General features: G+C 35.9%; 51 protein-coding genes and 2 pseudogenes (1 of these 53 only partly in view). 44 read left to right on the top strand and 9 right to left on the bottom strand.

The genetic code is table 11. The features are described from left to right. Positions 1–413: 413 nt before the first annotated feature. Positions 414–1,013, bottom strand: coding sequence for a DDE-type integrase/transposase/recombinase (locus IPJ83_08205; protein ID MBK7880524.1), 600 nt, complete (start codon positions 1,011–1,013; stop codon positions 414–416). Positions 1,014–1,682: 669 nt separating this feature from the next. Between IPJ83_08205 and IPJ83_08200 the strand changes: the two genes are divergently transcribed. The 16 genes and pseudogenes from IPJ83_08200 (at position 1,683) to IPJ83_08125 (ending at position 14,279) form a co-directional block, all read left to right on the top strand. Then, complete coding sequence (locus IPJ83_08200) at positions 1,683–2,261, top strand: YdeI/OmpD-associated family protein (protein ID MBK7880523.1); 579 nt, start codon at positions 1,683–1,685, stop codon at positions 2,259–2,261. Between the two features lie 216 nt (positions 2,262–2,477). Continuing rightward, positions 2,478–2,816 (top strand): DHCW motif cupin fold protein, encoded by a 339-nt coding sequence (locus IPJ83_08195; protein MBK7880522.1) that lies wholly within the window; start codon positions 2,478–2,480, stop codon positions 2,814–2,816. Between the two features lie 28 nt (positions 2,817–2,844). Continuing rightward, positions 2,845–3,147, top strand: a complete 303-nt coding sequence (locus IPJ83_08190; GenBank protein MBK7880521.1) for a DUF1330 domain-containing protein — start codon at positions 2,845–2,847, stop codon at positions 3,145–3,147. A gap of 230 nt (positions 3,148–3,377) precedes the next feature. Continuing rightward, complete coding sequence (locus IPJ83_08185; protein ID MBK7880520.1) at positions 3,378–3,566, top strand: hypothetical protein; 189 nt, start codon at positions 3,378–3,380, stop codon at positions 3,564–3,566. Between the two features lie 45 nt (positions 3,567–3,611). Then, positions 3,612–3,902, top strand: coding sequence for a GNAT family N-acetyltransferase (locus IPJ83_08180; protein MBK7880519.1), 291 nt, complete (start codon positions 3,612–3,614; stop codon positions 3,900–3,902). Between the two features lie 215 nt (positions 3,903–4,117). Beyond that, entirely contained in the window at positions 4,118–4,471 is a 354-nt protein-coding gene (locus IPJ83_08175) for a hypothetical protein (protein ID MBK7880518.1), read from the top strand. Between the two features lie 388 nt (positions 4,472–4,859). Further along, a pseudogene (locus IPJ83_08170) lies at positions 4,860–5,231 on the top strand (ankyrin repeat domain-containing protein). Positions 5,232–5,804: 573 nt separating this feature from the next. Beyond that, the gene (locus tag IPJ83_08165; GenBank protein MBK7880517.1) at positions 5,805–6,212 is read left to right on the top strand and encodes a GNAT family N-acetyltransferase; all 408 of its coding nucleotides are present in this window, start codon (positions 5,805–5,807) and stop codon (positions 6,210–6,212) included. A 210-nt stretch (positions 6,213–6,422) separates the two neighbouring features. Next, a complete protein-coding gene (locus IPJ83_08160) occupies positions 6,423–7,253 on the top strand; it encodes an AraC family transcriptional regulator (GenBank protein ID MBK7880516.1) in 831 nt (276 codons plus the stop codon). 62 nt (positions 7,254–7,315) lie between these two features. Beyond that, positions 7,316–7,723 carry a DUF1761 domain-containing protein gene (locus IPJ83_08155; GenBank protein ID MBK7880515.1) on the top strand — a complete coding sequence of 136 codons (408 nt, stop codon included), beginning with the start codon at positions 7,316–7,318 and terminating at the stop codon, positions 7,721–7,723. Between the two features lie 13 nt (positions 7,724–7,736). After that, positions 7,737–8,264, top strand: a complete 528-nt coding sequence (locus tag IPJ83_08150; protein ID MBK7880514.1) for a DUF4287 domain-containing protein — start codon at positions 7,737–7,739, stop codon at positions 8,262–8,264. A 502-nt stretch (positions 8,265–8,766) separates the two neighbouring features. Continuing rightward, positions 8,767–10,071 (top strand): amidohydrolase family protein, encoded by a 1,305-nt coding sequence (locus tag IPJ83_08145; GenBank protein MBK7880513.1) that lies wholly within the window; start codon positions 8,767–8,769, stop codon positions 10,069–10,071. A 57-nt stretch (positions 10,072–10,128) separates the two neighbouring features. Continuing rightward, positions 10,129–10,587: pseudogene (locus tag IPJ83_08140) on the top strand (hypothetical protein). A gap of 52 nt (positions 10,588–10,639) precedes the next feature. After that, positions 10,640–12,181, top strand: a complete 1,542-nt coding sequence (locus IPJ83_08135) for a DJ-1/PfpI family protein (GenBank protein ID MBK7880512.1) — start codon at positions 10,640–10,642, stop codon at positions 12,179–12,181. 402 nt (positions 12,182–12,583) lie between these two features. After that, entirely contained in the window at positions 12,584–12,889 is a 306-nt protein-coding gene (locus IPJ83_08130; protein MBK7880511.1) for a cupin domain-containing protein, read from the top strand. Between the two features lie 499 nt (positions 12,890–13,388). Further along, on the top strand, positions 13,389–14,279 hold the full coding sequence (locus IPJ83_08125) for a hypothetical protein (GenBank protein MBK7880510.1): 891 nt from the start codon (positions 13,389–13,391) through the stop codon (positions 14,277–14,279). Here IPJ83_08125 and IPJ83_08120 read toward each other — a convergent pair. Continuing rightward, on the bottom strand, positions 14,254–14,493 hold the full coding sequence (locus IPJ83_08120; GenBank protein ID MBK7880509.1) for a hypothetical protein: 240 nt from the start codon (positions 14,491–14,493) through the stop codon (positions 14,254–14,256). The two genes, IPJ83_08125 and IPJ83_08120, sit on opposite strands and share 26 nt — an antisense overlap. Positions 14,494–14,663: 170 nt before the next feature. Here IPJ83_08120 and IPJ83_08115 point away from each other — a divergent pair, with 170 nt between their 5' ends. The 16 genes from IPJ83_08115 to IPJ83_08040 all read left to right on the top strand — a co-directional run bounded on the left by IPJ83_08115 (position 14,664) and on the right by IPJ83_08040 (position 30,110). Beyond that, positions 14,664–15,092, top strand: a complete 429-nt coding sequence (locus IPJ83_08115) for a MarR family transcriptional regulator (protein ID MBK7880508.1) — start codon at positions 14,664–14,666, stop codon at positions 15,090–15,092. After that, on the top strand, positions 15,093–16,565 hold the full coding sequence (locus IPJ83_08110; protein ID MBK7880507.1) for a hypothetical protein: 1,473 nt from the start codon (positions 15,093–15,095) through the stop codon (positions 16,563–16,565). A 197-nt stretch (positions 16,566–16,762) separates the two neighbouring features. Beyond that, the gene (locus IPJ83_08105; protein MBK7880506.1) at positions 16,763–17,545 is read left to right on the top strand and encodes a hypothetical protein; all 783 of its coding nucleotides are present in this window, start codon (positions 16,763–16,765) and stop codon (positions 17,543–17,545) included. Positions 17,546–17,935: 390 nt separating this feature from the next. Further along, complete coding sequence (locus tag IPJ83_08100; protein ID MBK7880505.1) at positions 17,936–18,148, top strand: hypothetical protein; 213 nt, start codon at positions 17,936–17,938, stop codon at positions 18,146–18,148. An 825-nt stretch (positions 18,149–18,973) separates the two neighbouring features. Next, entirely contained in the window at positions 18,974–20,098 is a 1,125-nt protein-coding gene (locus tag IPJ83_08095) for a histidine kinase (protein MBK7880504.1), read from the top strand. A gap of 939 nt (positions 20,099–21,037) precedes the next feature. Continuing rightward, positions 21,038–21,952, top strand: a complete 915-nt coding sequence (locus IPJ83_08090; GenBank protein MBK7880503.1) for an alpha/beta hydrolase — start codon at positions 21,038–21,040, stop codon at positions 21,950–21,952. A gap of 199 nt (positions 21,953–22,151) precedes the next feature. Continuing rightward, positions 22,152–22,370, top strand: coding sequence for a hypothetical protein (locus IPJ83_08085; GenBank protein ID MBK7880502.1), 219 nt, complete (start codon positions 22,152–22,154; stop codon positions 22,368–22,370). Then, entirely contained in the window at positions 22,339–23,028 is a 690-nt protein-coding gene (locus IPJ83_08080; GenBank protein MBK7880501.1) for a DUF998 domain-containing protein, read from the top strand. The genes IPJ83_08085 and IPJ83_08080 overlap by 32 nt, the downstream gene beginning before the upstream one ends. Before the next feature lie 209 nt (positions 23,029–23,237). Beyond that, complete coding sequence (locus IPJ83_08075) at positions 23,238–24,128, top strand: alpha/beta hydrolase (protein MBK7880500.1); 891 nt, start codon at positions 23,238–23,240, stop codon at positions 24,126–24,128. A gap of 363 nt (positions 24,129–24,491) precedes the next feature. Then, on the top strand, positions 24,492–24,905 hold the full coding sequence (locus IPJ83_08070) for a hypothetical protein (GenBank protein ID MBK7880499.1): 414 nt from the start codon (positions 24,492–24,494) through the stop codon (positions 24,903–24,905). Continuing rightward, positions 24,889–25,089 (top strand): helix-turn-helix transcriptional regulator, encoded by a 201-nt coding sequence (locus IPJ83_08065; GenBank protein ID MBK7880498.1) that lies wholly within the window; start codon positions 24,889–24,891, stop codon positions 25,087–25,089. The genes IPJ83_08070 and IPJ83_08065 overlap by 17 nt, the downstream gene beginning before the upstream one ends. Before the next feature lie 227 nt (positions 25,090–25,316). Then, complete coding sequence (locus IPJ83_08060) at positions 25,317–26,480, top strand: erythromycin esterase family protein (GenBank protein MBK7880497.1); 1,164 nt, start codon at positions 25,317–25,319, stop codon at positions 26,478–26,480. Positions 26,481–26,598: 118 nt separating this feature from the next. Continuing rightward, positions 26,599–27,711, top strand: coding sequence for a hypothetical protein (locus tag IPJ83_08055; protein MBK7880496.1), 1,113 nt, complete (start codon positions 26,599–26,601; stop codon positions 27,709–27,711). 198 nt (positions 27,712–27,909) lie between these two features. After that, the gene (locus IPJ83_08050) at positions 27,910–28,722 is read left to right on the top strand and encodes a CPBP family intramembrane metalloprotease (GenBank protein ID MBK7880495.1); all 813 of its coding nucleotides are present in this window, start codon (positions 27,910–27,912) and stop codon (positions 28,720–28,722) included. A gap of 183 nt (positions 28,723–28,905) precedes the next feature. Next, positions 28,906–29,679: a hypothetical protein gene (locus tag IPJ83_08045; GenBank protein ID MBK7880494.1), complete on the top strand. Its 774-nt coding sequence runs from the start codon at positions 28,906–28,908 to the stop codon at positions 29,677–29,679. 161 nt (positions 29,680–29,840) lie between these two features. Then, positions 29,841–30,110, top strand: coding sequence for a hypothetical protein (locus tag IPJ83_08040; protein MBK7880493.1), 270 nt, complete (start codon positions 29,841–29,843; stop codon positions 30,108–30,110). Positions 30,111–31,087: 977 nt separating this feature from the next. On the opposite strand, the gene IPJ83_08035 is transcribed toward IPJ83_08040, so the two are convergent. Then, positions 31,088–31,765, bottom strand: a complete 678-nt coding sequence (locus tag IPJ83_08035) for a TetR/AcrR family transcriptional regulator (GenBank protein MBK7880492.1) — start codon at positions 31,763–31,765, stop codon at positions 31,088–31,090. Positions 31,766–31,903: 138 nt separating this feature from the next. On the opposite strand from IPJ83_08035, the gene IPJ83_08030 reads away from it, so the two are divergent. The 12 genes from IPJ83_08030 to IPJ83_07975 all read left to right on the top strand — a co-directional run bounded on the left by IPJ83_08030 (position 31,904) and on the right by IPJ83_07975 (position 49,301). Then, entirely contained in the window at positions 31,904–32,458 is a 555-nt protein-coding gene (locus tag IPJ83_08030) for a hypothetical protein (protein ID MBK7880491.1), read from the top strand. Then, positions 32,436–34,172: an ATP-binding cassette domain-containing protein gene (locus tag IPJ83_08025; protein ID MBK7880490.1), complete on the top strand. Its 1,737-nt coding sequence runs from the start codon at positions 32,436–32,438 to the stop codon at positions 34,170–34,172. The genes IPJ83_08030 and IPJ83_08025 overlap by 23 nt, the downstream gene beginning before the upstream one ends. Positions 34,173–34,194: 22 nt before the next feature. After that, entirely contained in the window at positions 34,195–35,550 is a 1,356-nt protein-coding gene (locus IPJ83_08020; GenBank protein MBK7880489.1) for an HlyD family efflux transporter periplasmic adaptor subunit, read from the top strand. Next, positions 35,540–36,991: a TolC family protein gene (locus IPJ83_08015; protein MBK7880488.1), complete on the top strand. Its 1,452-nt coding sequence runs from the start codon at positions 35,540–35,542 to the stop codon at positions 36,989–36,991. The genes IPJ83_08020 and IPJ83_08015 overlap by 11 nt, the downstream gene beginning before the upstream one ends. Before the next feature lie 50 nt (positions 36,992–37,041). Next, positions 37,042–37,845 carry a Fic family protein gene (locus tag IPJ83_08010; GenBank protein MBK7880487.1) on the top strand — a complete coding sequence of 268 codons (804 nt, stop codon included), beginning with the start codon at positions 37,042–37,044 and terminating at the stop codon, positions 37,843–37,845. Between the two features lie 135 nt (positions 37,846–37,980). Then, on the top strand, positions 37,981–38,382 hold the full coding sequence (locus IPJ83_08005; GenBank protein MBK7880486.1) for a DUF1801 domain-containing protein: 402 nt from the start codon (positions 37,981–37,983) through the stop codon (positions 38,380–38,382). 276 nt (positions 38,383–38,658) lie between these two features. Next, positions 38,659–39,546, top strand: a complete 888-nt coding sequence (locus tag IPJ83_08000; protein MBK7880485.1) for an SRPBCC domain-containing protein — start codon at positions 38,659–38,661, stop codon at positions 39,544–39,546. An 84-nt stretch (positions 39,547–39,630) separates the two neighbouring features. Continuing rightward, positions 39,631–40,125: an SRPBCC domain-containing protein gene (locus IPJ83_07995; GenBank protein MBK7880484.1), complete on the top strand. Its 495-nt coding sequence runs from the start codon at positions 39,631–39,633 to the stop codon at positions 40,123–40,125. 39 nt (positions 40,126–40,164) lie between these two features. Beyond that, complete coding sequence (locus IPJ83_07990) at positions 40,165–40,359, top strand: hypothetical protein (protein ID MBK7880483.1); 195 nt, start codon at positions 40,165–40,167, stop codon at positions 40,357–40,359. Between the two features lie 215 nt (positions 40,360–40,574). After that, positions 40,575–41,507 (top strand): PD40 domain-containing protein, encoded by a 933-nt coding sequence (locus IPJ83_07985; GenBank protein MBK7880482.1) that lies wholly within the window; start codon positions 40,575–40,577, stop codon positions 41,505–41,507. Between the two features lie 410 nt (positions 41,508–41,917). After that, positions 41,918–42,589, top strand: coding sequence for a hypothetical protein (locus IPJ83_07980; protein ID MBK7880481.1), 672 nt, complete (start codon positions 41,918–41,920; stop codon positions 42,587–42,589). An 808-nt stretch (positions 42,590–43,397) separates the two neighbouring features. Further along, the gene (locus IPJ83_07975) at positions 43,398–49,301 is read left to right on the top strand and encodes an HYR domain-containing protein (GenBank protein MBK7880480.1); all 5,904 of its coding nucleotides are present in this window, start codon (positions 43,398–43,400) and stop codon (positions 49,299–49,301) included. 272 nt (positions 49,302–49,573) lie between these two features. Here IPJ83_07975 and IPJ83_07970 read toward each other — a convergent pair whose 3' ends face one another. The 6 genes in view from IPJ83_07970 to IPJ83_07945 are tightly spaced (at most 11 nt apart) and all read right to left on the bottom strand, a layout consistent with a single transcriptional unit that may run on beyond the window. Beyond that, positions 49,574–53,956: a gliding motility-associated C-terminal domain-containing protein gene (locus IPJ83_07970; GenBank protein ID MBK7880479.1), complete on the bottom strand. Its 4,383-nt coding sequence runs from the start codon at positions 53,954–53,956 to the stop codon at positions 49,574–49,576. Further along, positions 53,953–54,411, bottom strand: a complete 459-nt coding sequence (locus IPJ83_07965; GenBank protein ID MBK7880478.1) for a hypothetical protein — start codon at positions 54,409–54,411, stop codon at positions 53,953–53,955. Before IPJ83_07965 ends, IPJ83_07970 begins: the two co-directional genes overlap by 4 nt. Beyond that, positions 54,395–55,342 carry a hypothetical protein gene (locus IPJ83_07960; protein MBK7880477.1) on the bottom strand — a complete coding sequence of 316 codons (948 nt, stop codon included), beginning with the start codon at positions 55,340–55,342 and terminating at the stop codon, positions 54,395–54,397. Before IPJ83_07960 ends, IPJ83_07965 begins: the two co-directional genes overlap by 17 nt. Positions 55,343–55,353: 11 nt before the next feature. Continuing rightward, positions 55,354–56,706, bottom strand: coding sequence for a hypothetical protein (locus IPJ83_07955; GenBank protein ID MBK7880476.1), 1,353 nt, complete (start codon positions 56,704–56,706; stop codon positions 55,354–55,356). Between the two features lie 10 nt (positions 56,707–56,716). Further along, positions 56,717–57,214, bottom strand: coding sequence for a hypothetical protein (locus IPJ83_07950; protein MBK7880475.1), 498 nt, complete (start codon positions 57,212–57,214; stop codon positions 56,717–56,719). Then, positions 57,198–57,671 carry the end of a hypothetical protein gene (locus tag IPJ83_07945; protein MBK7880474.1) on the bottom strand. 477 nt of this gene lie beyond the right edge of the window, so 474 of the gene's 951 nt are visible here — the last part of the coding sequence; the start codon falls outside the window, past its right edge; its stop codon occupies positions 57,198–57,200. The genes IPJ83_07950 and IPJ83_07945 overlap by 17 nt, the downstream gene beginning before the upstream one ends.

Genomic DNA, 57,671 nt, shown 5'->3' with positions numbered 1-57,671 from the left:
TTGAGGATAACATTAAATTGAAGGAGAATATGGAAGTAAATAATAATTCAAAAGTGATCAATGAAGAAAGCAAGACCGCATAACAGCAGCTACAAGAAATTGGCGGTTCAATGGTTAAATGAAGCTTTGTTCTTCATATCAAGTTTGTCTCGTCCTAAAAAAAGTTTTCAGGTTAATAAATATATCCTGCTCTTAGTTTACACTTGTTTCTTAGTCCTTTAAATTGGTCTAAAAATGTAGTTTGTTTTTGAAAATGGTTCTTCCATAATTTTTGTATTTAATTGGTCTTTTGATTGAAGAATTTCTTCAGGTGAAAAGTTTCCAATATCTAAATGTGGTCTTTTATTGTTATAAGTCAATTGCTTTTTTAAGCAAAATCTTAACATCCTTTAGATTTTTTACTTCATAAGTATCTAAGTATTCCTCTTTGATAATACTGTTAATCTTTCTGCTACTGCATTTTCTAAAGGATCTCCATTCTCAGTCATGCTTATTTGAATCTTGTAATCCTGCAATAGCTTTACATAAGCTTGACTAATATATTGAATTCCTCTAACACTATGGTGTATTAAATTCATATGGTCTTCTGATTTTATTTTAGATAAGGCCATTTCTGATGCATGTATGCTTTCAATTGTTTCCATTGTTTCTCCTACATGGTAACCTACAAATTTATGAGAATATGAGTCCATAATTAAACTAATTTTTAGATGTCCCTGCTTTAACTTGCAGTAGTTAATAATATTGCTTAAACATAGTTGTTTAATAGCTGTTGGATTCATCTCCCGGATTAGATTGGAATATTTCCTCAGTCTGTAATATGAATTTGTTGTTTTTATCTTCCGTTTACCTTTTCTCACCAACAGATTAATGGATAAAAGCAAGTCAAATTGACCATCTCTATCTATCTTTATATGTTGTTCTAATATAAATGGCTGAAGCATTTCATAGCGCTTTCTAGAGGCCATTCTATGATAATCTTGCCTTATACATTTTACCTTCTTTAAAATCATTTTTACCTCTATGGCAGTTGATATAATTTTCTAGTTATATTTATAATAAGCCTGTCTGCTCATACCAAACTATCTACATAACTTGGCTAATCCTATGTGTCTAGAATTACTTTTCATAGTCTCTAGGGCTTGGTATTTAGCTTTTTTCTAATTGGAATTTAGAATTCTTTCACTGCAATATTAACCATTATAGAAAATGCAATTGCTTTAAGTTCTGCACCCTTCAGTTGTTTTTCTAATTCAAATCTTATTTTCTTAATTGAAGATTTTCAGAGGATGCTTCGGAGGCCTTAATAAGTTTAACTTTCTTTATTTTAGCTGCCATATCTGTCTTGATATGACTTAATTTAACGCTAATTGGCCTTCCTGAGACAGAATAACCTAACATCTTCATTCATCTTAACAATTGACCATGCTCTTCATCCTTTGCGTGTACTTTTTCCAGATCTCAAGCTTTATACAGCCATTCGAAATCATCTATTGGATTATTCGATATTGGTTCTCCTAAGTAAAATATTTATCTACATTTTTACAATTAATTTATTCATATTTACAATGATTTTGTGTAAGACTATTTTAGGACAAGACACTTAAAGCCTTTCATTCCACAACGAACACAAAGCCAAATAGCGCTTATGACAAGCATACACAGGAAAAAACCACAGTAAGATGAGTTTATTAAATACTATTCCAATCATAGAATTCAAAACCGCCGAAACATTTGAAACCTGGCTCGAAAAGAATCAGGACAATTTAAATGGACTTTGGCTCAAAATATTCAAGAAAGATTCCGGGATAAAGACCATCAGCTATGCAGAAGCATTGGATGTAGCGCTTTGCTATGGGTGGATTGATGGTCAAAAAAAAACATTTGACGAACTGGCATATCTGCAAAAATTTTGTCCCAGAAGAGACAAGAGTATTTGGTCTAAAATAAATATTGGACATGTCCAAAGATTAATCGAGGCAGGAAGAATGAAACCTGCAGGATTAAAAGCTATCGATAAAGCCAAAGAAAATGGTAATTGGGAAAAGGCATACGACTCCCCAAGCAAAATGACTATACCTGAAGACTTTCTAAAAGAGCTCCGCAAGAATAAAAAAGCAGAAGCGTTTTATAAGGGTCTCAACAAGACCAATCTTTTCTCCATTGGATTTCGCCTGCAGACTGCAAAAAAACAGGAAACCAGAGAAAAGCGAATGAAAGAAATTATTGAAATGCTCGCAAGAGGGCAGAAATTCCATTAAATAACTTTGCCTAACTTGACAATTTTTCGTAAAATGAGAGGCGCTAACATCGGCGATCTGATAGTTAGGCTTTTGTTGTAAATTTGAATAGGAGAACTCAATTGAACATTTGTATTGAATTGAGCATTTGTAGCTTGAATTCCTCAGCATAGCAAGGCAGAAACCTTCACCTGCAGGCGTTGCAGATAAACTAACAACAATTAAAAGATTAAAAAAATGAGTTATTTACCATTTCAGACAATAGACTGGACTTCCATTCAAAAAGTTGAATATAAGGGAGAAAGAGGTGTAGCATATTGGCAAACCATTCAATTTGCTGGACTTAGAATGCGGCTGGTAGAATATTCAAATGGATATTTAGCAGACCATTGGTGTCAAAAAGGACATGTTGTACATTGTTTAGACGGAGAATTTATCATCGAACTTAGCACAGGTGAAAAAATTAGACTTACAAAAGGTAAAACCTATGTCGTGTCTGACGAACTTAGTTCACATCGTTCAGTTTCTGAAAATGGTGTAAAACTTCTTATTATTGACGGAGATTTTTTAAAATAGATTTGGAGAAAATAAAAACTAAAAGTAAATGATTTTTATAACTCAATTAATCTACATTAATAAAGGACAGGAAAAAGTTTTTGATGAATTTGAAAACATAGCTATTCCAATAATTTTAAAATATAATGGAAAACTTTTAATACGGGTTAGACCAAAAGAAAACTCATATATAGAAAATAATATAGACAAACCTTACGAAATTCATCTTGTAGAATTTCAAGCACAACAAGATTTTGACAACTTCCTGCAAGACGAAGATAGAAAGAAGTTTTTGCACTTAAAAGACCAATCTATAAAGGCATCAATTTTAATTCAAGGAACAAAACTATGACAACCGAGCAAACGCCAGCACGTAAAATGGGTTTGATAAAATGGTGGTGGATTTGATAAATGGAAAATTCTATTGAATTTTATTGCCAGAAATCCGTCAAATCGTCAAACCGTAACAACTAAGAGATATACAGACATTTCAGTGGACATAAACAATATCTTTGTAAGAAAAATCTCTAAAGCAAAAGAAGAACAAGCATGACAGAGTTCCCAGAATTAATTTCAGATAAATTGAAGTTAAGGAAAATCCGACCAAGCGACATGCCTGCCTTGTTAAAATATTGCAACAATAAAAACATCTCGGATCGAATTATCAATATACCTTACCCTTATCTTGAGGACGATGCTATTTTTAGAATGAATTTTGTTCTTCAGGGATTTAAAAACAAAGATCGTTACGTTTTTGCCATCTTGCTATAAGACAGCGAAGAATTAATTGGCGAGATTGGTTACCACCTGGAAAAAGTGAACAACCACGCTCAATTCGGTTATTGGATTGCAGAACCTTTTTGGGGAAAGGGAATTGCGACAGAAGCGTTGGCAGCCATTTTAAAAGTTAGCTTCGAGACATTGCACCTTAACAAAATTTATGCAACACACTACCCGGACAATTTGTCATCAGGGAAGGTAATGTTAAAAAACAACATGATAAAGGAAGCTGAAATGAAAGAACATTATAAAATTGACGGAGTTTATAAAGATGTTATTCAATACAGGCTGACAAAAAAAGTATATGAAGAAAGGAATTCACACTAATCCTTTTTTATCAGCAGGAGGTAGAGCTGGGTTTAAACTAGGTACCCTCTTACAGCTTTTAAAAGTAAGCAAATTCAATGCCCGTCATTTTGCATTTTAATATTTCGCCGGAGATTGGTACATTTATAACATCTTGGAGGCAGGCACTAAAATTTACCCGCTTTACGTTAAACCTATTTTAAGACAAACAATAAGCAATCCAAAACTTAATCAACATGACAAAATCAATTAAATTTCTGGCCACATGGATGACCATTATTTTTTTGTCCTCGTTTACTGAAAAGAACACAAACGAGTTTATCGGGACATATGGTGTTTCAGGATCAGACCCTTCCCAAATAAAGTTGACTCTGCATTCAGACAACACTTTTTTTTACCAGGACTTGTCTAATACGGATAAAAAGATAGTTATTAAAGGCAATTGGACATCAAAAGGTAAAAAAGTATTCTTAAAAGACAATAGCTCTGATAAGAAGTTTCACAATGTTTGGACATTTTTAGAAAATGGACATGTAGCCAAATCTCGAAAAGGACTGACTTTTTACAGGTTGTGCAAAATTGACGGATAGAAAAACTGGTTATAACACCAGATAAAAGAAATTGGCGGTTCTGTCGTTAAATCAAGCTTTGAGCTTCAATCAAAGATTCTGCTTGGATGATAGTTTATTGCTTACTGGACACTGTGGTCAGAACAAGTCGAAATCGCCCAATTTTTGAAGCTGCAAATCGTTAGTTATCAGGCAAAAGAAACGTGAATAAATCTAAAAAATATAGAAAAAGGATTATCTCTTTAAAAACATGGAAAATCAGAATGCGTTTTCAAGAAGAGTTTTGATAAAAAGTTCAGTTTTAGGACTTTTAATTTTACCTATTCATAATGTAATACGTGCAAAAAACATATTTAACATTAATGAAAGTAATACCAATGATTTAAAAGAACCCAAACGATATCCAGCTATAATCGAAGAAATAACGAGCGAGGTAGTTGGAGTTTCTCATTTCAATTTAGACAGGCTAAAAGAACTTGTAAACAAGAGACCCGAATTAGCCCGGGCTACCTGGGATTGGGGGTTTGGTGACTGGGAAACAGCCATTGGTGCCGCTTCGCATGTTGGTCGTAAAGATATCGTGCAGTATTTATTATCAAAAGGAGCAAGGCCTGATATTTTTACTTTTGCAATGTTAGGTGCTTATGAAACAGTCAAATCTATGATTGAATTTATGCCTGGTTTGCAAAAAACATTAGGTCCACACGGTATTAGTTTACTACAGCATGTCAAGAATGGAAATAGTAAGTCAAAGAAATCAATCCGATTAATTGATTATTTAAACAAATTGGGAGATGCTGATGGTCAGGAATACCAAGTAATGAATGAAACTGAAAAGCAAAAATATGCTGGTGATTACAAATATGGAGAAGGTGAATTTGATGGCTTTACCGTAAAAGTAAATAGTCAGAAAAGACTTCTGTTTGGAAAACTTGGTATGTTTGGTGGTTCCTTATTAAAAATTGGCAACCATACTTTTACTTACAATGGTGCGCCTTCAGTCGAAATTTCTTTTCAATTGGAGAACGAAAAAATAATTTCACTGACCGTTAAAGAACCTGAATTGATTTTGATTGCAAAAAAAATATGACATTGAAGCCAAGATGCCCGAACCGCTAACAAGGATTTTGCAAAAGTAGGACTTTTGTACTAAATTTGAGTTTTAGTACTTTCTAAACCCCACCTTCGCCAAGTCCAAAAACATTAGGGTTTAGACTTGACAAATAAAACAGTGTGCATTATTTTTATGAAGATTGAGACTAAAAATTTAATACTTATTTCGGGTAATAAAGAAATATTGTCCAGTGCAATAAAGGGAGCATCATTTCTTTCCATAAACTTAAATGTTTCAGTGATGGAACCTTGGACAGAATTTGGCTTGGCACCCATAGAATTTTCTTTGACAAAGATATCTCAAAATGAAAACGAGAATGGGTGGTGGACCTATTTTCCAATACATAAAGAGGACAAAAAATTAATTGGCAGCTGTGGTTATAAGGGCAGTCCGACACCAGAGGGAAATGTAGAAATTGGTTATGAAGTTATTTCAGAATATAGGCAAAAGGGTCTAGGTACAGAAATAGCGAAAGGACTAGTATCTAATGCATTTAAGTTTGACCATGTGAAAATGATCATTGCCCACACCTTACCTTTTGAAAATGCTTCAACAAATATTTTAATATGCTTGGGATTTAACAAAGTATCAGAAATAATAGATCCTGAAGATGGATTAATTTGGCGATGGGAATTAAAAAGGGAATAGACCGAATCGCTGACGGCACCTTGGCGTCATGTTGGTTTTTTAGGTTAGGAAAGTTGCCTCTATCGAGGTAATTTTGTCCTGGTGGAAAGCTTATGGCTTCGAGTTAGCACGAACGCCAGGCCACAAAGTGTTACCGGTCATGATAAGACCACCCCACAAATTAAATAACCTGATGCAAAAATACCGACATGATATCGTCGATTATATAATATGATTTTTGAACAATATCAGCTTCCGACTAAACTTAAAGATCACATTGAGTCTGTTTTGTATTTTAAGGGACTCAATCCCAATCATTCGATAGAAAGAATTGTCCCCACAGGACATGTCTTTGTAGTTTTTGAATTAGATAATATTCCACGAAATACTTTTGATAATAAGACATTAAGACCACTAGAGACCTATACAAAAGTTTGGATTTCGGGTACACATAGAAAATTTATTTCTATATCTGCACATCAACAATCTGAAATGCTCGCCATTCAGTTTAAACCCGCAGGGGCATTCCCTTTTTTACATTGTCCCATTCAAGAGCTGAATGATAAAGTAGTATCCGCAAAAGAAATATTTGGAACTGAAATTATAAAATTGAGAGAGGAAATTTTGATTGCAGAAAATCCGCAAGCAAAATTTAATCTTGTTTCAAATTGGTTAGAAGAAAGGTATGACTACAAAAAAAATGCACCTGAACACTTATTAGCTTTTATAGAACGACTTCAAAAGGAACCTGTCTCCAACTTGAAAAAAGTTATTGACAGCTATCCTGCTACTCAAAAACAGTTGATTGTACATTTCAAAAAGTATGTTGGACTAACTCCAAAATATTTTCATCGCATATTGCGGTTCAATGAAATCTTGAAAAAGCTTAATGAAAAAGAAAAAATATCATGGACAGACGTAGCATACAGTTGTGATTATTCAGATCAATCTCACTTTATTAAAGAGTTTTTCCTTTTTTCAGGTTTCAATCCAAAGGATTTTATAAAAAGGGAGTTTCCTAAAGAACAAACAAACTTTTTCCCATTAGACAAAAAAGGTTAATTTTTTACTATTTCACCTTTATGGGTGCATTTACTTTTGCGACATATTTAAGTGTTACAAAAATGGACTTTACACAAACAATTCAAAATCTTAACTGGCTCGCCATAATTCTTGCAGCTTTATCCACCTTTATGATTGGTGGAGTATGGTATTCCGTTTTCGAAAAACCTTGGATGGTTGCCAATAACTTCACAAAGGACGACTTAAAGAAGCGAAATATGCCAATGGTATTTGGGCTATCGTTTCTTTTCTCTCTGATTATGTCGGCTAATCTGGCAATGTTTATCGGAGACGAAAATGTAACATTCGGAGCCATTGCTGGCTTTATGACTGGTTTGGGATGGGTCGCGTTTGCAATAGCAATTGTCGCTTTATTTGAAAACAGACCGGTAAAATATGTTTTAATCAATGGGGGTTATATGGTTGTATCGTTTACGCTCATGGGGCTCATTTTAGGTGCTTGGAAATAAAAGTAATTGAAAAATGGAAAAAGGATTAATTGAGAAAACAGGAAAACCATTAGAACATTGGATTAAAGTAGTGAATCAATCCAAAATTGAAAAGCATTCAGATATCATAAATTATTTAAAAGCTGAGCATGGGTTTTCATATGGTTTCGCAAATTTTGTGGCGTTGAAAGCAAAAAAAACTGATGCAGCGTCCATAGATGACATGGATTTATTAAATAATCAGTATAAGGGAAAGGAGTCCTTAAAAACAATTTACGATGAATTGATTTCAAAAATATTGACTTTCGGAAAGGATATTCAAATTTCTCCAAAAAAAACATATGTAAGTTTGGTTCGTAAAAAGCAATTTGCGACCCTTAATCCCGCAACAAAGACTCGTTTTGAAATTGGCATAATTTTAAAAGGACAACAACCAGAGGGTAAATTAGAGTTGGAAAAGCCAAATGCCATGTGCACGCACAAAATAAGTATTGCAAGCATAGACGAAATTGATATTGAAGTATTGGAATGGATTAAGTCTGCTTATGTTAATGCAGGATAATACAACTGTTAGAAGGAAGTCAAGTTTAGACAATACATTTAATCAAAAAAATTAAATATTTGACAAACGAAGAGAAAGAAATTCTTGCGATTGTAAAAGCTTGAAACGAGGCCTTTTTGCGCAAGGACAAAGAAACTTGCTTTACTTTGATCTATTGTGATTTAGACTTATTCTTCTTTCAAGTCCAAATCGCATTTATGATAAAAAGGTTGATAAAGATGAATTTGATTGGTCATTAAGTTGATCACGAACCAAAGTTCACTTTTTTCAAGAAATGCGACTACAAATTCAATTATATGGGGACACAGCAATTGTTATTTGCCACAATTGGGGAGCTTATGACCCCGACGGTAGTGAACAAGTTTATTATTGGAGGAAACAAATGTTTTAATTTAGGAAAATGAGAAATGGAAAATTATCCACAACCATACCTTAAAATAAATATAAAATAACCAATTTAGCATAAGATTCATTTTAATAAAAGCTTAAAGTCAACTAACGAATGAAAATATCTGGAACACTTTTTTTGTTCATATTTATTTGTAACACCATTATCCTTTCTGGACAAATCAATAAATCAGATACTACATTTTTGATAATTAAAAACATTAGTATAATTGATGTAGGTAGTGGAAAAATATTAAAAAAACAGAATGTCGTTATAAAAGGACAATTCATTTATTATATAGGAAATTCATTTTCAGAAAGAACATCGACCAACACAAAATATATAGATGGAAAGGGAAAGTACTTGTGCCCCGGACTTTGGGACATGCATTTTCATTTATGCTGGGATATAAGCAATGATACTTTGTTGTATCCTGCACTTTTGAAAAATGGAATCACAGGTATTCGCGATATGGGTGGAGATCTCAAAATTATGAGTGCATTCAAAAGCTTGAAAAACGTAAACAAACTGAATATATATGGAGCGGGACCAATGATTGATGGGAATCCACCAGTTTATTCTGACTTCTCCCTGCCAGTAGATAACAGTTCGGATATCACCAAGCTTTTAGATAGTTTAAAAAACAATGGAAGCGATTTTTTTAAAACTTATTCCCTTTTAAAAGAAGCACAGTTAAAAGAAATCTCCGCTTATTGCAGGAAAAATGATTTTCATTTTGCAGGACACCTTTCTGAATATATTAATCCAGAAACATCTATATCCCTTGGACAAAAAAGCATTGAACATCTTAATGGTTTATATGAGATCTGGAATGAAAGCAGAAGCAGATTTGATAGCTTAACTGATCTGATGTTAAAACATCATACATATATCTGCCCGACAATTATTACCTACCAATTAAAAACTCGACTCAGGGATTCTACAATTGTAAATAAAGAGTATTCCAAATATATTTCAACTTCCCTTGTAAAAGAATGGAAAATAACTTGGGGAAAACGAGTGGAAAGACATAAAAAACTTGAGGATTGGGACGCACTTGACAAAACATATTTATCACAATTAAAATTGATAAGCAGACTTCACGAAAAAGGTGTAATGTTATTAGCAGGTAGTGATTTTGCAGGAATGCCATATGTATATCCAGGCATAAGTTTACATCAGGAGCTTAAATTACTAACGAAAGCTGGGTTATCCAATTATGAAACTTTAAAAACTGCAACTATCAATCCTGCAATTTTCATGAATAAGCAAAATATTTACGGTTCTGTAGAAGTTGAGAAATATGCTGACCTGTTAATCTTAGAAAAAAATCCTTTTGACAATATTGAAAATCTAAAAACAACAACATTTGTAATCGTAAAAGGAAAAATAATTAAAGTCCAAAATAATAAATCATGAAAATTACTTCTTTTGAAATCAACAAATAAGGACTGCATTACTATTAATTACAGCCAAATGAAATCACTTCTCTTTATTTCTACTTCTCTTATTTTGACATTTTCGTCAATGGGACAAACAACAAATCCAAATTTGGATTCTACCTTGGCTAAGTCTTTGGGTGCCGATTATTATGATATGAAAATATAGGTTTTGGTGATTCTAAAAACAGGCTACAAAAAAACAACGAATAAACAATTTGTTGATAGCTATTATACTGGTCATCAAGCCAATATTGGGAGAATGGCTGAAGCTAAACAACTAATTGTTGCAGGGCTATTTGGAAAAAACAATGATGATTTCAGGGGTTTGTTTATTCTTAATGTGACCTCCATTGTCGAAGCTAACAAAGTTCTTGAGACAGATCCAGCCATAAAAGCAAATTTATTAATTGCAGACGTTTATACATGGTATGGGTCTGCAGCAATACCTGAATATTTAAATAAACACAATATAATTTGGAAAATTAAACCATAACCTATGAACAATATTTTCCTTTTACATTGAATAACTTAAGTTTAATAAAATCATGAAAATAGTATTGTTTTTCATATTCCTCGCAACTTCAATGAATTCATATGGTCAATTTAAGGCTGATAGTACTTATAAACCGTTAGATGTTGCTATCCTGTTATATGATGGTGTCGAACTTTTAGATTTCGCCGGACCTGGAGAAGTGTTTCAACAAGCCAACTTTAATGGTAAAGACGCTTTTAATGTTTATACATGTGGAATAAATTCAAATAAAATAATCAGTCAAAGTTTTCTAAATATTACCACACAGTATATTATTGATGATTGCCAAATACCAGACATATTAATAATTCCAGGTGGTAATAATTTAGCACTTGTAAACAACGATAAATTAATAGCATGGATATCCAAAGTTAATGAGAAAGCAAAATTTGTTTTGTCGGTATGTAATGGACTAAACCTACTTGCCAAAACAGGTGATTTGGACGGAATGACGGCGACCAGCCATTATGGTGCGATTGAGAACCTTATTAAAAACTACCCTAAAATTAGTATAGTTACCGGTAAACGATTTGTTGATAATGGCAGAATCATTACTACCGAAGGAGTTTCGGCAGGGATTGATGGCTCTTTATATCTTCTGTCTAAAATTTTTAATATGGAAGTGGCTAATAATGTTGCTAAAATAATGATGTACAACTGGAATCCTGAGACGCTTGATTATCTCGTTATTCAAAAGGAAGATACCATATTCGAAAAACGAATTTCGGCTTTTACTTGGATGCCTGATGGAAAAGCCATCATATTGAATATTCTTAAAGTTGATAAGACCGAAAATAACCCTCCCATATCTAAAAAATTCAAGTTTTCCATTTCGTTAGAAACAGTTGAGCTTTTACCTATTGATGGAGGAGGATTAGCCGTTTCTCCAGATGGTAAATCTGTAGCTTATATCAAACATGTTAATGGTAACGACCAAATTTATTTATACAACTTTAGTCAAAAGGAAGACAAACTATTGGTAAATGATACGTTTAAAAAGTATGCGGTTAGTTGGTCTTCCGATGGAAATAGTCTTGTTTATAATATTCAAATTGATAAAGGAGAAAATGCGAAAGTTGAAATTTGTACTTACAATATTCAAAAAAATGAGGTAAATCAAATTACCAAAAACAGCACCTTTAAATGTTATGCTCCAAATTGGAATACAAAGACCGATAAAATAGTTTATACATCTGAATATGGAAATAAAAGAGACCAAATATATTTGACGGATAAAAATGGAAGTTTACATACCAATCTAACAAATGACAGCACAACACATAACTACTCACCATACTGGATTGACGAAAATACAATTATGTACATTCAATCTCCGAAAAACTTAATGACGATGAAAATAGACGGAAGTCAAAAACAATTTTTAAATGGAATAAACACTACTCAATTTAAATACAACTCAGCCACAAATAATATAATATATTTAGATGATAATGAGAATTTGATTATAGTCGATTTTAAAAGCAAAAGTAAAAAAATTCTAATTCACCAAAATCGGTTGAATGCTCTTTTTAGCGAGTCTAATTTTGAAAAATAAAACTATTAAACAGCACTATTAAATAGTAATAGGTAGTATGTCCTTTACTCCTTACATAGGAGTAATTAAACTACTTGCCAAAATTAATACTTTGCTTTCTTAAACCTAACCCTAAGGAAAGTAAAAAGCAGGAATTGGAAATGGACAAAAAAAGTTAATATAAATGTTGTGTAACCTAGTACAAACAGGAACTCCAGCTTAAAACACGAGTTTGGCAAAAGTGGCGATTCAGTGGTACCCTGACACATTTGTAGTTAATCATCTGCCAGCTGGCGGACTCAGCTTCAGCTACTGCCTGCCATCGGGCAGGTTAATGGTAAAATTCGATATCTTCGCTTAGCCACGGAGTGCTATTACCAATGCTGACAGAGCGATTCAATTACTTTAAAATACTTGCAGAAAATGAAAAGGACAATTGTAAATCCCATCATTAAGGACCCTGAAACATTTTTACAGACCTCTGAAGAATCAGGAGGAAAAATTACAGAAGCAGACATAACATTGATGCCTGAAGGTGGAAACCCCTTGCATTACCATAAGACATTCTCGGAAACATTTACAGCTATAGAAGGGGAGCTAGGTCTAAAATTAGGAAATAAAGAGATTAAGATCTTAAAAGAGGGTGAAACCCATACAGTTGAACCAATGTCCGTACATGGTTTCTTTAATCCAGCAGACAGGGAAATTAAGTTCAATGTTAAATTATGACCTGGTCATACAGGCTTTGAAAATTCATTAAGAATAATTTATGGATTAGCCGAAGATGGCCTCACGGATAAGAATACCATTCCAAAAAGTATCAAGCTTTCAGCAATTGTCCTTTGTATGAGTGACATGAACCTTCCGGGCATATTCACATGGATGTTTCCTCTTTTAATGTTTATCGCTAAACGAGCAAAAGCAAGTGGAGAAGAACAAAAATTAATGGACAAATATTGTATCTAGCAGACATTAACCGAAATGGAAACATTGGCTGAAATATAAGATTGATTTAGAAAGGGTGAGCATTTTTCAAAAAGGAAAAGTCGGATGAGTAATAATGGAGACATTTGGCCACATTACATTTCCGATCTCATTGGCCTCAAAAGCTTTTGGCAATATATAACCAAGTTGAGAATGTTAAAAGAAATATTTACTCCTCTTAATATTTTTTATTTGTATATTTATTCCGATTACAAGTATTTCATATTCCAATAAAAAAGGCGGCATGAAAACTAAAACATTATGCTTATCCATTTTAACTTTTATTATTCTATCGTCTCTTTCTTGCAGGATTGCCTCACAAGAAGAATGTGATGCTTTTAAAGTCGAAATAATTCAGGAAGGCTCTGATATCCTAAAAGTTGAGTTGAGTGGTGGAATAGGTCCCTATTCTTATGAATGGTCTAATGGCCTTGGCAATTTTACGCAAATATCCGTAAGTCAATCAGGTTTGTATGAAGTTACCGTTATAGATACCTGGACTAAGTGTAAAAAATCTGATGGTTACCAATTCACTGCATCTCAAAACAGTAATTGTGGATCCTTTACCTCGGTAAGCGATGCGGATAACAATTTATATGACATCGTTACCATTGGCACACAATGTTGGATGAAATCCAATGTCAACATAGAAACCGGAATTTCAAAAATTACCGATAAAAACGAATGGGTGAATTCGAAAAATCCAGCGTGGTGTTATTATGATAATGACGTAAATAATGGTCCTAAATATCAAAAATTGTACAACTGGTACGCTGTCCAATCCGGTAAACTGTGTCCACAAGGGTGGCATGTACCTACCATGGCTGATTGGGAAAAATTGATCACTTTTTTGAAAAATGATTCCCTGGCAACCATCTCAATGTTAAAACAAGATCCTCTTTGGAAAGTAAGCAACAACGCTACCAATGTAAGCCAATTCAGCGCATTACCCGGAGGAAGAAGACAAACCGATGGATCATTTGTATTTGAAGGTACCGAAGCCGATTTTTGGGCTTCTGAGGTAAGTCCTAACGGCGTCACTCAAGCCATCACATTGAACGCTAACTCTGCAATAATATCCAGGATTGGTTGGAGCAAGATCAATGGTTTTAGTTGCAGGTGTGTAAAGAACTGAATCGAACTGCGATTCGTTTGAGTATATTTTTTTCCAAAAGTAAGTCAATAGTACTTACCACATAACCCAAGGATCCCTCTAAAGCATCAGCTAAAGGGGCAGCCGCCTCTATAGAAGGCTTATCCTCAACACGCTCGTACCAATCCATAAGCGAATGATAGGTATTTAGAAGCATAGCCACATCATTTTGAGAAAGGTTTTTGCTTCTCTGCATTCTCATAATATTTTATCAAAACTGCTCATTATTAGTCATTTATAGATCAACGCATTTCATTTAGGTAGTTTTTTTGGCCCCATGAAATTTCAGGAATTTTACAAAATATTCGTTTTTTGTAATTTTAATTGATATATCAATTATATTTACATCAATTAATTCATAAACACATGGAAAAAATTGACCAAATAGTATTTTATACCCTTGAAAAATCCATTAAATCCTATCGGCAGTTCGCACAAAAAAACATAAACAAGAAAGGCTTTGACATTACTATCGACCAATGGTTAGTTTTAAAAACTATTGAGAGTAATGAAGGTATGAGTCAACAACAAATAGCTATAAATGTGTTCAAAGACTACGCATCAATCACTCGGATAATTGAGATATTAGTCAACAAAAAGTTTTTAGAGAGGGCTTTTCATTCAGCTGACAGAAGAAGATTTGATTTAAGCATAACCAAGTTGGGTTTAGAAATACTTACTAGACTGACACCTATAATTGAATCTAACAGAAAACAAGCACTTAACGGAGTTACCAAATCCGAAATTGAATTCTTGAAAAAAGTACTTAATAAAATCACAGAAAATTGCATCTAAATGGAAAAAGCATTAACCCTTACAGCCATCTCTTTCATTTGTTTAAGTCTGCACTTTAATCTTGATGCACAAGATGGTTTTTCGAATAAAAGTTTATTTACAGTAGAAGAACTACAGCAAGACTTTTCAGCACTAAGAACCTCTTTAGAGGAAAGTCATCCCGGGCTTTATATTTATAAATCCAAATCAATTGTTGATTCTATATTTCTTGCCAATTACTCCTCCTTAAACAAAGCAATGACCGGAAGAGAATTTATGCTTTTAGCGTGCAGAGTAACTTCACAAATGGGTGATGGTCATTTAAGGGTCGTGCCGCCAAAAATACAATTGGACTCTTTGGATAACGGACCAACAGCAATTCCTTTTAATGTCTATTGCATGGATAATAAATTATATGTTAGAAAAAACTATTCACCATTAGATGATAAGGAATTTATTGGGTCTCAAATTATTTCTATTAATGGCCATTCGATAGAAAGCTTTATCAAAGAATATCTGCAGATTTTTCCATCCGATGGTAATAATCTAACCCATAAATACAGATTGCTTTCAAGCTCTCGATATTTCACCCGATATTTCAATATGCTATACGGTTATGCAGAACAATATAACGTAGAGTATATTTCCTTGAATGAAACAACTCTCAAAAGGAAAACACTTCAAGGATTGACTTTTGATAATTTATTAAAAATAGCAGACGAGCGTTACCCTGCCAAAATTGAAGAGAGAAAACCTGCTTTCTTTAAAATGGACGAGGATAAAAAATTTGCTTATTTAAGAATAAAATCTTTTGACAAAAGTCAATACAAAAAGAATAAAATGAATTTTAAAAAGTTTCTTAAAGCTTCATTTAAAAAATTGGAATCAACTCAAGTTCCAAATCTAATTATTGATGTTCGTGAGAATGGAGGTGGGACGGATGAATATGGCAAAATATTATTTTCTTATTTCGTCAATGAACCGTTTGATTATTATAAATCATTACGAATGAATAAAGAAAGATTTGATTCCTTTAAATACACAAGCAGACCTGACATGAAAGCCCCTAAAGGTATGTTAAAAGGGAATAATGAAGGGACATTTGACAACGTCCAACATCCGAATGTTGGCAAGCAGAAGCCTTTATCTCCAACTTTCACCGGCAATATTTATGTGTTAATAAATGGTTGGTGTTTTTCAACTACCAGTGAATTTTTATCTCAACTTCATTTTCATACAAAAGCAGTCTTTATAGGCGAGGAAAGCGGAGGGGGGTATTATGGTAATTGTTCTGGACCAACCCCAGACTTTACTTTACCGAATACCAAAGTGAGGATTGAAATTCCATTGATGAATTATCGAATGGCTGTAAAAAACTATCCATTTCCAGACAGAGGGCTAATTCCAAATTATACGGTGACACCAAGTATTAATGACAAGATAAACAATATAGACTTAGAATTAAACTTCACTAAAAAACTCATAGGGGATTAGTAAAGTCCACTGATTAACAGAAACTAAGAGTAATTCAAATGGACGTAGTATGATAAAGTTTTGTATCTTTAAACAACTATTTGTATGTGTAGAAAGTTGAGTTTTTCATAAGCCAACTAATGGTAGCCCCAAAATGTTTGAGGTATTTGTAGCCGTTTATAGACGAGTAAAAAAAACATTGATTGGAATAAAATTAAATGAGAGTTCAATTATTTGAGTTTGAAGATTTATCTTGGTTTCCTGACGTTATTAGAACAGGAGGAACTGATTTTTTACGTTATTTCTTAATATCAAGCGAACTTTACAAACCTATAATTCCACTTATCAACCAAGCACTCAAAGACACTAATGAAACTAAAATGATCGACTTATGTTCAGGTGGTGGCGGTTACATAGAGCAAGTGTATGACGAATTAAACAAAATTAGTGGGCGTAAAATTTCAATAACACTTACAGACAAGTTTCCAAACATAAAAGCGTATGAATTTTTAAAGGAAAAAACCAAGGACGGAATAAATTTTGTAGCGGATTCTACTGACGCTGCAAATGTTCCAAAAGAATTGAAAGGTTTTCGCACTATGTTTTCGGCTGTCCACCATTTTCATCCAGACCAAGTAAAAACTATTTTAAATAATGCCATAGAGAACCATGCAGCGATTGGTTTTTTTGACGGAGGTGAAAAAAGCATCTTTGCAATTCTTGGACTGATAATATTGCACCCAATTGCTTTTATTATTTTTACACCATTTTTCAAACCATTTAAAATTTCTCGCTTATTTTTTACTTACCTCATACCTCTGATTCCTATTTATACTGTATGGGATGGAGTGGTATCCATTTTGAGAATGTACAAACCAACGGAATTACAACAAATAGCTGAAAGTTTAGGGGCTGAAAATTATATTTGGACAAGCGGAAGAACCAAAAACCGCTTTGGCATTCGTGCAACTTATTTAATCGGTTATCCTAAAAACATATGACTATTAAAGCATATAGACTTTTGATTGAGTCTTTCCTTCTTGCTATTTTATGATTGGTTTGTGTGCCAATCAGTGATTGTATTTTATCTTTTGTTTTTAATGAAATCAAAATCAAAGTAGCACTACAAAACAAATCCTGGCAGGTATCACAAGCGAAATAATAAGAGCGTTTATAACTTGTTATCTTTATTCCGTTACAGAATAAAAGGGCAGCAATCTAATTCACAGAATTAAACATGGTTTGCTATATAGTGCTTTATCGGAAGTTTGTATTTAATTCTAAGCGCTTTTTATTATCAGTTAAATTCTCCTTTGTGCTTTCTAATTCTTGACACATTTATACTGACAGCACAAGGAATCATATCGGGAATTGTACTTTAAAAGGTTTTCATGAAAAGGGAATTAATAAAACTACCTACCTTTAACAATGGATTTATGAAAATGGTGGAGGTTGTCTTTTTAACATTAGTGCTTTGTTTCAAGGTCATTGTTAAGAAATCCTATAGTGCCTACTTTCTCGGCGGTCAGCATAAACCAAAAGCACCTGCTTCTTTATCTAGGAATCCCTTAGAGGATAGTGTAAACAGCCTCCCTTTTAGCTAAAATATTTATTGGACAATATGTTACATAAATTCGAATCTTGATAATAAGGATTATTGAAACCCAACTAATTGACAATAATATAAAATCACTTATTTATGCTCTTTCAGTTGAACTTTGACAACGATTTGGGAATACAGGACAAATTTTATTTCAAGAGCGGGATATAAAAGACTCAAAATCTATTTTTGTAAAAGCAATATAGACAGATGAAGCAATTGACTGTGGTGGTATAAGACCATTCTCTGATGGCATAGCAGAATTGAAAAGAATGTACACAAAGTATAAGAGAAATGGAATTGGGAATAGTTTTAGATTATATTGAAAACCAGGCTATAGAATTTGGTTATAATAAAATCTGGCTTGAAATAAGAAAATAAAACATAGAGTCATGTGATTTTTACTTAAAGAATGGCTATGTAAAAATTCCGAACTTTGGAAGATATGTTGGCAATAATAAAGCTATTTGCTTTGGAAAAAATTTGAAAATAGCAACGAGCTGCTAACAATAGTATGACAATATGGCAGCTGACACATATAAATAGACTCTTGTTCTGCAACAACTATTGGAACTTTTATTAGCGCAAGGCAAAAGAAACTGCACTTCGCCAAGCTAAAAACCGTTGAACACCTCTTTAACGAACCGTCTGTGTAAATTCAATTGTTTTTTAGTGGACTTTTGCGAAGACACTTTTTTTTTCACCACAGAACACCTTTCGGGTATTGCTTACAATCATTTTACATTTTTTACAATTCGATTTACATTATTTTACATGCGATTCATACACTTTCCATTTATGTTTGCAGAAATAAATTCACGGATTAATTATGAAATTCATTCACCTTTTTGCTTTGCTTATGATGCTTGTTTGTTGCACTTCCTGTGGACAAAACCAAACCAACGTTCCGCTGGATAAAATCAAGTCCATTAAAGCAAATTACTCCGATGCTCAACTTAAAGAGGCGGACACCTCTCAGGTACCTATGAGTATGGTGCGTAATGTAAGGCAAGACAGGAATGGAAATATCTTGATTGCTTCCTATTTAGGTGTCTTTCGGTACGATATCCACCTGCCGGACAGGCAGGGAGATTCTTTTACCAATCTGACAAATAAAATAAGTTCGCCCCGCTTCTCCAGCTTCTGGGATGTCCTGGAAGATCGAAAAGGCAATCTTTGGTTTGCAACCAAAGATTCAGGGGTTTATTTTTACAATGCTCAATACCTACCTGACGAACAAGAAAGCTTGCGTCATTTTACAACAAAGGATGGGCTTGCCAGTAATACAGCGTTGCATATTTATGAAGATAGAACCGGTAATATTTGGTTCGGCACACAAGGTGGCGCTAGCCGTTACGATGGGAATTCTTTTCGAACTTTTACCACAGAAGATGGGCTACCAAATAATGATATTAATACCATCCTAGAAGATAAGGCAGGGAAGTTATGGTTTGGTTCAAGGGGGGACTTAAGTGTTTATGATGGCAAAACTTTTACCATTCTAAAAAACAAAGACGGTAAAACCTTTTCGAACGTATGGGGAATTACCGAAGACAGAAAAGGGAATATTTGGTTCGGTGCGACTATAATAGAAGATAAAAGAGGCGATACCTTGTTCGTTTCACAGGGTCTTTGGCGCTATGACGGCAGCATCTTTACTAAGGTATCGCAGAAGGGCGCTAATGCTATAATCGAAGATAAAAATGGAAACATCTGGACTACTGGTGCAGATGAACCTCCTCGTTTAGGGCAGGTCTGGTCGCTTTCCCGTTATGATCAAAAATCCTTGTACGATAAAAATCCCTCGGTAACTGAAATAAAGTCCCAAACAGGAATGCTTTTAGGGATTTTAGAAGATGTGAAAGGAAATATTTGGTTTGGTTCTGGAGGTGGGGTGCATCGTTATGATGGAAAGACCATTAAGGACTTTAGAAGGGAGGAGAGAAATAATTAGCCAGTGATTTAAAGTTAAGTTGGAAGAGTAAAGTTACTTTCTTGAAATAGTTGAACAGGAGAATATTTAAATGTCCAAAAGAATTTAAAACTGTTTGACTAGCGAGAAAAACAGCGAACCGCTAACATGGGTCTTACAAAATGGCGATTGAAGTTCTGCTATGAAATATTTGTCAAAGGACCAACATTAAGAATTCAATGGAATCGAAGTGATAAAAATCCGCCACGTCATACAGTCCAAAATCGTTGGCGGTAAGTGCAAAGGGAAGCCAAAATCAACATATAGGTAATAAAACCTAAAGGATAATTTGAACAATAAAAAATGATTTCTTTCAAATGCAAGTTTTTGCTTTTCTAACAGATCTACTTTATAGGACTGCTTGCAACGGACCATTTAAATTAGATTTTCTAAATGAAAAGGAACATCCAAAACCTATTAGAATCAAAGGTACCTTCTGATATTGCAATGTTCAATGTGTTTTACTGGATAAAGAAGGTAATCTTTGGTTCGGAATCAAAGGAATTGGACTTTATACGTATGTGGAAAAAGCGTTTAGCCATTCACAGTAAACGAGGGGTCGAATAGTAATAATATTTCTTCCATTTTGGATGAAAAAAATAGAAATCTATGTGTTGGTACAAGAAAAAAAGATCTCTACCTTTACGATCGAAACAGATTTATTACTAATTCGGAATATAAACACCAGCCTGCAAAGAACTAAATACTAAAATTTGCAACAACCGACAAAATTGAACTAAGGTAGCGTACTCTGAACACAGTTTTGGATCCGGCGGTCTAATGTGCAAACTTCGGGCAGTATGATTATAACGAACTGAATGATTCGAATCCCTCCGAACGCAAAACCAGAAAACATTATCGGTAAGCTTATCGAGACATTCTGTAAGCGATAAACAGACAATTATGAATAAACTTTTTATAATAATTTTCACATTTTCATTTTTTGCTACCAATTGTTATCGACAGAAGGCATCTAACCCAAAAACTGAGAAAGTTTTTCTTGACGATTCCGATAATACAAAAAACTGTTACACCATAATATATCCATCAAAACTTCCCTGGACTGGGTATATTTTTCTAATTCCAGGTTTTGGTGAAACAGCTGAAAACGTCTTACTACAAACTGATCTACCTAACAAGTTAGCCATTAATGGGATTTGTACAATTATTCCAACTTTTCAAGATGGAGTTTTATCTTTTGGAGTTGATAGTTTAAGCCAACAAACTTTTGACAAAATTCTCAAGGATGTAACATCTAAACACAAACTTATTGGCCATAAATTTTATATAGGTGGATTTTCAATTGGGGGGAGTTGCGCAATTAAATATGCCGAAAATGCCGCCATTAAACCAACAGCAATTTTTGCGATTGACCCACCACTCGATTTTGAAAGATATTATAATTCCGCAATAAGAAATATTAGACTTTCAAGAGACAAAGAAGCCAATCCGGAGAATGTTTATATGGTAGACAGACTGGAGAAAGAAACCGGTGGAACTCCAACAACAAACCTTATCGATTATTACAATATTTCGCCATACTCATTTTCAGACACTACTCAAAGCGCAGTAAAAAAACTAACAAAAATACCTTTGAGAATTTACACTGAGCCTGATATTAATTGGTGGTTAAAAGAACGCGGTGAAGACTTTACAAGTATGAATGCGACTGAATGTTCAGCAATGATTAATGAATTGAATAGACTTGGAAATCAAAATGCAGAATTAATAACAACTCAAAATAAAGGTTATAGAAAACCTGACAATAGAAGACATCCTCATTCTTGGAATATTGTTGATCATGAAGAATTAATACAATGGTTACTAGACCAGTAGTAACCTATACAGATAACAACCGTATAATAAGTTTGCAAATTAATTGAAAGTTCACATTTAACTAACACAAGAAATATTATCTTAGCCAAATATATATGGTTCAGAGGCTCACGGCTTCAGCAAGCGCTGGAATCTTAATGCTTATTCAAAGATGATAAGATCAACTATACAGAAACAAATATATTTAAATCCATAAAAATTGAAAAAGATTAATTGGAAGGAAGTATGGAAATTTTTAGCGGGTGCATTTTTTGTAACTGCGGGGGCAAGTTGGTATTTCGCTTACTTTAAAATAAACCTTCCATTCATGGGGACTACCATGACCCATAAATTTCTATTCATTCGCGGGTTCATTCATTTTACATTGTTTCTGATTACATTCTATTTTGGATTTATTAAAAAAGAGAATGAAAACTGATTCAAAAACAAATACTCTTTTACTTTGTGGTGCAATTGCCGGTCCGTTATTCCTAATTGTAGTTCTGATGGAGGGCATGTTGAGACCTAACTACAGTTCATTATCATATCCATTAAGTTCACTTTCAATTGGAGATACCGGTTGGACACAGATTCTAAATTTTATTATTACTGGTATTTTATTAATTATTTTTTCACACGATTTAAAACAGGTATGCAATTCAGATAAAGCAAAATTCCGAGGACCATTACTAATTAGATTAGCTGGAATCGGACTAATTGGTGCAGGCATCTTTGTGACCGATCCAATTTTAGGCTATCCAGCCGATAAGCCCCTTGTGCTAAGACAGTTTACATTTAGCGGACATTTGCATGACGGATTTTCCATGTTTGTTTTTATTTTTTTACCCTGTGCGTGTTTTGTTTTTCGTACATATTTTATTTCCAATAATAGGAGAGGATTGGCGAACTATTCAGCTTTTTCAGGCTATGCTATGATAGCAACTTTTATTATGACGAGTATGGGATTTAAACAACTATCGGGGTTTGTATATTATGCTGGTTTATTACAGCGTCTATGTATTTCAATTGGTTTGACTTGGATGACACTGATTTCTATACATTTGATAAAAAATCAACTTGACCACAGCAGTAATTAAACAAGACCAACAATCCTTTATTGCGAGGTCATATGTAATTGTGGTAAAGTGGTTAGACAATTTTATATTTTACTGGCAAGTTATGTATCAGGATATGGTTGGGCGCCCATAAAATCCTCAACTAGTCATGTTGACATGCGTTAACCGTCATAAGCTGTGACACAATGATAAAAAACTGCACAATATTTATAGACGAAAAAATTATGAAAATGAAATTAGGCATAACATTATTGGCGATAATTATAACTTCCTGCGGACAAAGCTTGGAATATGATAATAGTTTTATCCGATTCCATCTTTATGGCAAAGGAGAACCTGTATTTGTTTTTAGCGGCGGCCCCGGGAATGACTGCCATCAGGAAGAGGATGTTGCTATAAAAATCGGTGAAAAATATATGGCGATTTTACTGGAGCAACGTGGCACAGGACTTTCTATGCCAACTGAATTAAATAAGCATACCGTAAATCTTGATGCATATATCAAAGATATATTGTATGTGATGGACAGTTTAAAAATTCTCAAAGCAAAATTTTATGGACATTCATGGGGTGCGATGTACGCTTCTACCTTTGCTGTTCAATTTCCTGAAAAAGTTTCTTCACTTGTTTTCATTGCACCAGGAAATATAAAGTTAGGTAGGTCTTATGGCGATACGATTTTCACCAATAGAATGGCAAAGCTAACAAATGAACAGCGTAACCGATTTGATCAACTTAGCAAGATAGATGCCCACAAAATGTCAACTTCTGAGCAAAGTGAAGTAGCCAATTTAAGAGCGACATTTAATACCTATGACACCACCAACCAAGATTGGAAGTTTGCGAAAATTAAAAGAGGCACTACTAACTCAAAAACAAATGCCTTGATGATGGAAGATCTTGAACGAATAAATTTCGACCTTACCCAAAAACTTAAATCGTTGAAAATACCTATTACAATAATTACTTGCAAAGAAGACCCTTTGGCATTTTTTACAGTGGAATATCAAAAATATGTACCACAGTCAATAATTCAATGGCTAGACAAATGCGGTCATTTTCCAATGTATGAACAACCTGAATTATTCTATCCACTACTCTTCAATGCATTAAACCGTTGAAGTTCGATTGCAAACATTGGGATTGCTAAATTTTTGCCTGGGCGTTGGAAAAATGGAGTGTTTTATCCCTGTTGTGCTTTATCTAGGCCGGACAAGCATCACCGGGCTATTGTTTGTTGACGTGTAATTTAATGTTTTTAATCACCGGCGGTTCAGGGTGGAGGACCCATAAATTCCAGCCTTGGTACCTCCAGCTGCTTAACAGACCATTGAAAAGTCGTTTTAACAACATTATGCTTACATCTTCTGGCAAAAAATACTCAAATTGTCCATAGACCTATTAGTCATATAAATAAGACAAAATGTAAAGAAAACATGACAATATGAAAAGTTTGCTTATCTTTGTGTTTTAATTTTAAGCAAATGGACAATCAAAAAAAACATTTAAACGACCGTATTTTAATATATGCGGTAATCTGGAGCCTAAGCTATGTAGGTAGCTTATTCGCCTTAAAAACATTGGAAATTCCAACAGAAGCAGGAATAGTTTTGACTGTAATAACGGTGCTTGCTTTTGCATTATTTATCTACAAATATTACAGGAGCATTTTCTTTATGGATGAAGTTCAGATCAAAATTCAAATGGAAGCTGTAGTTATTGCCTTTTCATTGGGACTTTTACTTTTGATGACATTGGGTTTACTTGACCTGGTCATAACATTGAATAAAAATGATTGGAGTTACAGGTATTTAGTCCCTCTTTTTGTCGCTTTTTATTTTTTTGGACTTTTCATTTCAAAACGCAAATACAATTTTGACGATGAAAAACACGATTAAAATAGAAAGAGCAAAGAAAAATTTTACCCAGGCAGAACTTGCTGACAAAATTGGAGTTTCAAGACAGGCTGTTAATTCGATAGAAACAGGTAAGTTTGTACCTTCAACAGTTTTGGCTCTTAAAATGGCGAAAGTATTTGGGACTACGGTAGAAGTAATATTTCAGCTTGAAAATTCTGACTGACGAAAATACTCCTCAAACCGGCTTTAAAATATGACCGCAGAAATCCTTCTATAAACATATATGCAAACTTCAAAAGTTGAAATTCTAATGAACTTTTTATTAAATGACGGCTTATTGACTAAGACACAAGATGTGAGTGAATATTCAAATAGATGAAAACCTTAGGAATAATATTTATTTTCATTGCTCAATGTGTGAATGCACAAATTCACTCTATTGAGGATTGGGTGAAAAAAAATAATATAAGTATAGATAGCACATATGGGATGAATTCTATTATTGGGAAACCTGAAGTACAAATCATTGGCTTTGGTGAAGCATCGCATGGTCAAGGAAGTTTTTTTACACATAAAATCAACAGTTTTAAATGGCTTGTTGAGAATGAAGGCTTTAGGATTTTTGCATTAGAAGCTGGCTTTGCAGAATCTTTGGTAATTAATCAATATGTGCTTTATGGAAAAGGCAGCGCAAAAGAAAGTTTAACATACCTTAATTATGGTGTATGGCAAATTGCAGAATTCGTGGAACTAATTGAGTGGATGAGAGCATATAATGTCAACAAGTCTGCAGAGAAACGTATCATGTTTTACGGTTTTGATTGTCAAATGTCAAAAGGCGGAGTAGATTATATAAAATCCGTTAGCCACATCATTCAGTATAATTTTAGGCACAATGAACTTTCACTCTTAGATGATTTATTGCAGCTACAACGTACACGAGACAGACGATTGGCTAAACGAATACATCCGCTATTATCGAATTTTATTACTTCATTTGCTAAAAGAATATCTGATTCAGACCAGGATGTAACTTTCAAAAGGACTTCTCTAACTGTATTGGAAAATTTACGATACTTTTGTGATACCGAAAGAAATAGTGAAAATCAGAACAGCTTAAATCGTGCAAGATTTATGGCAGATAATGTACAAAACATACTTGATATAGAAGGCAAAAATATAAAAATGGTGCTTTCTGCTCACAATGGACATATCTCTACAAATCCAAAAATGAAAGAAGCTGGATTTTGGTTAAAGAAGAAGTTTGAAGGTAAATATTATGCTTTGGGATATGAATTCAACCAAGGTAAAATTTTAGGATTTGATGTCGTAGATGAAGAAATTGTTTTCCAAGAGTTGACAATTCAACCATCAGCAAAGGGTACATTGGGCAACCTCCTTTCAATTTTTGTTGGAAAGGATTGTTTGCTTGATTTAACTGATTCTAAACCGGTTTGGTTTTCAAAAAGTCAAACCATTTCTGACATTATGGGATGTTATGGACAAAGAGGATGTATGGATAGATATACTAAGACTAATTTATCCTTATCGTACAACGGAATTATTTATATTGAATATACAGAGGCAGCAAAGCGAATGGAAATCATTCATTAACATTGGTTACAAAGTACTTACTTCTAATGTCGCACGGTACGTTTCTGATCTGTTGTATTCAGTAAGAACTAAACATCAAAAAGTAGAAAAATAGACATTTACCGCAATCTGAAATATTATGATGAAATTTAATCAATATTTTAAATCATGCGACGTAAGATTTCTATTCTCCATGTTTATTTTTTTTCTATCGTTCTGTGCGTATTTTCCCTATACGAAAACAAAAATTATTTCGCAGGCAAACAGAACAATGGCTGATTGTGTGGCTTGTGAACGGATTAATGTATTTATCAAAAGCAAAGAGCTTATTAGTAACATAGTGTGGAAAGGCCTGAATGATGATGCACACATCCGCCCTTTACTTTATTTTACAGATAGCAGTACCTATATCGCCTTTGGTAGTGATATACTTTTTAAAAACTATAACTATGAGTTACTTGATTGTGGGAACGGCTTTTCGCTATTGAAGCTGCCACGAATGGACGCTCAGCCTTTCCATATGGAAAATAATATGAATTTTAAAGATACAGCTTCTATATTTTATAATCAGCCTATGATGCTTTGTTCTGATGTTGAAACCCTGATTAAAGTTGTTCCTGATTTTAATAAAACAGAGGACTGGTTGCAATTGGTGATGCATGAGTATTTTCATAGTTTTCAATTTTCGCATAAGGCAACAATTAATTACTTGTCGGAAGTAATACAAATATCCTCAGATACACTCAATAAAATTTATATTCAAAATGCATGGTTCGGAGAATTACTGGAAAATGAGAACAATGCTTTGCTGAATGCAATTCGTGCCACAACAGGTGATTCAATGAATCATTATATGGATGAATTTTATCAGATTCGGCAACGAAGAAGAATGCAGTACGAAAGTCTGCATAACTTAAATTTAAGTATTATGGAAAATTTCTGGGAAACCATAGAGGGTACAGCAAGATATGCTGAATACTATATGGCTGGTAATTTTTATAAGATTGCAACTGGAACATCAAGTCAGTGTGACTCCCTATTTAAAAATTTTAGAGATTATTCAGATATGATAAATTTCGAAAACGAACTTGAATTTATAGAGAGAACCAAAATGATGCAGGCATATTATTATGTGACAGGATTCAATTTATGCAGGCTTATGGATAAAATTGGAATTAATTATAAGCAAGATTTATTTAATCACCCAGCTGAAGGACTATATGAAATATTTACAAAACATACCATCCGCTAAAAGTACTTTTGCAATAGGGGGGGTTTTCCAGATAATGAGGGATATGCTGTTCTTTTTGAGCAGTTATGTAGTTAAAATAAGAGTAGTTTTCCACCTCAACACCCACCTGGAAGAAGTTAGGTTTGTGCGGAAATCCCGTCTTCACAAATCGGCAAAAAGTTAGAAGCCAGGTTAATTGACAATAACGCTTAAGAAGGGATGAAACAATTGATAACATATTTCGGACTGGCTTATTTAATCAGCTGGACAATATGGCTTCCGTTGTATGGACACACTTTGGGGTTGACCAATTTACCAACCTTACCTTATCATCATGGACTTGGTGGCTTTGGACCTTTAATTGCCTCATTCCTGACAACTTGGTTTTATCAAAGAAAAACAGGAGTAAATCTTTTAATTGAGAAATGCTTTCAGGTAAGACCATTGGTTTATTTGATTATAGCATTATTGAGTCCTTTTATACTTTCCTTAATTGCGACAATTATAAATTTTTTTATAGACAAATCACCAATCCATCTTTCTGGACTACTAAGAAGCAAAGAGTTTCCGCAATTCAACCTGCCGACTTTTTTCATTTACAATTTAATTTTCTTCGGTTATGGAGAAGAAGTTGGTTGGCGAGGTTTTGCCTTGCCAAGATTACAGGAAAAACTAAGCGCATTAACATCAAGCATTATACTGACAGTATTTTGGGCAATTTGGCATTGGCCACTTTTCTTTTACAGACCCGGTTACTCAACAATGGACTTTTCTGGAATATTTGGTTGGACATTTAGCCTATTGACTGGAAGTGTATTATTGACTTGGCTTTACAACTCTTCCAGAGCGAGCATTTTAATTTGTGCCATTTTTCATTCAACCATAGACATCTCATTTACTGCTGACTTTGCAGAAATGAATATCATGAATTATATGGGATTTTTAATTACAGTTTGGGGCATATTGACAATAATTATTTTTAAACCAAAAAATTTGGCAACCAATGAACGAGAAAAGCACTACAGTCGATAAATTCAGGTTAATTACTGCTTAGTATGTAGTTTGTAAAAGTGTGTTCTTTCCAGTTTCCTTATTATCGGGTGATTATATTATGGCTTCGATGCCACATTGCTTTAGCCTGTATCCGTTGTACTCTATAAGTGGCAACATCTTCCACTTCAAACTGATTGCATGAAATAAACTTTGACATACAAAATGAAACAACACATTAGAAAGTGGATTTTACGACTTACATTAACAGGAATGTTGAGTTTAGGTTTTTTAGTTGGAATAATTTTGAACCCAACTTTACTTTATACAAACAAGACTACTTTTGGCAACTTCACGATTTTTCATAACTTACCACTTGATGGATGTTTTATTTCACGGCTTGACAATTCAACTGCAAGTACAAAGACAAGCGAACTCTATGACGCCAATCTCAAACTAGACATTTGTTTGAACGATGGTTCACTTTACCCATTACTAATGGAGAAGTTGAAAGGAAAAGCATTTGCATGGGGCTTTTACAATAAAGTTGTTTTAATGGGCAATGCAAACAGCAAAGAAAATTTTGTTGAACTCAATGGTTACAAATGGAACTTGACACAATTGATCGCACACGAAATTACACATTGCTTGCAGTTTCACAAATTCGGACTTTGGAAATCAAACCCAATTGCAAATTATCCTCATTGGAAATGGGAAGGTTACCCAGAGTATGTAGCAAGACGAAACGCAGACCAACTAGACTTAACAAATAACATTGTAAGTAAAATTGCCCAAGATGATTTAAATAAGGACAGTTGGGAAATAGGATTTAGCGACAATACAATTTCATCCAGAGATTATTATAATGAATGGCTTCTCATTCAGTATTGCCTTGACATAAAAAATATGACTTACGAGAAGTTATTAAAAGATACGACCAGCGAACAAACAATGACTAGTCAAATGATGAATTGGTTTGCAACGCGCAAAATTAATTAATCGCCCCATATCTGCGGTGATTAATTGTATATCTTCCTCACAATAATTTTATATAGATCCAAAAGGCACCTTCGAATACAAAATCTGGATATATTTTCGTGTATAGACAAAACCATAAATGTGGAATTTGGTAAAGAGAGTGGTTCATGCTAGATAAAATAATGAGGCAATTAAGCGTTCTGAGATTTTCTGCCAAAGAAGAAGCCACACTCACTACCTTAACATTAGAAATTTTAAATTCATCAGAAAGAGAAGGAAAATTCATAATTGAAACCATCGGTGTCATTAAACTCATGTTGGAATTTTTATTTTTTATACTGAGTGCCATAGCAATAAATAAGCTGGGATATTCTAAAGCAAGTCTTAAATTCATATTAGTAGTTTTGTTACACTATATCGTTTCTTATGACCGGGTAATATGGTTGATATAACAATGAGGAATTTCTTTAAAGCGTAGAGTTTGCAAATTGGAAGATTTGATATATCAGAAATTCTACTCCCTCATCATATAGTTTTGCTTAAGCAGAATATATAATGGAGTGGTTTGATGAAGGAAAGTTTTGTGAATTTCGACACAGAAAATCTGACAAGGTCATAACTTAATTCCTGTAAAGTAATATATTATAAGTTATAATATTTGAATTCGACAAATAGCGAATGAAAATCTTGGAAAATGTCAAAATGAATGACAAGACTTAACTGTTATTGCCCGAGGAATTTCTTAATCCAAGGTGACAAAACTGTAATTAATTTATTGGGCAATTATATTTGTGACTAAATAGATGTTCGCATTTATACAGCTATGGAATTCAAGGATGGTAAATTGGCAATTTATGCCAGGATGAGAGTAGATTGGCGTAAGTGGTTAATGGATAATAGACAAGTAGAGAAGTCAGTTTGGCTTATACATTTTTATAGAAAGTTACACAGCAAGTGAAAACTTAAAAGAAGCTATGGAGGAATCTCTATGCTTTGGATGGATAGCTAGCTTGTGAAAGAGTCGCGATGTATAATGTTTCTGTATGACTTTTACACCCCGAAAATAAAAAATGCAATTGATGAACATCAAATATTGAGCGAGAGATTAGTTTAATCCTTAACTGATTTATGACCAAATACCGTCTAGTCCATATTGAAATTGCAAATGAAAATGGGCAATGGAATAGAGAATAAAATAGTATTTTCAAATACTCTCTGCTTATTCTTAGCATAAAATTGTCATTTTATTTCGTTTGACATTTGAATTTCAATATTTATCATTAATAATATTTTATTTATACATTTTTGTTTATGATAAGAGACAATTGAATCTAGGAATTCAATATAAAAATCAAAATTTATTCTATCCCTTTATAAATTATTTACAAGGAAAAACGTAAATTGAAAATGTTCCTTTTCTAAAAGAGACTTATTTTTTCCGGATACTAGAAAAAACCAAATTATTTAAAAAAGCGATTATTTCAGTCTCCTCTTTAGTTTTTTCGAAGTCGGTAAGAGAGGGGAGATTGTACATAAAAAAGTTTTGAAAATGTGCCATTTCGATAATGGTAGAAGCCAGTGACTTTGGGTATTTGTATTGAGGATTACATTCCAATATAATTTTTCCTATAACATCAAAAAGGTCTTTATAAGGCTTAAAAAAATGTTGTTTGTTATCCTCGGCCACCTGCTTTGTCAAATAAGCCTTTGACCCCTCTGCAATTACAATTTGATGAAGTAAACTTTCATTCACATGACTGGTTTGTGTGTCGTCTTCAACATTAGTGGCTAACAGCTTAATCACTTTTTTTAATTTGAGAATCGGGTCTATGATATTATTGGTATGAAAACTAATCTGGAATTCAACCCAACCCCAATACCATGAAGTTAAGTAAATGAGGAGTTTGTGCTTGTTTTCAAAGTAACGATACACACTTGCCTCAGTGGTCCCAATATCTTCGGCAAGCTTTTTAAAGTTAAACGCCTCAAATCCGTTTTTATGAATCATCTGAATACAGTGTTTGATAATTTTTTTACCCAATTCTGAACCCTCTGGATTGCGCAGAAACAATCCTTCGTTAATTCTCATGTGCAACTGTAGCTCCATATATCGATACTTGTAGATTGGTTTAGCTTAATTCTGATCAAAAGGAAAAATATATTATTGCAATTAAAAAAGATTGTAATACTATTATAAACAAAATTAATACTACTTTTGTTTTAGATTAGATAAAAGACAGGTCATATGAGTTCAGAAAGTCGATTCCTAATACCAATCAGGGGTTATAGAATTTTTACCATCAAACAGGTGATTAGCAATTCTATGCAGATGAAACACCTTGCGCAATACCGATTACAAAAATTTTACTTGGGTTTTGAAAATATATATAGTATTGTAAATCAGCATGATATAAATATTTTTAATGATCTGATGAAACTTTCACCTGTTCATTTGGTATGTTTTCATTGGAGGTCCTCAATTTTCAATGTAGTTTTTCCTGCTATTGAGAAAAGAATGAGCTGGATAATGGGATTGTATATCAAGAGTATAAAATGGGAGGCTATTGCTTTGGGTTCGACTTTTCAAAGTCTTTATCCGGCGTATATAGTCAGTAAAATAATGAAAGAATATGTTCACATCCAGGGACAAGCTTTTTTGCGGAGACTGAGCACTTCACCCAATATAAAAGATAGACTATATGGATCAACTCATCATAACGTGGGCTTAAAAACTACAGCCCAGCCAAAAACTCAAGTTCAAGCCTTAAATAATAATTATGCCTTTCACAAATATCAGTAAACCATTAGAGCGTTTTTGGAGATTAATTGCTCTAGAGAAAAAAGAGTTGGTCTCTATTTATTTTTATTCTATTCTCAATGGTTTGGTATATCTATCCATCCCATTAGGTATTCAATCCATAGTAAACCAATTGTTCGGAGGCTTGGTAAGCACATCCCTTGTAGTGCTCATTATAATTGTAGTCTTTGGTGTGTTGTTAAACGGTTGGCTTACCATTTTGCAAATGAATTCGAATGAAAGGATACAACGAAGAATATTTACCAGGTTTAGCTTACAGTTCGCTTACAAAATTCCACGATTGGATTTAATGTCTGTGGATGATTACCACTTACCCGAATTAGTCAATCGCTTTTTTGACACCGCTTCTGTTCAAAAAGGTCTTACCAAAGTGCTTATTGAATTCCCATCTGCATCCATACAAATTCTGTTTGGTATTATTTTACTTTCCTTATACAATGTCACTTTTTTTGCGTTTGGCATTTTGCTGATTGGATTAATGTACATTATAATCCGAACCACTTATGCCAAAGGAATAACCACCTCATTAGAAGAAAGTAACTACAAGTATGAGGTAGGACATTGGCTCGAGGAGGTAGCTCGGGTTATTAAAACGCTAAAGTTTATGGGTAGAAATGATTTTGGAGCACATAAAGCCGATTATATCGTTAGTGAGTATCTTGATGCAAGGGCTGAACACTTTAAGGTATTGAAGATTCAATATTGGGCTTTCGTTTGGTTCAAAGTAATCATTACTGCTGCATTATTGATTTTGGGGGCTGTGTTGGTAATCAATCAACAAATTAATATTGGACAGTTTATTGCCAGCGAAATAGTAATTATCATGTTGTTAAGCTCTGTAGAGAAAGTCATCAGCAGCCTGGATGTAGTATATGATATGCTCACTTCTCTTGAGAAGGTCAGTAATATTTTAGACAAACCACTGGAAAAACAAGATGGGCTGGATATTCTAGAGATAAGTCAGGCCAAAGGTGTAAGTGTAAAAGCCGAAAACCTTTCTTATCGTTTTACGGATAACGACAACTATGTTTTAAAAAAGCTGGATTTCGAAATTAAAGAGGGTGAAAAAGTTTGTATTTTCGGTTCCCAAAGTTCCGGAAAAACTACTCTACTCAAACTATTAACTGGAGGCTATTTAAACTATGAAGGAAATTTACTTTTCAATAATTATCCTCTTGGCAATTTCAATCTTGAAAAACTAAGACAGGAAATTGGTATTTATCTTGCCACACCAGATATTTTTTCAGGCTCTCTTTACGATAATCTTGCCTTAGGAGATAGCACAATAACTCCGCAGTTCATTATGCAAATTTCTGAAAAAACCGGATTGCTTCCTTTTATTCAGTCATTAAAAAATGGGTTGGATTCCAGAATTGACACCATCGGTAAAAAACTCCCGAGAAGCATCATCATAAAAATTTTGTTCACAAGAGCTCTGCTCACAAAACCGCGTTTGCTTTTGATAGAAGATTGCTGGAGTGGTTTGGAGCGATTGGAACAGGAAAACATGATCAAGTGTCTTACCGGTTCCGAAAATAGCTTTACGCTTATCGCCGTAACCAATGACGAAAACTTTGCCAGAATTTGTGATAAAATTATTCTTCTTGAGGATGGCAAATTGATGGTATTCGGGAACTTTGAATCAGTAAGCAGAACTGAGGTGTATAAAAAAATGTTTAAAAAACTTAGCTTGTAAGATTAAATAGTATAATCTAATTATGTGGCTTAATAAAGATAATCAGGCATTGCTCAAAGAAAAGAACGAATTTGTTTCGTTTCGTAAAGCATTTGACAATGGGAATGATATAAACTTGATGAAATGGTTTATAGGCATTGGCTTAGTACTAATCATTTTTCTCCTGCTTCCGTGGACACAAAATATTCAAGCCCCCGGCATTATCACAACCCGTTCTCCCGAACAACGGCCTCAAGAACTGAATTCAGTTATTGATGGGAGAATTGAACATTGGTTTGTGAAAGAAGGTGATATGGTAGTAAAAGGCGACACAATTTTAAAAATTTCGGAAGTGGAGGAATATTATCTGGATCCAGAACTTTTAAAACGCACGGAAGAACAGATTTTAGCTAAAGAAGGAACAGTGGATTTTTATCGAAATAAAGTAACCGCAATTCAAAATCAGCTTTCAGCCACCTATCAAGTTCGGGAACTAACATTACAACAGTTAAAAAATAAAATTAAACAGGCAACGCTCAATGTGGTAACGGACAGCATGGCATTAAAGGCAGCAGAAACAGAATTAAAAATTGCACAAGATCAATACAAAAGACAGGAAGAGCTTTACAAACAAGGTTTAAAATCACTTACTGAATTGGAACAACGAAAACAGCAATTGCAAAATGCAGAAGCTAAAATAACTACTGCTGCAAACAAATTTGCCAACACCAAAAATGATTTACTCATTGCCAAAATTGAACTAAATCAAACCGACAATGAGTATTCCGAAAAAATGTCTAAAGCAGAAAGTGATAAATTCGCCGCTTTAAGTGAAATTACAAATGGAGAAAGTGAGGTGGCCAAACTAAAAAATCAGTTTTCAAATTATTCCATTCGGAATGCCTTCTATTATGTGCTGGCCCCGCAAAACGGCCAAATCACAAAAACTATTTCAGCAGGTATAGGCGAAATAGTGAAGGCAGGCGAAATGATTGTAAAAATTGTACCTCAAAAATTTCAATATGCCGTAGAGATGTATGTAAGACCAATGGACTTGCCACTTATGGACATAGGACAAAAAGTTCGCTTCCAATTTGACGGCTGGCCTGCCATAGTTTTCAGTGGTTGGCCAGTGGCAAGTTATGGAACTTATGGAGGTGTTGTAGTAGCCATTGATAACTCTGTTTCTGATAACGGCAAATTCAGAATCCTTGTAGTGGAAGATTCAAAAGACCAAAAATGGCCAGATGCTCTAAAAGTTGGTGGCGGCGCAAAGGGAATGGCATTACTCAAAGATGTAACCATCATCTATGAACTATGGCGAAACATTAACGGATTTCCCCCCGACTTTTATAAATCATCCGATTCAAAAGAACAACCATCAAAAAATGAAAAGTAATCTTCTTAATTATTTTTTTAGACTTTTAAAGAAAGGAGCATTTATAAAATTTCTAACAACTTTTCAAATTGTTAGCGCCGCACCAGCAGATACCACTTTAAGAGTACTTTCCGTAAGCGAGTTTATGGAGATTGTAAAAAATTATCATCCGGTAGCAAAACAAGCGCAATTAATACTCGAACAGGCAAAGGCCAAATTACTTATTGCCAGGGGTGGTTGGGACCCTGACCTTTATTCCAATTATAAAAATAAAACTTATGACGGTGCCAACTACTATTCCTATTTTGAAAGCAAAATTTCAGTACCTGTTTGGTATGGCATTGAAGTAAATACTGGTTATGATTTGGTAAATGGACAAAACATTAATGTTGAAAATAAACTACCATCAAACGGACTCGGCTATTTGGGTATTTCAGTTTCCCTGTTAAAAAATGTTTTACTGGATAAACAACGCGCAACCCTCAAGCAAGCACTCATATTTCGGGAAGCAAGTGAACAACAGCGGCTTGTAATCCTAAACGACCTGCTTTATAATGCTCTTAAAACATACTATGACTGGAGTTACTCTTACAATGAATATCTTATTTATAAGGAAGCGGTGAGAATTGCTACCATACGTTATAATGCAACAATACAAGGGGTAATTTATGGTGATAGAGCCGCACTGGATACTACAGAAGCACTTACACAACTACAAAGCCGCCAGTTTCAATTAAATGATGCCAAACTTCGTTTTTTAAATAATGGACTTGAGATCAACAATTATTTATGGTTGAACAATAATACACCCCGACCCATAGATACTACTATCGTACCCATGCCATTAAACACCAACTTTACGCAACAACAAATACAACTTAATTATTTGGAAGATATGGCTTTTGAGCTCCAGCAAAATCATCCCATCTTATTGAATTATAATTTCAAACTCCGTCAGTTGGACATAGAGAGAAGACTCAAACTAGAGAACCTAAAACCCACACTCAATGCAAAATACAACTTGCTAAGTGAGCAATTCAACTTCCAAAGTCAAGCTGGAATTCTACTGAGTAACAACTATTATTTTGGATTGAATTTTTCTATGCCTCTTACATTTATGGAGGGTAGAGGTGCCTTGCGACTTACCAAATTAGAAATTCAAAATACACGCTACGAAATGAATTATAAAAAACAGGAGTTGCTTAATAAATTGCGAGGTACCTTCAATGAACTCATTACAACACAACAACAATCTAAATTGTATGAGCAAAGTGTGCAAGGTTTCAAAGATTTATTTGAAGGAGAAACAATTCGTTTAAACAATGGAGAAAGTTCTCTTTTTCTTGTTAATGCCAGGGAGAACAGACTTTTGGATGCACAAATAAAACTATGTGAATTACAGACAAAATATTTTAAAACAGAAGCAGAATTAAAATGGGCAGTCGGAAATATCAACCGATAGTCTAAAGCAATCGTTTCTGAAAATCCAATTGTATAAATAATTCTCATAAAATGTTTTTGCTTCCCGTAGAAAATATTCATATAAATCAGGAAAAGATCACTGAAATTGATAGAATTCTGAAGTCAATTTACAGACTGATTATATACAGCCGTTATCATCTTGACGATGATCTTTTGGATATCTACTTAGCGGATATGGACAATTTACAAGAACTTCTAAGCATTAAAAATGCCCAAATGGAAGCTCAAAACGAAGAAGAGGCCAATGCGTATTTGATAAACTTGAAATTATCACTTGACTTTGTCATTAAGGAAATTATTTTACACAAAAATTTTGAAAAGGAAATACAATTATTTCAACTGCTTCGTATAGTTTCGCCCGAAACTAATGCAATACATCCAAATCGTTACAGACAAACACTTGTACAGATAGGAGCACATATTTGCCCTGAACCAAAAGCAGTTCCCCAATTGGTTTCCGAACTATTTTATAGAATGAAGTCTATTTCAAATCCCATCATCAGGGCTATCTATTTTCATCATGAGTTAATTAGAATACACCCTTTTGTGGATGGAAATGGCCGTGTCACCAGAATTGCAAAAAATTGGATGTTGATGTATGATTTATATCCGCCAATTTTTATTAATGATGCCTCACAAAAAAAGGAATACACTACTACACTTGGAAATAGCTTTAAAGAATTATTAAAAAACCCTGAAAAATGGAATTATTTCACCGAACAATTTTTTGAACAAGAACTTGATCGCTTGTTGTTAAATGCTTCTTTGCTTTATGAAAATGTTAGTATAATTGGATTAAATAGAGAAAAGATCAGTAGCGGGGAGAAAAGTTAATTATTTAACCCCAAATTAATATTTTCATTAAAAAATTGAACTTGTGATTTTTACTACAATATTTTTTTGGTAGATCCAAATCCATTTTTAATTTTATACCCTTAAGTAAACATTTCATACGTACAAGACTTATCCATGAATACTGAAACTCAAGAATATAATAACCGGCAAGTAGAAACCGATCAAGAAATTTGTAATCTACTGACAAAGATTATTGATGAGCAATTGCCTGAGGCTGAGAATAAAATTTGGCATGCACATCCTGTTTGGTTTCTTGATGGGAATCCGGTCGTAGGTTACAGTAAGCTGAAGGATAGCGTCCGACTTTTATTCTGGAGTGGTGCAAGTTTTGAGGAGGAAGATTTGAAAATCAATACCGGAAAATTTAAAGATGCGGGTATTCGTTATACATCAGTGGATCAAATAAATAAAATCGACCTCATCCGGTGGCTAGAGAAATCAAAAGTAATTCAGTGGGATTACAAGAACATTGTAAAAAGAAAAGGAAAATTGGAGTATTTAAATCCAGCAAAATGAAAGTTGAATCAATATATTCTGAGCTGATCGTAAATAGATTTTTTGCTACATTTACGAACAGGCCAATTTTAAAGGGCATTTCTATGCAACTTTTGAATAACAGTGCAATTGGAATCCCTTGCTGAAATGGATAAAATTATAATTTGCGCTTTAGATATGGCAGTAGTCGATATCGTAGTAGTCAGGAGCGAGGCTGAGAGCATTTCCACAACTTTGCAGATCTCGATGGACATCAGTGGAAAATCAAGTATTAAATAATTACCTAATTTCACAATAATGACAAATTCAATCAAAATTACTGTACAGGCAACTATTGATGCAGACCTAACAACAGTCTGGAATTCTTACACAAATCCCGAACACATTACCAAATGGAACTTTGCTTCTGAGGATTGGCAATGTCCCTATGCCACAAACGACTTACGGGTTGGGGGTAAGTACTCCGCCAGAATGGAGGCAAGAGATGGGAGCTTTGGCTTCGACTTTGAAGCTATATATGACGAAATAGTAGAAAAAGAAAAAATAGTTTATACCATGACAGATGGCAGACAGGCCACTGTACATTTTAAAGGCTCAGACTTTCGCACGGAAGTTTCCATTGTCTTTGATGCCGAAACAGAAAATTCAGTTGAATTGCAAAAAGGGGGTTGGCAAGCCATTCTGAATAATTTTAAAAATTATTGTGAATCAAAACCATCCAAAATGAAGAAATTAGAATTTAAAATAGAGCTTAACTCTTCTGCAGAAAAAGCATTTAACACCATGCTTGGGCTTAAAGATATCAGTACCTACGAAAAATGGACTTCTGAATTTAACCCTACCTCCACTTATGAAGGATCCTGGGTTGAGGGAAGTAAAATACTTTTTATAGGTATAGGAGAAGGCGGTAAGCGGGGAGGTATGGTGTCCAGAATTTCAAAAAACGTACCCAATCAATTTATATCCATTGAGCATTATGGAATTTTAGATGGGGAAATAGAAATTACAAGTGGTCCACAAGTCGAGCGATGGGCTGGAGGTTTTGAGAATTATTCATTTAGAGAAGAAGGTGGTAATACCATCATCACTGTAGAGATTGATGTGGTGGATGAATTTATAGATTATTTTCAAAATACTTATCCTAAGGCACTTGACAAATTAAAGGAAGTGATTGAGCATAGTTGAAATAAAACATTTTCAGTTGGTTGATATTTGGTTTTCTTGAGAAGCTATTATGGGAATAATCTCTCTTTAATTTAAAATTGTGAAATGAATAATTTTGATTGGACAAAGTTTACAAGAAGAATTGCTGTTAAAGCGAATTTGGAGGACATTTATCATGCCTGGACAAAAGCGGATGAACTTGAAAAGTGGTTTTTGAGTATTTCAAATTTTTATGATGAGGCTAATGATATAATTTCTAAAACTACTCCGGTTAGAAAGGGATGTAAGTACGAGTGGAATTGGTATTTATATGATGGTACAGAAAGCGGCAGCATTATTGAAGCAAATGGTTTGGATCATTTAAAATTTAATTTTGCCGGTGATTGTTTAGTAGATATTAGACTTAGCACTCAGGAAGAATACACAATTGTAGAACTCACCCAGGATAACATCCCAACAGATGAACTTTCGAAACAAAACATTCGTCTAGGTTGCGATGCAGGCTGGTCATTTTTCCTGGTTAACCTGAAATCTTATTATGAAGGAGGCTTTGACATGAGAAATAAAAATCCTAATTTTAAAGGTATGGTCAACAGCTAAATAAATTGGATATAGGATTTCATTTTAAAATTTCAATACATGGCTAATCAAAGCAAATATTTTATTGCGACTTTTTTAATTCTCAATGGAATTGTTCTGTTGGGACAAGTTTGGCCTGAAGGAGCTCCACCATTTGCACGTGTGATTAATATTATAGTCATGGCTTCTGATTTTCTTTACTTTTTCATTTTATTATGGCATAAAATAAAAAATGAAAAAGTTAGCAAATTATAGAAATATTTTTTGATAAGGGAGAAGTTTTACTCAGGTATTAAAAATCAAACCAGACCCTTATATATGTTATTCTTATATTTAGTTTAGCGCATTAAGTTATTTTATTTGGGCTTTGGTGTTCGTATTTTTATTTCAAAATCATTTTTGAAAACAATAAATTGCAGATTCTTCTAATAAATGAATATATTTGAACCATGTGTTCTAAAATAATTTCAATGGCACTTCTTTTGTTGATGCCACTCTTTAAATGTAGTTCTCAAGAGAATATACAAAAAGTGGATGGATTTCTTCCTGAGATTTTTTCTCAGTATCCAAATGTAAGAGATGTTGCCATTTCAATTGGTGGAGACGAAATTTATTTTACTGCACAAAGTTATTTAGGTGAGTTGTCGGCAATACTGTACTTCAAAACTGAGAATGGTTTTTTCTCAAAACCTCAGGTCGCACCGTTTTCAGGAAAATATCACGATCTGGAACCTTTTCTTTCAACCGATGGGTTACGATTGTATTTTTCATCCAATAGACCTCTTGAGGAGGGTGTTGGTGAGGTAAAGGATTATGATATCTGGTATGTAGAAAGATTATCCATCAAGAGTGCCTGGTCCGCTCCGGTAAATATGGGTTATCCAATTAATACGGAAAGCAATGAATTTTATCCTTCGGTTTCACGTCTCAACAACCTTTATTTCACCTCTGATGGGCCTTTGTCAAAAGGGAAGGATGATATTTTCGTCAGTAAATGGCGCAAGGGGACTTATGACTTACCTGTTTCTCTAAGTGATTCCATAAATTCAGATGGAATAGAATTCAATGCGTTTATTGCCCCCGATGAGTCCTATCTCATGTACACCTGCTACAACCGCAAGGATGCATATGGAAGCGGTGATCTTTATATCAGCTATCTTGATGGCAATGGCCTTTGGACAAAAGCGGTTAATATGGGCCCTAACATAAATTCTCCCAAAATGGATTATTGCCCATTTGTGGATACTAGTAATGGTATTTTATATTTTACGAGTAAAAGAAATTCCGTGCAAACAAAATTTGCAATGTCGCAATCTTTAGACAAATTATTAGAAGAGATGAATCGCTATGAGAATGGTTTGAGCCGACTTTATAAAGTACAGCTTGGTCCATTAAAGCCTTAATCCGCTCATTTAATTTTAATTCCGATTTTTCAAATTTCAAACTTTCAACACATTGGATCTCAAGGGATATTTTGAGGAAAGGTAATTTCATCTTTAAGAAAAGTGAGATAAAAAATCGCTCAAGTATTATTCAAAATGGAACTGTTTTGTAACAAGAACTTTTACAAAAATGTGACCTCCATTCGCTTAAAAATGCCGGAAGTTTCTGGGCCGTATTGAATAATATTGGATATAGACAAAACGCAAAAAACATATAACGTGTTGAGAAGATCATCGTTTGTTTTTATTTTTTGCATACTGGATTGGTAGAAATTCTTTTCCAGCTGGTATGAACATGTAGCGCTATAGGTCTATAATATCTGGTAAGTGCAGGTTTCCTTTCGTATTAAATTCTGTAGTACCTTTGAGTGATGAGGGTTAAGAGACTTCAGGAAATATTGAGTGACAATAGGTTTGAGCTTCTACTGTTTGCACTCTTACTTTTACTGTTCGATAAAATATTTGTACCTGATGCAAATATTTATACATCTTATGTGTGGCCTATTAATATGATTATTTTAGGATTCGCCGCAGCCGGCATTTTTAAAGAAAGAGTGAGGTACATAGTTTGGTTAAAAAACTTACTTTTCATTTTAAGTGTATTGATTCCTTTATTGTTTGTGGTTATTGTCAAAATACCATTTTTGGTCCAACTGGCTTTTTTGGTTTATACCACTTATTACACCCTGATATTTATTGAAGTTTTGTACCAGATTTTTAGGAAAAGTGAAGCGACATTGAGTGTAATATTGGGATCTGTAAGTGGTTTTTTACTTTTGATCGTTATTGCTCAGTTTACTTTTTTGTTGATTGAATACAACGCACCCCAATCTTTTGGAGGATTAAGTCCGGGGAATATTCCGTATATCTATAACCAGTTATCCTATTTTAGTATGGTCACCTTGGCTACTGTTGGATATGGAGATATTGCCCCTCTTTCAGATGCAGCCCGACTGACAACCATGTTTTTTACCATAGCTGGACAATTTTATATGGTGGCATTGGTGGGTATTATAATCTCCAGATTTAACAATGTCAAGTAAGAATGGAGGGAAATTAAAAGATCAATAAAGAGTACATACTCACTGAATGAGTTTGAATCGCTATTCCAATTAAAAGCCTGACACGCCCCTTTACAATTGAACATGCCATTGTGGTTAGAATTTTACACCCACCCAAAATGAGACGATTCTCATTAATAGACAATTCATGATTCCCATATATTTTAATTCCTATACATTAACTGAATACCCCTAACTTAAAGTTTTAATAAAATGAACGATCCGACTATTTTGATTTTAGTACGGATTGTCTGGAGTTTATTGGAAGCATTTAAAATTAGAATCTCAAGTAGTTACTATTACCTGGAAAAGAAGTCAATGTCCAGATGATTTTTGTTTTTTTTCTGATCAAATCTGTAATCGGAACCATTTCCTTGTTCTCTAAAAGGCACATCCTTCACATCCAGTCTTTTAATAATCGCTCTACAGGACTAACGTAATGTAATAATAACATTTTATAGTAATCACATTACGAATAGATTATGATTCAATTTTTGAATGTAACGCTTTTGTAACGGTCAAATTTTGAACCGCACATCTACCTGATTTTATATTTGAGCGATGCCACACAGGAACTTTGATCATAAAAACCACAAGCACTTGTATTTGCTATATTATCTCCTGTTCATTTGTATTGCTCTGATTTTAGCTATTCTGATTTGGTATTATTCTGAAATTCAGATAGCAAAAATTAGGTATGGAGAGGCCCATTTACCTGACGTGAGGAATTATTCTCCAAACAACTCTAATTTATTTATTGAAATTGAATCACAAACTAAATATATTCAAAATGAAAAAAAATCAATTTAAATTTCAATTATTGCTATTCATTGTTTTTTCGTGCTTTGCTTCCAATGGGTGGTCTCAAACGGCGACTTCTTTATACACCTTAAAACTAGGTGATTTAAAGGCTCATTTTGACCTTTGTACAGACGTTGGATCTCAATTAGAAATTGGAGTGCACGAATGGACAGCGAGATTTAGAACATATGAATATGATGCCATACAGAACTATCATGGACAAGTCACTCAAACATCTTGCATTTATTGCGATAAACTGGAAGACTGTGATTTTCAAAATGAAAATATGCTGATCAGAAGTGACACCTCTTATCTCAATAATGTTGAGGTACAATTAAATGCATGGGAACATGATCCCAATCCTGCTTTTGATAAGGGAGAGAGATGTGATGTCAGAGATGAGGATGATGATAATGTTGTGACAAGCACTATTAAACGGCTAAATTATAGGTTTTATTCTTCGCCAAGTAATGAAGTATATACTGAGTTTCAATTCCAAGATTCGGTAGGGCAATCTTCTTCTGTGGCTTGTGTAATTCCAGAATTCGATAACTACCTTGCTTATTCATGGAGCGTTAAAACGACCTGGAAATACACAGGAGCTTCAAATTTAATCACACCTGGTTGTACACCGCAGTCGGCTTCTTTTATATCAGGTATACTGCCTTCCTGGAGCGTTCAGTTGATAGAGAATGTTCAATATTACTTTAGTACCTGCGAAGGGGCCAATTTTGATACATACTTGACTTTATATGGAACTGATGGATTTACCTTTAAAGCAACAAACGATGATGCATGTGGTACTCAATCAAGATTGGAATTCACACCGACTGAATCGGGGATATATTATCTTGAATTAAAACCCAAAAATGTTCCAGGTACACCTTCTGGCGGCACACTTAGTTATGGAATTTCAACTCAATCAACTAATCAATCATGTGCTTCAGCGATAACGCTTAGTCATGGATCATCCCGTTCTTATAATACTTTATGCTCAACACAGGATGCTCCTGCACAGACTTGTGGAGGAGCAAATGCACACCATGATGTCTGGTATAAATTCACAACACCTTCAGAAGGTGAATTGATAGTTAGTAATTGTTTTAGAAATAATTACAATTCCAGAATCTCTTTATATACTGGTACATGCGGAGCTTTAAATTTGGTCGAAGCTGGTTGTGAAAATATCACTTGCGGTGGTGCAACAACTGGGTCTGAAGTCAGATTTAACAGCTGTAAGAATATAACCTATTATATAAGTGTAGGAGGTATCAATGGTGACAGAGGATCTGGCTTAATATATCTATATTTTTTCCCACAGAACTCCGGCCCCGCCATTCAATGTCCGGAAGATATGGTAGTCAACATGCCGGAAGGTACATGCGCTGGAGCAGTAGCCACTTATACAACCCCTGTTGGTACAGATAATTGTCCAGGTGTTGTTACTCAACGAATAGAAGGTATGGCCTCAGGTGCTGTTTATCCTCTTGGTTATACTACCAATACTTTTAAAGCAACAGACAGTGATGGTAATTCTTCCACTTGTTCGTTTAATATATTGGTTTACGATGTTGAAAAACCGGTTATAACCTGTCATCCACTTGTTACAGTATATACAAGTTCAACTTCTTGCTCTGCCAATGCAACTTACCCTCCACCGACAGCAACAGACAATTGCGGATATAGTGTTATAGAAAAATTGTTCGGCCCTTCATCCGGAGCTTCTTTTCCATTAGGCCAAACTACTATTTATTTTAGAGCAACAGATTTTCATAATAATACAAATGATTGTGGTACAGTAATTAGAGTTATAGACCGTACAGTACCTACTATTATTTGTCCTCCCAATATTACAAGCTCTACCAATAACAATTCTTGTACTGCATTAGTTGGATTTTCCCAACCAACAATATCTGATAATTGTAGTGCTACTCTAAGCCTTCTTTCCGGAATAGCAGCGGGCTCAGAATTTCCATTGGGAATTACAACAAATATTTATAAAGCTACGGATGCTTCTAACAATTCTAGCACCTGCAGTATGACAATTAAAGTGGAAGACAGGCAGAAACCTACCATCACCTGTCCAGAGAATATTACAGCAGAAATAACTTCCCAGCATTCCTGTTATAAAGTTGTACATTTTTCAAATGCAACTTACGTTGATAACTGTACATTATACCCAGTTACAATTACCTCTACATTACCAAGTGGTTCAGATTTACTAACAGGCATTCATCAAGTAACCTTTACTGCAACAGATCACTCAGGTAACACCAATACTTGTTCTATGAATATCACAGTCCTGGATAAAGGAAAACCAATTATCGCCTGTCCTGAAAACCAGACATTAAGTTGTCCGGGTAACTTTAATTTTCCTCCAGTCAATTATTATGATCATTGCAGCGTAGCAAGCATACAACAAATTGAGGGTCCCTCAAGTGGTAGTTTATTTGCCAATGCAGAAACAAATTTGACTTTTATGGCAACTGATCAGGCAGGCAACACCAATACATGCAGTTTCACAATCAGGGTACAGAATCAAAGTGATTTTGAAATTCAATGTCCACCTGATGTGATGATTGATTTAAGTTCACCTTTGTCTTGTTCAGAAACTGTAAATTTTTCAAATCCAAGCGTTACTGGTAATTGTTTTGTTCCTCCACTTCAATTTTCTGCTTCTCATAATTCAGGTTCCGTATTTTCTGTAGGAACTACGGCTGTTCAATTTATGGCGACAGATGGAAATGGCACCAGTAAGGAATGCTCATTTAATGTAGCTGTTCGAGATATTTTCAAGCCTGTGTTAAGATGTCCGGCTAATATAGAGTCAAATTGTCCTGGTGAAATATTTTTTCCAACAGCTGAAGTAGCAGATAATTGCAATCAAGTTATTCCAGTTCAAATTGAAGGTCCAACAAGCGGTAGTCATTTTAACTATGGAGAAAAAAACATAGTATATAAAGCGACAGACCTATCTGGAAATACAGGTGTCTGCAATTTTAAGGTCATTGTTCAAGACATCAATCCATTTGGAGAACTGGTATTAAATGATATTACTCTAGGGGAATGTGGAGGTACACCACCCACTCCAACCGTTACTACTCAGTGTAGTGGCTTAATTACAGCTACAACAACACATCACTTTCCAATTACCGAGCAGGGCAGCAGTATTGTTTCATGGAAGTTTAAAGATGACAAGGGGCACGAGGTATCTATAAATCAAAATATATTCGTTCAAGATGTTTCTTCACCTATACCTGTTGTTGAAAATTTGCCAGTAATAGAAGCGGAATGTTCAGCAGCGGTACTTCCACCTTCAGCAATTGATAATTGTGTTGGATTGATAAATGGATATACAAATAATCCTACAGAATTCAATGAGCAAGGCACATTTTACATCAGCTGGACTTATAAAGATGGAAATGGAAACTTTTCATATCAAGAACAGACTGTGATTATTAATGATGTCACTCATCCTGTCATTCCAGTGCTTGAAAATGTTGTTTTACTGGCATGTCAAACCATACCAACCCCACCAATAGCAGAAGATAATTGTGCTGGTTTGATCACAGGACAAACTTCTACAGAATTTCCAATTCGAGTACCTGGAATGCATACCGTGGTCTGGACCTTTGACGATGGAAATGGAAATATTGCTACGGCAAATCAAAATGTGCAAGTTGAAATACCAAATGTTCCAGGTCAATACTTGAATCTCGAGACGTGTACCATGACACCATGTCCTCCGGGGACCTATTGTCCGGGAGCAACCACTGAGCCCATACCTTGCCCTGCAGGAAAATACCAAAACCTTGAAGGACAAGCTGTCTGCATTTCATGCTTGGCAGGAACTTTTTCATCGACTACCGGCTCAACCTTCTGTGAGTCTTGTCCTGCAGGAAAATACCAAGGAGAGGAAGGCCAGACCAGCTGTTTGAATTGTCCAAGGGGAAAATATTCTGATGCAACAGGATCCATTGAATGCGCGAGTTGTCCTCCTGGAAGCTATTCTGATATCATTGGGTCCAGCGTTTGTACCAGTTGTCCTGCCGGAACCTATCAAGGGCAATCAGGACAGGATCATTGTGAATCATGCTTGGCGGGAACTTTTTCGTCGACTACCGGCTCCACATATTGTGAATCATGTCCTGCAGGAAAATACCAAGGTAAGGAAGGTCAGACAAGCTGTTTGAATTGTCCAAAGGGAAGTTATTCCTCTGCAATAGGATCAATTGAATGTGCGAGTTGTCCTGCAGGAAAATTCCAAGGTGAGGAAGGTCAGACAAGCTGTTTGAATTGTCCTCCTGGAAGTTATTCTGATATAATAGGATCCAGCGTTTGTGCGAGTTGTCCTGCCGGAACTTACCAAGGGTTGCAAGGGCAAGATCATTGTGAATCATGTGGACCGGGAACCTATTCAAATGCAACGGGGGCTGTCGCTTGTACAAATTGTCCTCCGGGGAAATTCTCCACTTCATCAGGATCTACCAGCTGTACTGATTGTCCTGTGCAAACTTACAATCCTCATTCAGGAGCTTCCGAATGTTTAAATTGTCCGGCAGGCACCTACAATCCAAATTTGGGTGCAATCATTTGTCCGGATTGTATTTTAAGTATAAGTTGCGCCAGTATTAATCCTGTAAATATAGATGCAGGTAGTTGCACAGCAAGTTCTGTTAATCTTATTGAGCCGGTTGTAAGTAATTCCTGTCCATTAATTTCTTTGGTTAGCAATGCGCCATTAAATTATCCAGTTGGATCCACAGTGGTTACCTGGACAGCAACCGATGTTTCCGGAGTGACCTCGACCTGCCAACAGACCGTAACAGTTAAAAAGTTTGGTGATGCAAGTTTGTTATATGCTTACACCATTCTGAGTAACGATGAAGTAAAAATGAAAGAGAACACAGTAGAAAGCGGAGGAGTTGGAGTGATCACTGCCAATAAAAAAGTCAGTCTGGAGAAGAACAGTAAAATTATTGCTACCAATACTTTTGTGAAGTCAGGTAATATCGATGTGAAGAGTGGAAGTGCTGTGACTACTAAGATAAATGGGAATGTACCATCATCTTTAAAACCCCTATTTATTGAAAATGTAAATCCCGGCAACAACGATGTTAAAATCAATGACAACAGCGCACCGGTAACATTGAACCTGAGCAATTATGGAAAAATTGAAGTAGGAAAAAATGTAGTTGCTACATTATCGGGTCATGCCAATGTTTATATCAAGGAGCTTAAGCTAAAAGAAGGAAGCCAATTAAAATTTAATCAAGCAACTCACGTGATGATTGATAAGAAATTGGATGGCGATAATAATATAAAAATCAATAACAATGCTATTTCTGGTGTGCAATTTTATGTAGAGGAGGAAGTAAAAATCAATAAAAGCTCTATCGTAAAAGCAAATATCAATACGAAAAAGGAAATTAAAATTGAAAATTCAACTTCCACTTCAAGAACTTATATGACCGGTCAGTTCATTGCAGATAAAGTGGATGCCGGTGAATACGTTACCTGGAATTGGGATGCATCTTATTGTCCGGAAGAAGTTCAATCCCTGTCTACAAAAAATTCAAACTCAAAAAACATGATCGAAGATTTGGATTCGAATTTCAGTAAGACATATACTAAAGGTGGAGAACTCTTGGTGTATCCAAATCCAGCGCAAAATATTCTGTTCGTAAAGATGAACGTTCATCCACATTCCAGAAATCAAATTGAAATTCTAAACAGTCTTGGTGAAAAGATTTCTGAGCAAAACTATGTAACCAATTATGAAGATGAAATGATCACAAAGTTTGATATGAGTATTTATCCAAACGGATTGTATTTTATTCGTGCAACTATGGATGGAAATAAAATAATTAAATCATTTTCAATCCATAAATAAGCAGTACTATAAATTTTTAAATTTTAAAAATTCATTAATTCTTAAAAAAGAAGAGGAGCAACCGCTCCTCTTCTTTTTTAATTCCAGATTATGCCTTAGAATTTCTAGTCCAAATCAAAATATTTGCAACGGATTTTATGCAAAAGAATTTCTACTTCAATTCAAAATACCTTCTAATGATTAAATCACCACTTTCATGCTTGTCTGTTAGACACAGTCACCCAGGGTTATTCCCCTGTGTATTTAGGCGTTAAGGATTCACAAAATAGGTGTTATCTTAGGATAGTCACATCACTTATAAATATTTCCTTCTTGCCTTTGTCTGGATTGAAGTATTCGATGACTACTACATAAACTCCTTCTACCACATGCATGCCACGGAAAGTGCCATCCCATTTGTCCATTCCGTCTTTAGATTCAAATACACGTGCGCCATACCGGTCGTAAACAGCCCAGTGTAAAATTTCCACTCCGATGTGAAAGATCTCAAAAATATCCTGTTTGCCATCGTTATTTGGACTGAAGAGGCTTGGGATAAAAATCCGAACCACATTTTTAACACAGACCTCGCGTTCAAATTCATCTTCACACCCAATATCATTAATTACATGCATTTTGATCACAAAATTGCCAGTGTCTGAGTATTGATGTACGAGGGACCCGGGTGACTTAATGTCCACCAGTGGCGAACCATCGCCAAAGTCTATGGTTCCATCTGTATATCCAAAAGATAGATCCAGTATCTCCACTGTATTTTCCACGATGTCTATGCAAGGTTGGTTGGGTGTGAGACCAAAGTTAGCTGCAAGAGGAGCTGATCCGGGAAGGGTCACAGTAGTTCTTTGTCGGCATCCTGTAGATTTTTCTTTTATCTCTACACCATAGATGCCGGGATCCCCATCCAGTCTGGCACCTTTTTTCTGAGGACTAGTCTGCCACACAATTTCGTAATCTGCAGTATCCAGCTTTAATTCCAGGAAAGTCTTTTCGCCGAAGCATACCGGTGGGCCACTGATTGTATCCATAGGAAAGCGTGGAAAAACCCTTATAAATACACTGTCCACCAAAGGATCCGAACAACCATCGGTGACTGTCACCAGGAACCAGCTATCCTGCACAGGCTCAACAATGTGACTGCTGCCAAAGCCCAGGCCATGATCCCAGGTATAAATCAGTCCACCCTGACCGCCACTGGCATCGATCGAGATCGTTGCTCTTTGGCCAATGCAAATGGAATCATTTTCACTGGAGGATTTTTTGTGGATGGCAGGTAAGATTTTGATAAATGTTTTCTCGGAAGAAGCACAATTGCCTTCCCCACGCGTATAATACAGTTCCCAGATGCCTGAGCCCAGTCGGGCCGGATTGATTATTGGTGCCGATGGTAATCCGTTAATAAAAAATTCACCACCTGAAGGATTAAGCAAAACAGGTATGTCCTGGTTCTTGAAACAGTATTGAGGATCAATCCCACCAATGCGCACTTGTTCCCAAGCTTCTACCTCAACCAAAGCCTGAGCCTTACATCCTGCAGGACTGGTATAGATCACTGGATGAATTCCTAGACCTGAAAGTTCAGGATCAAATAATCCTGCAGATTCGTCCAGGAATCCCGTTCCACTCCATTCTCCTCCCGAAGGAATAACTTTGAGAACAGTAGGGGGGCTACGGTCGCAAAATTTGTAGGCAGAGAAGCTAATGGGGATTTCCACTTCAATATCTATAGTATCCACACAACCAAAAGCTTTATAGACGATATCATGTTTTCCAGGTCCTGCCAACGTTGGTAAGAACTTCCATAGGCTATCGGGATAGGCTACTCCAGTTCCACTAAAAATCCCCGGGCCTTCGGATGGGTTTAGTAAATTCACAAGATCGATGGTATCCATAGCGGGACAGAAAAGCCGAGACTGGCTTGAATCCAATCTCACATCGTGGATGTTTAGTTTGAACGAATCCCGGCAATTTTTAAAGCTGATCTTGAAGGAATGTATACCCGATGCAAGAGAAGAAATATCAAATGTGTTAGTCAAAGGATCGTATACCCCTGGTCCGGACCAGCGCCCTTTAAGAGGCAGATTAAGTGTGGAAACACCAAGGCAAAGGGATGTGTCTGGTCCTGCATCTGGTTTGGTGATAAATACACTGATGTTTTTTTCACAGCCATTGAGACGGTAGCGATAGGTGTTCCATTGATTGGCAATAGCCTTGGTGGCATCTAACTTTCCTGCAATGCTGTCTGTAATACCCGGACCGCTCCATCTGCCTCCGACTGGGGTGAATACCAGGTTGATGTTTTCCAGGTTGCAAAGAGTGTCGATAAGGTTAAGTCCAATACTGTCAGCTACGTTGACGGTTTTGCTGGAAATACATCCATTTGGAGCCTTATAATTTAAAGTATAGCTGCCACTTTTTATTGGATTAAAAATACCACTGGAATCGACATTTGAACCTGTCCAAAATCCTCCGGTTGGTCTACCCCCGCTGAGTTGAAAAGGCATACTGCCCTGACAGGCAGCTTCAACAAGTCCGGCAAAAACAGGATGAATGTAAAAGGTATCTTTAATGGTACAACCTCCAGGGGCCGTATAGGTCACAATGTCTCTTTGTGTTTGGTTGGCTTGCGCCCATCTCCAGAATTCATATATTCCACTCTTGTTTTGGGCTGCAGGAATAGCGGTTGCAGAATAAGTCCCACCGGGCAGGTTGACCTGATATTGCCAGTTGGCAGCAGAGGCGCAGATGGTATCTGCGATAGGATTCAGAATAATGGGATTTGCGTTGACCCTTACGGATTTTTTTGCAGAGCATCCATTGGTGGCATGATAAGTCACTATAAAGCTGCCTGTATCCTGAGGGTTGAAATTTCCTAATGAATCGGTGTATGGACCCGACCAAAATCCACCCATTGGCGATCCTCCCGTCAATTTAAAAACAGGAGTCAAGTGACATACAGACTGAGTACTTCCTGCAGAGACCGGGATGATCATAAAGGTGTCCCGGACCTGGCAGCCATTTGGGTCAATATAAGTGACCGTATCGCTACGCAAAGTGTCACCGGAAGAGAGCCTCCAGAATTCATAAATTCCGGACTTACGCTGGCTGGATGGGATAACAGAGGAATAAAAATCACCTTTGGGAATACTGACCTGGTACCGCCAGTCTGCCATTGAGGCACAGACCGTATCAGGTACAGGATTGAGGATTCTTGGGTTGGGGTGAACAAAAACCGATCGGATATCGGAACAACCATTGGGTGCAGTATAAATAAAGTCAAACTGACCTACCACAGAAGGGTCGAAACTCCCATTGGGCTGGATGCCTGGTCCTGTCCAATACCCTCCAGCCGGGGTACCCCCGCTGATCTGTATCGCAGGTGAGCCAAGACAGAGTTTAATGTCTGCACCGGCATCTATGGGATAAATGTGCACAATGTCGGAAACCTTACAACCATTGGGGGCGATGTAGACCACCGTATCCGTGCTTAACTTGTTTCCGGCCGCATGCCGCCAAAATTCGTATATACCTGTTTTACGATGCTGATTCGGTATTGTTCGGGAAAAGAAATCACCACCGGGAATGTCAATTTGGTATTTCCAATCCGCAGCAGATGCGCAGACTGTATCAGAAATGGGATTTAGAATTTTTGGTATATCCAGAGGAGTGTACAAGAAATCTGCTGTATCCATCACACCTGAGGCGCTGTCTATGGCGATGACTCTATATTGCATGGGAACTGTATCACATACCCGAATCGATGGACTGGTCTGACCTCCCGGCAGCCATCGATAGCGGAATTTCTGTTTGGCATTACCTGTGGCCATAGCTTCCAAATCGGTACAGGCTCCTTTGCATGCTGCCCCCATAGGCATCAGGATCTCCACAGTAAAAGGGCAGTTGTTCAAACTGAACAAAACGCTGGTGTTCAACAAATGCTCAGTACCACATTCATCAATATACTTGTAGGTAAAACTTACCCTATAGTTAACCGGTCTGTCCAATGGAGGGTCAAATTGTAATTTGAACTTGGTCGCCTTTCCGTTTACGCAGTCCAAGGCTTCCGCAAAGATGATTTTGGAACCTCCGGGTCCTAAAAGACTGAAATTGCCGGGAATAATCTGATCACAGGGTACCGGATATCCAAATTCAAAGGTGAGTTCGGTTAAGGGACATGCCGTGGGGGCGGTTACCTTGAGTGTCGGGGGTGGTGGTAATACAAATTGAACTTTCCAATGCATTTTCCAGCCATTGGCAGTGATGTTGTCGTCGCTTTTAAAGTGTATGGTCACACAATCGCCTTTGACTGTAATGCGCGGTGGTGGATTCAGAATTCCACTGAGTGTTGAAATAACAGGACCATTTTTATTGGGTCCTTCGTAGATAGTCATCAGATCGTAAGTCCTTTCGGTAGCGAAGAATTCAAAGTCCAAGGTGATAGAAGTTGCTCCTGGTACACAGATGGTAAAGGTAAAGTCTTCGTTATGATCATAGTTTTTATCCTCACCGGCTTCACTGTGGGTCAGGATCCCTTCGCAATCGCGAACGACTGCATTTTGCATCGGGTAGGTCGGTTGAGCAATAAGTCCCGATTTTGTTAAAAAACCAATTGTAATGGGCAGAAACGCACAAATGAGAAACTTTCGTGCGTGCATCATCCTTTCTTTTTAATGACCACTTCAGGCGTAATCAGTTCGTTGCTCTTGTTTCCTTTTCGGTCTACCATGTAGATGTAAAACTTGGTCCTTTCCTCGGTACGGTTTCCGAAAACAAACAAACTGGGAAATTCCACTTTTAAATCACCCTGAACGGCAATCAATTCTCCGGGTGGTGCAACTGGAGCCAGGTAAAACCCATCGTACTTGGTGAGTCTTGCATCCCTAATGAAAACAGCATAATTTTCAGGTTCTTCGAATCCAAGATCGCCATCCCCGTCCTGATAGCGAATGTTGAAGGTGAGAATATCCTCATACTCAAGAATGGTGTCCTGGGAAAAATCCTTCAACTTGATTTCCGGTATGATGGAAAAAGGCGGATCTTCTGCGTTTTCGCGACAGGAAACACAGAAAATTACAACCGACAACAGAATCCCTAATTTAATCAGTGCGTTCAAGGGACATATATTTTTTCATGGAAAAAATGGCTCTTTGAGCCGGAATTTCAGACAAAGGATTAAGCAGGTCTTTGAGATAGGTTCGGAAATAGAGCTCCCGGCTATTGGCCATCAGCATTTTGGGATTAATGAGGATTCTATGGGTATATTGGACACTGTCGCCATATAAACCAATCATCCGGAAACTGGGGAAACCGGTCTCTAAATCCAAAGTAACTACAGTGCTGTCAAACACATGAGGATTTGGATGAAAACTGATCTTGTTGTGGGTAAAACTTAATGGATTCTGTGCATCGTGACCAAACGAGAAATAAAGATAGAGGCTGTCCCTGAGGCTGTCCAATAACAAGGGGCCGCTGTATGGCCTGCGCTCAAGCACGGTAGTATCGTCCACCATAGCCAGACAGCCCTTAAGTCTGATTTGAGGAAGGCCTGCTACGGGTATGCTGCCATCGATGGCGGGAGCACCTGATTCAATCCAGCGGCGAATCAAAGAGATGTAATGGTCTTTTCTCTTGCCCCAATCCGAATCTGGTTCAATCTGGATGGGCATCTGCGGGGTCACTATGCCGTTAACACGCGCTAGAATAACCGAACTGTCGATTGAATATGGTTTGACGCGAAACAAGTACTTACCGTCCTTTTTGATGGATTCACGAAATACCAGCGTATTGTAGGAACTTTCCAGAGTTCGGAAATCAGGATCGAAGGTCCCATCGTGGCAACCTGAATTGGCGCAGGTAGGCTTGAAAATGTAGGTATATAAACCAGCAATGGATGATGAGTCCGGATCGTCGAAAATGAATTTGACGGTGTCCTGAGTTGGTTTGTAATCGTCAAAAGGGTTGCGCGGGATTTCCGGTTTTTCACAGGCAGACTGTAAGATCAAAGCAACCATTAGAAAAAGTGCGGCAGAGCTGATTTTCTTCATTAGAGTCGCTATTAAATTCTGTCAAATAAAGACCGTGCGTTCTCATCCAATAGACCTGCCTTTCTGACCTGATCTTTGATGCCAAAGATGTCTGCAATGGTCGGTACTACATCAGCCGCATCACCTATAGGATTTGTCTCAGATCCTACCTTCAGATTTGCATCAATACCTGGGCCCACCATCAGGTTAAATATCCTGCGGGCGTTGGGGCTTCCGGAATGATCGTAAGCAAACCAGTCGTTGAGATCTTTAATGGAATTGTGTTGCTCGTCGCGGCCGTGCTCAGGCATTACGATCATCACGGTGTTGTCTCTCATACCCGGTATGGACTGTATTTCCTTCCACAAGAACGCAATGCCATGATCGGCACGGTGGATATTTTTGAGATAAGCAGTAAAGTCATTGTGACACACATCGATATTATTGAGATCTACCACGGTAACACGTGGTTTGAACCAACGCAGCATTTCTACTGTAAAGCCGAGGACTTTCAGGTCTCCGTTGTCGTTGACAGGAGGCATCGTGACCCTTCCTTCTTTTACTTTTTCAAAGGTGGCCCGGATAAATTCCCGGATACTGTTTTCTTCTTCCGGAGTGTTGTACAAGTGTGGTATTTCCAGTCCCTGGTTAGAGAAGTTTTTATTAAGGAAGCCCCTGACCTCACGGATCATTTCGTAGTCCGTGTCCGGATGATAATTTTTAAAATCCATGAAATGTTCCTGTCCGGGAGAGCCAAAAGTGATCAACGGTGCCAGAAAATTACCTCCATACTTTCTGCCGTAATCTTCATGTGCTGAATAGTTGAGCAGAGGACGGGAACCCGTAATACCTTGTCCTATTGACCAGCAATCCGTGGCAGAAAAACCGGCATGCCGGCGTAGGTATTCAAATATAGTCGGAGACGCTGTGCGTTGTCTAAGTCCGGCGGTTACATAATAATTACCGGATACGCCTGTACTCAGACCATTGAAATGCCCTGCCCCTCCTTTTGAAAACCTCACCTCCGGAAAAAGGGTGCCCTGCTTTTGAAGTGAGGTCTGCAGGATTGGGTTGATGGGAAATGCGCCTACTATGTTGTTTTGCTTGTCGTCTGTGCCATAAGCGATCTTGTCCGCAGGAGGTTGCCCATCTAGGAGATTATACATGATGTTGCCCTCAATCTTTTCGTTTTGGCTGCCATAAAGGTATCTTTGAAGGACTGACTCTTGTTGGCGCAATCCACCGGCAAACTGAACATAGACAACATGTTCGGCCTTCAATGAAGGCTGTCTGGCAAAAAGTAATCCGGAAGGAAGCAAATAGGGAACACCCACGGTGCCTGCAGCCACCAAAGCCGATTTTTTAATAAATTTTCTGCGATTCATGTTGGGAAAATTAATAGTGAAAATGCTCGTTGCATGTACCAAAAGCAAAGTAGAAATGTTCAGGCGTCACATTGGGTCTGCTTTTTATGTAATTGAGCATCCAGTTCAGTTCGGCTTCTGTTGGTTCGCGCACTAAAAATCGTCTGTAAGTATTTCGGATGAAACCTTCCGGGTCCTGTTTCATGGATTCCACAGTAGGCAAGATGACTTTTGGGTCATTCATATACTTACTGAGAAGGATGTCAAAAGCTACTTGTTTATCTCCTACAGACTCAATGGCTTTTTGAGCCTGCAACATGGAATTTGGACTGATGGCTCGCTGAAAGAAATTGGTGTACAGGATGGAAATGTATTGAGTGATCGATTTGGGTTTGATCTTTTGGCTGTTGACCGGTAATATCTTCTGGTCGTTTATCTCGTAAACAAAATAATCCTTTTGGCAGCTGGAGAAGCTGAGAATAAGCATCAAAGCGGCACTCCATAAACCTGTTTTATTTAAAGCCTGCATATTCATCGGTTACAGCGATTTGTTTGATGATGTATCGTATGTCTTTTTCCTTCAAATAGGTCGGTAACAGGCTGGACAATTCTCTGGGCGTGGGGAAACGATTCATATAGACCTGAAAGGTCCATACAATCATTCCTTCCAGCATGGCCGGAGATTCCACCAGAGCTTCAACGTATTCGGTCTTGTTGGTCACGTATCTTCCAAAGGCTTGACCGGCTGCGCTATTTTCAATAATGTCGAATGCAGATTCGTATTCTTGATCGGTAGGTAAACGGAACAATAGTTCATTGAATACAGCCCTGATGAAATTGAAGGTATTCATGTTGATGATGTCGTAAATGCCATTATTGACCAGGAAGGTGAACATCTGGTGATAAGCAATATGTCCTTCGAGTAATTCCTGCTGGCTTTCCAATACGTCCTGATAGCGTCGGAGAATGTCCAGCTTAGCATAAAA

The organism is Candidatus Vicinibacter proximus (assembly GCA_016713905.1).
Taxonomy (GTDB): domain Bacteria; phylum Bacteroidota; class Bacteroidia; order Chitinophagales; family Saprospiraceae; genus Vicinibacter; species Vicinibacter proximus.
The sequence above is the reverse complement of the archived record's forward strand: the minus strand, read 5'-3'. Positions and strand labels throughout refer to the sequence as shown.

What these genes read in the sequence shown, in the direction of transcription:
- IPJ83_08205 (MBK7880524.1), bottom strand. Translation starts at nt 1,013, where the DNA reads ATGATTTTAAAGAAGGTAAAATGTATAAGGCAAGATTATCATAGAATG.
- IPJ83_08200 (MBK7880523.1), top strand. Translation starts at nt 1,683, where the DNA reads ATGAGTTTATTAAATACTATTCCAATCATAGAATTCAAAACCGCCGAA.
- IPJ83_08195 (MBK7880522.1), top strand. Translation starts at nt 2,478, where the DNA reads ATGAGTTATTTACCATTTCAGACAATAGACTGGACTTCCATTCAAAAA.
- IPJ83_08190 (MBK7880521.1), top strand. Translation starts at nt 2,845, where the DNA reads ATGATTTTTATAACTCAATTAATCTACATTAATAAAGGACAGGAAAAA.
- IPJ83_08175 (MBK7880518.1), top strand. Translation starts at nt 4,118, where the DNA reads ATGACAAAATCAATTAAATTTCTGGCCACATGGATGACCATTATTTTT.
- IPJ83_08165 (MBK7880517.1), top strand. Translation starts at nt 5,805, where the DNA reads ATGGAACCTTGGACAGAATTTGGCTTGGCACCCATAGAATTTTCTTTG.
- IPJ83_08160 (MBK7880516.1), top strand. Translation starts at nt 6,423, where the DNA reads ATGATTTTTGAACAATATCAGCTTCCGACTAAACTTAAAGATCACATT.
- IPJ83_08155 (MBK7880515.1), top strand. Translation starts at nt 7,316, where the DNA reads ATGGACTTTACACAAACAATTCAAAATCTTAACTGGCTCGCCATAATT.
- IPJ83_08150 (MBK7880514.1), top strand. Translation starts at nt 7,737, where the DNA reads ATGGAAAAAGGATTAATTGAGAAAACAGGAAAACCATTAGAACATTGG.
- IPJ83_08145 (MBK7880513.1), top strand. Translation starts at nt 8,767, where the DNA reads ATGAAAATATCTGGAACACTTTTTTTGTTCATATTTATTTGTAACACC.
- IPJ83_08135 (MBK7880512.1), top strand. Translation starts at nt 10,640, where the DNA reads ATGAAAATAGTATTGTTTTTCATATTCCTCGCAACTTCAATGAATTCA.
- IPJ83_08130 (MBK7880511.1), top strand. Translation starts at nt 12,584, where the DNA reads ATGAAAAGGACAATTGTAAATCCCATCATTAAGGACCCTGAAACATTT.
- IPJ83_08125 (MBK7880510.1), top strand. Translation starts at nt 13,389, where the DNA reads ATGAAAACTAAAACATTATGCTTATCCATTTTAACTTTTATTATTCTA.
- IPJ83_08120 (MBK7880509.1), bottom strand. Translation starts at nt 14,493, where the DNA reads ATGCAGAGAAGCAAAAACCTTTCTCAAAATGATGTGGCTATGCTTCTA.
- IPJ83_08115 (MBK7880508.1), top strand. Translation starts at nt 14,664, where the DNA reads ATGGAAAAAATTGACCAAATAGTATTTTATACCCTTGAAAAATCCATT.
- IPJ83_08110 (MBK7880507.1), top strand. Translation starts at nt 15,093, where the DNA reads ATGGAAAAAGCATTAACCCTTACAGCCATCTCTTTCATTTGTTTAAGT.
- IPJ83_08105 (MBK7880506.1), top strand. Translation starts at nt 16,763, where the DNA reads ATGAGAGTTCAATTATTTGAGTTTGAAGATTTATCTTGGTTTCCTGAC.
- IPJ83_08100 (MBK7880505.1), top strand. Translation starts at nt 17,936, where the DNA reads ATGAAAAGGGAATTAATAAAACTACCTACCTTTAACAATGGATTTATG.
- IPJ83_08095 (MBK7880504.1), top strand. Translation starts at nt 18,974, where the DNA reads ATGAAATTCATTCACCTTTTTGCTTTGCTTATGATGCTTGTTTGTTGC.
- IPJ83_08075 (MBK7880500.1), top strand. Translation starts at nt 23,238, where the DNA reads ATGAAATTAGGCATAACATTATTGGCGATAATTATAACTTCCTGCGGA.
- IPJ83_08070 (MBK7880499.1), top strand. Translation starts at nt 24,492, where the DNA reads ATGGACAATCAAAAAAAACATTTAAACGACCGTATTTTAATATATGCG.
- IPJ83_08065 (MBK7880498.1), top strand. Translation starts at nt 24,889, where the DNA reads ATGAAAAACACGATTAAAATAGAAAGAGCAAAGAAAAATTTTACCCAG.
- IPJ83_08055 (MBK7880496.1), top strand. Translation starts at nt 26,599, where the DNA reads ATGATGAAATTTAATCAATATTTTAAATCATGCGACGTAAGATTTCTA.
- IPJ83_08050 (MBK7880495.1), top strand. Translation starts at nt 27,910, where the DNA reads ATGAAACAATTGATAACATATTTCGGACTGGCTTATTTAATCAGCTGG.
- IPJ83_08045 (MBK7880494.1), top strand. Translation starts at nt 28,906, where the DNA reads ATGAAACAACACATTAGAAAGTGGATTTTACGACTTACATTAACAGGA.
- IPJ83_08040 (MBK7880493.1), top strand. Translation starts at nt 29,841, where the DNA reads ATGAGGCAATTAAGCGTTCTGAGATTTTCTGCCAAAGAAGAAGCCACA.
- IPJ83_08035 (MBK7880492.1), bottom strand. Translation starts at nt 31,765, where the DNA reads ATGGAGCTACAGTTGCACATGAGAATTAACGAAGGATTGTTTCTGCGC.
- IPJ83_08030 (MBK7880491.1), top strand. Translation starts at nt 31,904, where the DNA reads ATGAGTTCAGAAAGTCGATTCCTAATACCAATCAGGGGTTATAGAATT.
- IPJ83_08025 (MBK7880490.1), top strand. Translation starts at nt 32,436, where the DNA reads ATGCCTTTCACAAATATCAGTAAACCATTAGAGCGTTTTTGGAGATTA.
- IPJ83_08020 (MBK7880489.1), top strand. Translation starts at nt 34,195, where the DNA reads ATGTGGCTTAATAAAGATAATCAGGCATTGCTCAAAGAAAAGAACGAA.
- IPJ83_08015 (MBK7880488.1), top strand. Translation starts at nt 35,540, where the DNA reads ATGAAAAGTAATCTTCTTAATTATTTTTTTAGACTTTTAAAGAAAGGA.
- IPJ83_08010 (MBK7880487.1), top strand. Translation starts at nt 37,042, where the DNA reads ATGTTTTTGCTTCCCGTAGAAAATATTCATATAAATCAGGAAAAGATC.
- IPJ83_08005 (MBK7880486.1), top strand. Translation starts at nt 37,981, where the DNA reads ATGAATACTGAAACTCAAGAATATAATAACCGGCAAGTAGAAACCGAT.
- IPJ83_08000 (MBK7880485.1), top strand. Translation starts at nt 38,659, where the DNA reads ATGACAAATTCAATCAAAATTACTGTACAGGCAACTATTGATGCAGAC.
- IPJ83_07995 (MBK7880484.1), top strand. Translation starts at nt 39,631, where the DNA reads ATGAATAATTTTGATTGGACAAAGTTTACAAGAAGAATTGCTGTTAAA.
- IPJ83_07990 (MBK7880483.1), top strand. Translation starts at nt 40,165, where the DNA reads ATGGCTAATCAAAGCAAATATTTTATTGCGACTTTTTTAATTCTCAAT.
- IPJ83_07985 (MBK7880482.1), top strand. Translation starts at nt 40,575, where the DNA reads ATGGCACTTCTTTTGTTGATGCCACTCTTTAAATGTAGTTCTCAAGAG.
- IPJ83_07980 (MBK7880481.1), top strand. Translation starts at nt 41,918, where the DNA reads ATGAGGGTTAAGAGACTTCAGGAAATATTGAGTGACAATAGGTTTGAG.
- IPJ83_07975 (MBK7880480.1), top strand. Translation starts at nt 43,398, where the DNA reads ATGAAAAAAAATCAATTTAAATTTCAATTATTGCTATTCATTGTTTTT.
- IPJ83_07970 (MBK7880479.1), bottom strand. Translation starts at nt 53,956, where the DNA reads ATGATGCACGCACGAAAGTTTCTCATTTGTGCGTTTCTGCCCATTACA.
- IPJ83_07960 (MBK7880477.1), bottom strand. Translation starts at nt 55,342, where the DNA reads ATGAAGAAAATCAGCTCTGCCGCACTTTTTCTAATGGTTGCTTTGATC.
- IPJ83_07955 (MBK7880476.1), bottom strand. Translation starts at nt 56,706, where the DNA reads ATGAATCGCAGAAAATTTATTAAAAAATCGGCTTTGGTGGCTGCAGGC.
- IPJ83_07950 (MBK7880475.1), bottom strand. Translation starts at nt 57,214, where the DNA reads ATGCAGGCTTTAAATAAAACAGGTTTATGGAGTGCCGCTTTGATGCTT.